This window comes from Actinomadura chibensis NBRC 106107, assembly GCF_001552135.1.
Taxonomy (GTDB): Bacteria; Actinomycetota; Actinomycetes; order Streptosporangiales; family Streptosporangiaceae; genus Spirillospora; species Spirillospora chibensis.
This window is the reverse complement of sequence record NZ_BCQP01000051.1, coordinates 1-57,671: the sequence shown is the minus strand read 5'-3', so window position 1 is coordinate 57,671 and position 57,671 is coordinate 1. Positions and strand designations below refer to the sequence as shown.

The 57,671-nt window shown below is 74.0% G+C and carries 40 protein-coding genes (1 of these 40 running past the window's edge); 27 read left to right on the top strand and 13 right to left on the bottom strand.

The window, feature by feature from the left end:
* From ACH01S_RS28545 to ACH01S_RS28520, 6 genes are all read left to right on the top strand, one after another.
* Positions 1-979 carry the 3' portion of an ABC transporter substrate-binding protein gene (locus ACH01S_RS28545; protein ID WP_169809370.1) on the top strand. It extends 2 nt beyond the left edge of the window, so 979 of the gene's 981 nt are visible here — the last part of the coding sequence; the start codon is cut by the window's left edge — 1 of its three bases falls inside, at position 1; it ends in the stop codon at positions 977-979.
* A gap of 85 nt (positions 980-1,064) precedes the next feature.
* Positions 1,065-4,799 carry a nitrate reductase subunit alpha gene (locus tag ACH01S_RS28540; RefSeq protein WP_370671587.1) on the top strand — a complete coding sequence of 1,245 codons (3,735 nt, stop codon included), beginning with the start codon at positions 1,065-1,067 and terminating at the stop codon, positions 4,797-4,799.
* Positions 4,799-6,421 (top strand): nitrate reductase subunit beta, encoded by a 1,623-nt coding sequence (gene narH / locus ACH01S_RS28535; protein WP_083981240.1) that lies wholly within the window; start codon positions 4,799-4,801, stop codon positions 6,419-6,421. Before ACH01S_RS28540 ends, narH begins: the two co-directional genes overlap by 1 nt.
* Positions 6,422-6,571: 150 nt before the next feature.
* Positions 6,572-7,087 (top strand): nitrate reductase molybdenum cofactor assembly chaperone, encoded by a 516-nt coding sequence (gene narJ / locus ACH01S_RS28530; RefSeq protein ID WP_067898236.1) that lies wholly within the window; start codon positions 6,572-6,574, stop codon positions 7,085-7,087.
* A complete protein-coding gene (gene narI, locus ACH01S_RS28525) occupies positions 7,084-7,782 on the top strand; it encodes a respiratory nitrate reductase subunit gamma (RefSeq protein ID WP_067898233.1) in 699 nt (232 codons plus the stop codon). Before narJ ends, narI begins: the two co-directional genes overlap by 4 nt.
* A gap of 7 nt (positions 7,783-7,789) precedes the next feature.
* Positions 7,790-9,040, top strand: a complete 1,251-nt coding sequence (locus ACH01S_RS28520; RefSeq protein ID WP_067898230.1) for a sensor histidine kinase — start codon at positions 7,790-7,792, stop codon at positions 9,038-9,040.
* Here the strand turns inward: ACH01S_RS28520 and ACH01S_RS28515 are convergent.
* Positions 8,964-9,680 (bottom strand): response regulator transcription factor, encoded by a 717-nt coding sequence (locus ACH01S_RS28515; protein WP_067898227.1) that lies wholly within the window; start codon positions 9,678-9,680, stop codon positions 8,964-8,966. The genes ACH01S_RS28520 and ACH01S_RS28515 overlap by 77 nt on opposite strands.
* Before the next feature lie 105 nt (positions 9,681-9,785).
* Here ACH01S_RS28515 and ACH01S_RS28510 point away from each other — a divergent pair, with 105 nt between their 5' ends.
* Both ACH01S_RS28510 and ACH01S_RS28505 read left to right on the top strand, forming a co-directional pair.
* Positions 9,786-11,339 (top strand): B12-binding domain-containing radical SAM protein, encoded by a 1,554-nt coding sequence (locus ACH01S_RS28510; protein WP_083981239.1) that lies wholly within the window; start codon positions 9,786-9,788, stop codon positions 11,337-11,339.
* Positions 11,269-13,089, top strand: coding sequence for a serine/threonine-protein kinase (locus ACH01S_RS28505; RefSeq protein WP_067898224.1), 1,821 nt, complete (start codon positions 11,269-11,271; stop codon positions 13,087-13,089). The genes ACH01S_RS28510 and ACH01S_RS28505 overlap by 71 nt, the downstream gene beginning before the upstream one ends.
* A 13-nt stretch (positions 13,090-13,102) precedes the next feature.
* Here ACH01S_RS28505 and ACH01S_RS28500 read toward each other — a convergent pair whose 3' ends face one another.
* The 3 genes from ACH01S_RS28500 to ACH01S_RS28490 form a co-directional block, all read right to left on the bottom strand.
* Positions 13,103-13,924 carry an FHA domain-containing protein gene (locus ACH01S_RS28500; protein WP_067898221.1) on the bottom strand — a complete coding sequence of 274 codons (822 nt, stop codon included), beginning with the start codon at positions 13,922-13,924 and terminating at the stop codon, positions 13,103-13,105.
* A 132-nt stretch (positions 13,925-14,056) separates the two neighbouring features.
* Entirely contained in the window at positions 14,057-15,460 is a 1,404-nt protein-coding gene (locus ACH01S_RS45500) for a serine/threonine-protein kinase (RefSeq protein WP_067898218.1), read from the bottom strand.
* Positions 15,447-17,681 carry a serine/threonine-protein kinase gene (locus ACH01S_RS28490; RefSeq protein WP_083981238.1) on the bottom strand — a complete coding sequence of 745 codons (2,235 nt, stop codon included), beginning with the start codon at positions 17,679-17,681 and terminating at the stop codon, positions 15,447-15,449. Before ACH01S_RS28490 ends, ACH01S_RS45500 begins: the two co-directional genes overlap by 14 nt.
* A 43-nt stretch (positions 17,682-17,724) precedes the next feature.
* Between ACH01S_RS28490 and ACH01S_RS28485 the strand changes: the two genes are divergently transcribed.
* From ACH01S_RS28485 to ACH01S_RS28450, 8 genes are read left to right on the top strand one after another with little or no spacing between them, the layout of a single operon-like run.
* On the top strand, positions 17,725-18,327 hold the full coding sequence (locus tag ACH01S_RS28485) for a hypothetical protein (protein WP_067898215.1): 603 nt from the start codon (positions 17,725-17,727) through the stop codon (positions 18,325-18,327).
* Entirely contained in the window at positions 18,327-19,955 is a 1,629-nt protein-coding gene (locus ACH01S_RS28480; protein ID WP_067898212.1) for an Hsp70 family protein, read from the top strand. The genes ACH01S_RS28485 and ACH01S_RS28480 overlap by 1 nt, the downstream gene beginning before the upstream one ends.
* Positions 19,956-19,964: 9 nt before the next feature.
* The gene (locus ACH01S_RS28475) at positions 19,965-20,177 is read left to right on the top strand and encodes a DUF2997 domain-containing protein (RefSeq protein ID WP_067898209.1); all 213 of its coding nucleotides are present in this window, start codon (positions 19,965-19,967) and stop codon (positions 20,175-20,177) included.
* A complete protein-coding gene (locus tag ACH01S_RS28470; protein WP_067898207.1) occupies positions 20,174-20,758 on the top strand; it encodes a 4Fe-4S single cluster domain-containing protein in 585 nt (194 codons plus the stop codon). The genes ACH01S_RS28475 and ACH01S_RS28470 overlap by 4 nt, the downstream gene beginning before the upstream one ends.
* Positions 20,755-22,680 carry a WD40 repeat domain-containing protein gene (locus ACH01S_RS28465; RefSeq protein WP_148344385.1) on the top strand — a complete coding sequence of 642 codons (1,926 nt, stop codon included), beginning with the start codon at positions 20,755-20,757 and terminating at the stop codon, positions 22,678-22,680. The genes ACH01S_RS28470 and ACH01S_RS28465 overlap by 4 nt, the downstream gene beginning before the upstream one ends.
* A complete protein-coding gene (locus tag ACH01S_RS28460) occupies positions 22,677-24,617 on the top strand; it encodes a WD40 repeat domain-containing protein (protein WP_067898201.1) in 1,941 nt (646 codons plus the stop codon). The genes ACH01S_RS28465 and ACH01S_RS28460 overlap by 4 nt, the downstream gene beginning before the upstream one ends.
* Before the next feature lie 4 nt (positions 24,618-24,621).
* Entirely contained in the window at positions 24,622-26,190 is a 1,569-nt protein-coding gene (locus ACH01S_RS28455) for a Ycf46 family AAA ATPase (RefSeq protein WP_067898198.1), read from the top strand.
* Between the two features lie 14 nt (positions 26,191-26,204).
* Positions 26,205-26,612, top strand: coding sequence for a DUF1257 domain-containing protein (locus ACH01S_RS28450; protein ID WP_067898195.1), 408 nt, complete (start codon positions 26,205-26,207; stop codon positions 26,610-26,612).
* Between the two features lie 9 nt (positions 26,613-26,621).
* Here ACH01S_RS28450 and ACH01S_RS28445 read toward each other — a convergent pair whose 3' ends face one another.
* Positions 26,622-28,268: a serine/threonine-protein kinase gene (locus tag ACH01S_RS28445; RefSeq protein WP_246236708.1), complete on the bottom strand. Its 1,647-nt coding sequence runs from the start codon at positions 28,266-28,268 to the stop codon at positions 26,622-26,624.
* Between the two features lie 74 nt (positions 28,269-28,342).
* The gene (locus ACH01S_RS28440; protein WP_067898192.1) at positions 28,343-29,182 is read right to left on the bottom strand and encodes a fumarylacetoacetate hydrolase family protein; all 840 of its coding nucleotides are present in this window, start codon (positions 29,180-29,182) and stop codon (positions 28,343-28,345) included.
* A gap of 111 nt (positions 29,183-29,293) precedes the next feature.
* Here ACH01S_RS28440 and ACH01S_RS28435 point away from each other — a divergent pair, with 111 nt between their 5' ends.
* On the top strand, positions 29,294-29,995 hold the full coding sequence (locus tag ACH01S_RS28435) for a FadR/GntR family transcriptional regulator (RefSeq protein ID WP_246236706.1): 702 nt from the start codon (positions 29,294-29,296) through the stop codon (positions 29,993-29,995).
* A gap of 10 nt (positions 29,996-30,005) precedes the next feature.
* Here ACH01S_RS28435 and ACH01S_RS28430 read toward each other — a convergent pair whose 3' ends face one another.
* On the bottom strand, positions 30,006-31,352 hold the full coding sequence (locus ACH01S_RS28430) for an NDP-hexose 2,3-dehydratase family protein (protein WP_067898186.1): 1,347 nt from the start codon (positions 31,350-31,352) through the stop codon (positions 30,006-30,008).
* Between the two features lie 192 nt (positions 31,353-31,544).
* Here ACH01S_RS28430 and ACH01S_RS28425 point away from each other — a divergent pair, with 192 nt between their 5' ends.
* The 7 genes from ACH01S_RS28425 to ccrA are packed head-to-tail and all read left to right on the top strand — an operon-like array spanning position 31,545 to position 39,461.
* On the top strand, positions 31,545-32,783 hold the full coding sequence (locus tag ACH01S_RS28425) for an aminotransferase class I/II-fold pyridoxal phosphate-dependent enzyme (protein ID WP_067898183.1): 1,239 nt from the start codon (positions 31,545-31,547) through the stop codon (positions 32,781-32,783).
* A gap of 26 nt (positions 32,784-32,809) precedes the next feature.
* Positions 32,810-33,847 (top strand): ketoacyl-ACP synthase III family protein, encoded by a 1,038-nt coding sequence (locus ACH01S_RS28420; protein WP_067898180.1) that lies wholly within the window; start codon positions 32,810-32,812, stop codon positions 33,845-33,847.
* Positions 33,847-34,992: an acyl-CoA dehydrogenase family protein gene (locus tag ACH01S_RS28415; protein WP_067898365.1), complete on the top strand. Its 1,146-nt coding sequence runs from the start codon at positions 33,847-33,849 to the stop codon at positions 34,990-34,992. The genes ACH01S_RS28420 and ACH01S_RS28415 overlap by 1 nt, the downstream gene beginning before the upstream one ends.
* Positions 34,989-36,473 carry an amino acid adenylation domain-containing protein gene (locus ACH01S_RS28410; protein WP_067898177.1) on the top strand — a complete coding sequence of 495 codons (1,485 nt, stop codon included), beginning with the start codon at positions 34,989-34,991 and terminating at the stop codon, positions 36,471-36,473. The genes ACH01S_RS28415 and ACH01S_RS28410 overlap by 4 nt, the downstream gene beginning before the upstream one ends.
* Entirely contained in the window at positions 36,463-36,750 is a 288-nt protein-coding gene (locus tag ACH01S_RS28405; RefSeq protein ID WP_067898175.1) for an acyl carrier protein, read from the top strand. Before ACH01S_RS28410 ends, ACH01S_RS28405 begins: the two co-directional genes overlap by 11 nt.
* Entirely contained in the window at positions 36,740-38,095 is a 1,356-nt protein-coding gene (locus tag ACH01S_RS28400; protein ID WP_067898172.1) for an NAD(P)/FAD-dependent oxidoreductase, read from the top strand. Before ACH01S_RS28405 ends, ACH01S_RS28400 begins: the two co-directional genes overlap by 11 nt.
* 16 nt (positions 38,096-38,111) lie before the next feature.
* Positions 38,112-39,461 (top strand): crotonyl-CoA carboxylase/reductase, encoded by a 1,350-nt coding sequence (gene ccrA, locus ACH01S_RS28395; RefSeq protein ID WP_067898170.1) that lies wholly within the window; start codon positions 38,112-38,114, stop codon positions 39,459-39,461.
* 132 nt (positions 39,462-39,593) lie between these two features.
* On the opposite strand, the gene ACH01S_RS28390 is transcribed toward ccrA, so the two are convergent.
* From ACH01S_RS28390 to ACH01S_RS28365, 6 genes are all read right to left on the bottom strand, one after another.
* The gene (locus ACH01S_RS28390) at positions 39,594-41,087 is read right to left on the bottom strand and encodes an MDR family MFS transporter (RefSeq protein ID WP_067898167.1); all 1,494 of its coding nucleotides are present in this window, start codon (positions 41,085-41,087) and stop codon (positions 39,594-39,596) included.
* 92 nt (positions 41,088-41,179) lie between these two features.
* A complete protein-coding gene (locus tag ACH01S_RS28385) occupies positions 41,180-41,785 on the bottom strand; it encodes a TetR/AcrR family transcriptional regulator (protein WP_083981236.1) in 606 nt (201 codons plus the stop codon).
* A 72-nt stretch (positions 41,786-41,857) separates the two neighbouring features.
* The gene (locus ACH01S_RS28380; protein WP_067898163.1) at positions 41,858-43,090 is read right to left on the bottom strand and encodes a nucleotide disphospho-sugar-binding domain-containing protein; all 1,233 of its coding nucleotides are present in this window, start codon (positions 43,088-43,090) and stop codon (positions 41,858-41,860) included.
* Positions 43,091-43,105: 15 nt separating this feature from the next.
* On the bottom strand, positions 43,106-44,092 hold the full coding sequence (rfbB, locus tag ACH01S_RS28375) for a dTDP-glucose 4,6-dehydratase (RefSeq protein WP_067898160.1): 987 nt from the start codon (positions 44,090-44,092) through the stop codon (positions 43,106-43,108).
* Positions 44,089-45,219, bottom strand: a complete 1,131-nt coding sequence (locus ACH01S_RS28370; RefSeq protein ID WP_067898157.1) for a glucose-1-phosphate thymidylyltransferase — start codon at positions 45,217-45,219, stop codon at positions 44,089-44,091. Before ACH01S_RS28370 ends, rfbB begins: the two co-directional genes overlap by 4 nt.
* A gap of 55 nt (positions 45,220-45,274) precedes the next feature.
* Positions 45,275-46,267: a Gfo/Idh/MocA family protein gene (locus tag ACH01S_RS28365; protein WP_067898155.1), complete on the bottom strand. Its 993-nt coding sequence runs from the start codon at positions 46,265-46,267 to the stop codon at positions 45,275-45,277.
* Positions 46,268-46,506: 239 nt separating this feature from the next.
* On the opposite strand from ACH01S_RS28365, the gene ACH01S_RS28360 reads away from it, so the two are divergent.
* From ACH01S_RS28360 to ACH01S_RS28350, 3 genes are all read left to right on the top strand, one after another.
* Positions 46,507-46,941 carry an allene oxide cyclase barrel-like domain-containing protein gene (locus ACH01S_RS28360; RefSeq protein ID WP_067898151.1) on the top strand — a complete coding sequence of 145 codons (435 nt, stop codon included), beginning with the start codon at positions 46,507-46,509 and terminating at the stop codon, positions 46,939-46,941.
* Between the two features lie 19 nt (positions 46,942-46,960).
* Positions 46,961-53,242, top strand: coding sequence for a type I polyketide synthase (locus tag ACH01S_RS28355; RefSeq protein WP_067898148.1), 6,282 nt, complete (start codon positions 46,961-46,963; stop codon positions 53,240-53,242).
* 13 nt (positions 53,243-53,255) lie between these two features.
* Positions 53,256-57,671 (top strand): type I polyketide synthase (locus ACH01S_RS28350; protein WP_157406327.1); only part of this gene is annotated, 4,416 nt, incomplete at its 3' end.

Genomic DNA, 57,671 nt, shown 5'->3' with positions numbered 1-57,671 from the left:
GAAAATCACCCGGGTCCTGACCGCCGGCCTGCTCGTCCTGGCCGCGACGGCGTGCGGCTCGTCCGCGGGCGGCGGGGACTCCGCGACGCTCCGCGTCGGCGTGATCGGCTCGGGCGTCGGCAACAAGCTCACCCGCGCCGTCGGATTCCTCGACGAGCGCGGGGAGCTGCTGCCCGAGCTGAAGGCGGCCGGGATCGGCAAGATCAAGGTCGCGACGTTCCAGAACGGCCCCGACCTGAACCAGGCGCTGGCGGGCGGGTCCCTCGACATCGGCATGTACGGGGACACCCCGGCGATCATCGGCCGGGGGCAGGGGCTGCCGACCCGGCTCGTGTCGCTGAACTCCGTCCGGCTGGACGCCGCGATCGTCGCGAAGAAGGACGGCGGGCCGACGTCCCTCAAGGACCTTGAGGGCAAGCGGATCGGCGTGCAGACCGGCTCCTACATCCACCGCTACCTGCTCGGCGCGCTCCAGCGGGCCGGGGTCAAGCCGAAGCAGATCATCCACATGTACACGCCCGCGATCATCGCGGCGCTGGAGAAGAACTCGATCGACGCGGGCGGCCTGGTGTCCGCCGACCAGGCGGCCGAGGAGAAGAAGGGCTACCGGTCGATCGACGTCGCCTCCCGCGACCACCCGGACCTGCTCGGCACGTCCGCCACGGTGGTGACGGAGAAATACCTGGCCGGGCACAAGGACATCGTGAAGGTGTGGCAGAAGGCGGAGACGAAGGCGGCCGCCGTCGCGAAGGCGAACTGGCCCGCCTACACCGCGTTCGTCGCGCGCACCGGCGGCTACGCGCCCGACATCTCCGTGAAGACGACGTTGAAGGACCAGCTCCCGGACGCGCCGTTCACTCCGGAAGGGCTGAAGCTGCTCGACGGGACGAAGGCATTCCTCGTCGAGCAGAAGCTCGTCCGCACGGACTTCACGCTCGACTCGTGGTACGCCCCGCAGGCCGGAGCACGCCAAGGTTAGCGTTGGGCAAAACCCATTGACTTGACTGGTCAAGGCGCGTGAAATTTCTTCGTGTGATCGTCGTGGCTCAGCGGAGGAGCGCGTTTTGGTCGTGCGGGGAAAGCGTGGTCGTGCCGACCGTGCGGCGGCGGAGGTCGAGGCCCGGCTGCTCGAAGCGGGACGGTTCCTGAGGAATGCGCCGACGACGAGTGATCTGCGGGCGGTGTATCGCGACGATCAGGGGGTGAATGACGCTCCGTATCGGGAGAGATGGGCGCACGACCGCGTCGTCCGCTCCACGCACGGAGTGAACTGCACCGGTTCCTGTTCCTGGAAGGTATACGTCAAGGACGGGCTGATCACCTGGGAAACCCAGCAGACGGATTATCCGAGCGTGGGGCCCGACCGCCCCGAGTACGAGCCCCGCGGGTGCCCCCGCGGGGCCTCGTTCTCCTGGTACACCTACTCGCCCACGCGGGTGCGCTACCCGCACGCGCGCGGCGTGCTGGTGGAGATGTACCGGGAGGCCAGGGCCAGGCTCGGCGACCCGGTCGCCGCCTGGGCGGAGATCACCGGCGACCCGGAGCGGCGCGTCCGGTACCAGTCGGCGCGCGGGCACGGCGGGCTCGTCCGGATCGGCTGGGACGAGGCCCTGGAGATCGCCGCCGCCGCCCATCTCCACACGATCGAGACCTATGGCCCGGACCGGGTCGCGGGATTCTCACCGATTCCGGCAATGTCCATGGCGTCGCACGCGGTGGGCGCGAGATTCATGTCGCTGATCGGCGCGCCGATGCTGTCGTTCTACGACTGGTACGCCGATCTTCCGGTCGCCTCGCCGCAGGTTTTCGGCGACCAGACCGACGTCCCGGAATCGGCCGACTGGTGGGATGCCGGATATCTGCTCCTGTGGGGCTCCAACGTCCCCGTGACGCGCACTCCGGACGCGCACTGGATGACGGAGGCCCGTTATCGCGGGCAGAAGGTCGTGGTCGTCTCCCCGGACTACTCGGACGCGACGAAGTTCGCCGATGAATGGCTCCATCCGCATCCCGGAACGGACGGCTCACTGGCGATGGCGATGGGCCACGTCATTCTCCGCGAGCATTTCGTCGACCGCTCGACCCCCTATTTCGAGGATTACGTCAAACGGTTCACCGACCTGCCCTTCCTGGTGGAACTGCGGGACGGCGGGACCGGCGGGGACGGTGGGACCGGCGGGCTCGTCCCCGGCAAGTTCGTCACGGCCGCCGACCTCGGCCTGGAGACGGCGGCGGCCCCGGACGACCGGCGCTGGCAGCCCCTCCTGATCGACGGGCGGACCGGCGAGCCCGTCGCGCCCGGCGGGACGCTCGCCGACCGCTGGGCGCCCGAGGGCGAGGGCCGCTGGAACCTCGACCTTGCCGGCGTCGAGCCCGCCCTCACGCTCCTCGGGTCGGGCGAGCACGCCGAGATCGCGATGCCCCGCTTCGACCTGCCCGAGGGCGCGGGAGCCGTCCGGCGCGGGGTGCCGGTGCGGCGCTTCGGCGACCGGACGGTCACCACCGTGTTCGACCTGATGCTCGCCCAGTACGGCGTGGCGCGGCCCGGGGTCCCCGGCGACTGGCCGGACGGCTACGACGACCCCGACTCGCCCTGCACCCCCGCCTGGCAGGAGCAGATCACCGGCGTCCCCGCCGCCCGCGCGGCGGCGATCGCCCGCGAGTTCGCCGACAACGCCGAGCGCACCCGCGGCCGGTCGATGATCGTGATGGGCGCGGGCACCAACCACTGGTACCACTCGGACACCATCTACCGGTCGTTCCTGTCCCTGCTGCTGCTCACCGGATGCCAGGGCGTCAACGGCGGCGGCTGGGCCCACTACGTGGGGCAGGAGAAGGTGCGCCCGCTGGCGGGCTGGCAGCAGTTGTCCACGGCGGCCGACTGGGTGCGGCCGTCCCGGCAGATGGCGGGCACGCCCTACTGGTACCTGCACACCGACCAGTGGCGGTACGAGAGCTACTCGGCGGACGCCCTGTCGGCGGCGACCGGCCCCGGCCTGTTCGCCGGGCGCCACCCCGCCGACCTCGTCGCCCAGTCCGCGCGGCTCGGCTGGATGCCGTCCTACCCGACGTTCGCGCGCAACCCCATCGACCTCGGCCGGACGATCCGCGAGGCCGGCAGGGACCCCTCGGAATGGGTCGCCGAGGAGGTCGAGGCCGGACGCCTCGGCTTCGCCGTCGAGGACCCGGACGCCCCGGAGAACTGGCCGCGCGTCCTCACCGTGTGGCGCGCCAACCTGATCGGCTCGTCCGCGAAGGGCAACGAGTACTTCCTCCGCCACCTGCTCGGCGCGGACGACTCGGCCACCGCGGGCGAGGCCCCGTCCGGCCGCCGCCCCCGCGACGTCGCCTGGCGGGACGAGGCCCCGCGCGGCAAGCTCGACCTGCTCCTCGCGCTGGACTTCCGGATGACCTCGACGACGCTGTTCGCCGACCTCGTCCTGCCCGCCGCGACGTGGTACGAGAAGCACGACCTGTCCAGCACGGACATGCACCCCTACGTGCACGCGTTCTCCCCCGCGATCAACCCGCCCTGGCAGGCCCGCACCGACTTCGAGATCTTCCACGGGCTGGCCCGCAGGCTCGGCGAGCTGGCGCGCGGGCGGCTGGAGGTCGTCCACGACCTGGTCGCGACGGCGCTGCAGCACGACTCGCCCGGCGAGACCGCGCAGCCCGGCGGGACCGTGCCGGACTGGCGGGACGGCCGCCCGGCCCGCCCCGGCCGCAACCTGCCGCAGGTCGCCGTGGTCGAACGCGACTACACGGCCGTCGCCGACCGGCTCGCCGCCCTCGGCCCGCTCACCCGCGACAAGGGCCTGACGACCAAGGGCGTCACGGTCGGGGCCGGGCCCGAGGACGCCTGGCTCGCCGCCCGCGCGGGCACCGTCACGCGCGGCCCGGCGGAGGGCCGCCCCCTCCTCGACACCGACGTCAAGCTGTGCGAGGCCATCCTCGCGCTGTCCGGGACGACCAACGGCCGCATCGCCGCCGAGGGGTTCGCGCGGCTCGCCGAACGCTGCGGCCCGAAGTCGGGCCTGGACGAGCTCGGCGCGTCCGTCGCCGAGCGCCGGGTCGTGTTCTCCGACACGCAGGACCGTCCCGTCCAGGTGGGGGCGAGCTTCGAGTGGTCCGGCAAGGAGGCGCCCGACCGGCGGTACTCGCCGTTCACCGTCAACACCGAGCACGCCAAGCCGTGGCACACCCTGACCGGGCGCCAGCACTTCTTCCTCGACCACGACTGGATGATCGAGTTCGGCGAGCAGCTCCCGGTCTACCGGCCGCCGCTGGACCTCGCCGCGCTCGGCGAGAGCGGCCCCGCCCGGCACGACGCGGGGGACGGACGGGAGGTCACGGTCCGCTACGTCACCCCGCACTCGAAGTGGTCGATCCATTCGGAGTACCAGGAGAACCTGCTGATGCAGACGCTCGCCAGGGGCGGGCCGGTGATCTGGATGAGCGTCCAGGACGCGGCGGCGGTCGGCGTCGCCGACAACGACTGGATCGAGGCGGTGAACGCCAACGGCGTCGTCGTCGCCCGCGCGATCGTCTCGCACCGGATGCCGCCCGGCACGGTGTTCATGTACCACGTGCAGGAGCGGCTGGTGAACGTCCCGCGGGCGCAGGCCGGCGGGCGGCGCGGCGGCGTCCACAACGCGCTGACCAAACTCCTGATCAAGCCGACACACCTCATCGGCGGCTACGCCCAGCAGTCGTTCGCGCCCAACTACCACGGCCCGACCGGCAACCAGCGGGACGCCGTCACCGTCATCCGGCGCCGCTCCCAGGAGGTCACCTACTGATGCCCCGCACGAAGCGCGCGGGCCGCGCGAAGACGCCGCCCCGCCGGGTGATGGCGCAGGTCGCCATGGTCATGAACCTGGACAAGTGCATCGGCTGCCACACCTGCTCGGTGACCTGCAAGCAGACGTGGACGAACCGGCAGGGCGTCGAGTACGCGTGGTTCAACAACGTGGAGACGCGTCCCGGCCAGGGCTACCCGCGCGGCTACGAGGACCAGGACGCCTGGCGCGGCGGCTGGGCGCTGAAGCACGGGCGGCTCGTCCCCCGCGCGGGCGGCCGGTTCGCGCGGCTCGCCCGCCTGTTCGCCAACCCCGACCTCCCCGGCCTGGACGACTACTACCAGCCCTGGACCTACGACTACGAGAACCTGACCAACGCGCCACTCGGCGACGACGTCCCGACCGCGCCCCCGCGCTCGCTGATCGACGGGCGGCCGACCGCGATCACGTGGGGGCCGAACTGGGACGACGACCTCGGCGGGGGCCCCGAGCACGCCGCCGAGGACCCCGTCCTCCGCAAGGTCAGCGACGACGTGCGGCTGGAGTACGAGAACGCGTTCATGTTCTACCTGCCGCGCATCTGCGAGCACTGCCTCAACCCGTCGTGCGTCGCGGCCTGCCCGTCCGGGGCGATGTACAAGCGGATCGAGGACGGCATCGTCCTCGTCGACCAGGACCGGTGCCGCGGCTGGCGGATGTGCGTCAGCGGCTGCCCGTACAAGAAGGTCTACTTCAACCACCAGACGGGCAAGGCCGAGAAGTGCACGCTGTGCTACCCGCGCATCGAGGCGGGCGAGCCCACGGTCTGCTCGGAGACGTGCGTCGGACGGCTCCGCTACCTCGGCGTCATCCTGTACGACCCGGACCGGGTCGGGGAGGCGGCGTCCGTGGAGGACGAGAAGGACCTCTACGCGGCGCAACTCGGCTGCTTCCTCGACCCGCACGACCCCGAGGTCGCCGCCGCCGCCGAGGCGTCCGGCGTCCCGCACGACTGGGTGAGCGCGGCGCGGCGGTCGCCCGTGCACGCGCTGATCAGCCGGTACCGCGTCGCGCTGCCGCTGCACCCGGAGTACCGGACGATGCCGATGGTCTGGTACGTCCCGCCGCTGTCCCCGATCGTGGACGCGCTCGCCGGCACCGGCAACGACGGCGAGGACGCGGGCAACCTGTTCGGCGCGATCGAGTCGCTGCGGATCCCGGTGTCCTACCTCGCCGAGCTGTTCACGGCCGGGGACCCGGACCCGGTGCTGTACTCCCTGCACCGGCTCGCGGCGATGCGCGCCCACATGCGCCGCGTCAACCTCGGCGAGGAGGAGGACCCCGACATCGCCCACGGCGTCGGCATGAGCGTGGACGACCTGCGCGACATGTACCGGCTGCTCGCCCTCGCCAAGTACGAGGAGCGGTACGTCATCCCGACCGCGTACGCGGCGAACGGCGGCCACGACCACCCCGACCCCCTCGCGCACAGCGGGTGCAGCCTGGACGGCCCCGGCGGCCCGGGCATGATGGAGCGCCGCGACGCCGCGCCCACCCGCGTCAACCTCCTGACCTGGAACGGCAACGGCCGCCCCTCCGGCCTCTTCCCAGAACGGGCGGAACCGGCGGAGGAGGAGGCGTGACCGCAGCGAAGCGAGGATCACGCCTCCTCCCCCACGGGGGTCTGGGGGTCGCCCCCCAGAAAGGAGACGACGCGTGACCGCAGCGAAGCGAGGATCACGCCTCCTCCTCCACGGGGGTCTGGGGGTCGCCCCCCAGAAAGGAGACGACGCGTGACCGAGCGGATCGTCTATCAGTCGGCCTCGTTGCTGCTCTGCTATCCGGGTGACGACTGGCCCGAGACGTTGTCGCTGGTCAGCCGGTCGATCGCGGCCGTGCGCGGCGCGGCGGCGCGGTCCCTCGCGCGGTTCTGCGAGCGCGCCGCCGGGACCGGCACCCCCCTCGACCTCGGCGCCCGCTACGTGGCGACCTTCGACCGGACCCGGCGCCGGACGCTGTACCTCACCTACTACACCGACGGCGACACCCGCACCCGCGGCGGGCGGCTCGCGTCGCTCAAGGCCTACTACCGCCGGCACGGCTGGGTCGGACCCGACCGCGAGCTGCCCGACTTCCTCCCGCTGATGCTGGAGTTCGCGGCGCGCGACCCCGAGGCGGGACGTCCGCTCCTCGCCGACCACCGCCCCGGGCTGGACATGCTCCGGCGCGGGCTGCGCGCGTACGGCAGCGACTACGAGCACGTCCTCGACGCGGTGTGCGCCGCCGTCCCGGAAGGACGACGACGGTGAAACACCTGCACATCGCGCTGTGGGGCGTGCTGCCCTACCTGTCGCTGGTCGTCTTCGTCGGCGGCAGCGTGTGGCGGTACCGCTACGACCGCTTCGGGATCACCACCCACTCCAGCCAGATCCACGAGAGCCGGATCCTGCGCGTCGCGGGTCCGCTGTTCCACCTCGGCCTGCTGATGGTCATCGCGGGGCATGTCGTCGGGCTGGTCGTCCCGGAGTCGCTGACCGAGCGGCTCCAGGTGCCCGAGTCGGTGTACCGGGCCAACGCGCTGGTCGTCGGCGGGACGGCGGGCGTCGCCGCCACCGTCGGGTTCGCCGCGCTGATCTGGCGGCGGCTGCGGACGCGGGCGGTGCGGGTGTCGTCCCAGCGCAGCGACCGCGTGCTGTACCCCGTCCTCGCGATCGTGCTCGGGGCCGGGCTCGCCGCCACCTTCGCCGGGGCGCGCAGCGGCTCCTACGACTACCGGCTCGGCGTCTCGATCTGGTTCCGCAGCCTGTTCGGCCTCGACCCGAACGTCGACGCGATGAACGGCGCACCGCTCGTCTACCAGGTGCACGCGCTCATCGGCATGGCATTGTTCGCGCTGTGGCCGTTCAGCCGGCTGGTGCACGCGTTCGCGGCGCCGCTCGGCTACGTCGTCCGTCCGTACGTGGTCTACCGGTCGCGCGCCGTCCGGACCCCATCACGGCAGTGAGGCATCGATGAGACCCCGCGACCGCTCCGTCCCGCAGCACCGCTACCTCCTCGGCTGGATCGTCGGGATCACCGCGCTCGCCGTCCTCGCGTGCGCCGTGCCGCTCGGCCTCACCGTGCGGCGCCTCTACGTGGACGAGGCCACCGCCGACCTGGACCGGCTGGTCAGCGGCCTCCAGACCGCCCCGCCCGCCGGCGGCAGGGACGGGCTGCCCGTGGTCGGGGACGCGTCCCGGATCGTCGGGCTGTACGGGCCGGGCGGGCAGCGCGTGCTCGGCGAGGGGCCGTCCAGCTCGGCGGCCGCGGCGAGCGCGGGCGACGGGCACATCCACGACGCGTTCGAGGACGGCCAGCTCACCGCCACCGCGCCGCTCGTGCACCCGCGCGGGACGATGACCGTCGTCCGCGTCGGCGTGCCCGGCACGCTGATCCGGCACCGCACCGAGCGGGCCTGGGCCGCGACGGCGCTCGCCGCGCTCGCCCTGCTCGCGCTCGCCGCCGTCGCGGCCCGCCGGATCGCCGGGCGCGCCCAGCGCCCCGTCGAGCAGCTCGCCCAGGCTTTGCGGCGGCTGGACGAGGCCGTCGCCCGGGAGCGCGCGTTCAGCACCGACGTCGCGCACCAGCTCAGGACGCCGCTGACCCGCCTGCTGCTCGGGCTCGAAGCGGGGCTGCACCGTCCGGACGACGACCCGCACACCGCGATCCGGACGGCGATCGGCCGCGGCTGGGCCCTCGTCGACACCGTCGAGGAGATGCTGCGGCTCGCGCGGGACGAGGACGACCGCGAGAACCTCGACGCCGTCCGCGTCCTGCAACGGGTCCGCGACCGGCACGAGCCCGACGCGAAGGCCATGGGACGGAGCCTCGCGCTCAACCTGCACCGGCCGCTGCCGCCGGTCGTCGCGTCGTCCGCCGCCGTCACGCAGATCCTCGACGTCCTGATCGACAACGCGCTGACCCACGGCGCCGGGACGATCACGGTCACCGCCTACCACTCCGACCCGGCGCTCGCCATCGACGTGATGGACGAGGGCCCCGGCCCGCGCCCCGGCGACGACGTGTTCGAGCGCCGCCCGATGACGGGCTCCGGCTCGGCGCACGGGCTCGGCCTGTCGATCGCCCGCTCGCTCGCCCAGGCCGAGGGCGGGCGGCTCTACCTCAGCCGGACCGACCCGGCCGTGTTCACCCTCCTGCTGCCGACCACCGCTCCGCCGCCGCCTCGGCCTCGTAGCGGTAGCCGATCCTGCGCAGCGTCGTGATCCGCCGCGGGTCGTGCCCGTACGCCGCGAGCTTGCGGCGCAGCGCGCACACGTGGACGTCGAGCGTCTTCGTCGCGCCGAGCCACTCGGTCCCCCACACCTCCCGCATCAGCTCCTCGCGCGACACCACCTGGCCCGCGCGGGACACGAGCATCTGCAGCAGGTCGAACTCGCGGGGGCGCAGGCCGACCTCGCGCCCGCCGAGCAGCACCCGCCGCGCCGCCGGGTTCACGCTGAGGCCCCCGACGCTCACCACGGCCGGGCCGAAGCGGCTCTTGCGGCGGCGCGTCAGGGCGCGCAGCCGGGCCAGCAGCTCGTCGATCCGGAACGGCTTGGTCACGTAGTCGTCGGCGCCCGCGTCCAGGGCCATGACGACGTCGAACTCCCGGGTCCGCGCGGTCACCACGAGGATCGCCAGCTCGGGACGCAGCGAGCGCAGCCGGCGGCACAGCGCGAGCCCGTCCATGTCGGGCAGCCCGAGGTCGACGAGGACGATCTGCGGCGGGTCGCTCCGCACCAGCTGGACCGCCCTGACCCCGTTGGCGGTCAGGGCCGTGGTGTATCCGTGCGCGCCCAGGACGGCGACCAAGTCCGAACCGATATCGAAATCGTCTTCGACGATCAGAAGTCCGTAGGTCACAAAGACATTCTAGAACGATTGAATTACGGACGACCGACACGGTATCCGCACACTATCCGCACAGGACGGACGCCTGCGCGGGCGCTCGGCGGCGTCCAATGGAGCATGCGCGTGAAGATGATCCTTCCGGCCCTGACCGAGGCGACCTCGCCGTTCTTCCGACCGATCAAGTATTCGCTGTTCCCGCCGCTCGGCCTCGCCACGCTCGCCGGCTACCTCGACCCGGACGACGAGGTGACGCTGACCGACGAGCACGTGCAGCGGGTCGACACCTCCGACGAGCCCGACCTCGTGGTGATCCAGGTCTACATCACCTCGGCGCGGCGCTCCTACGAGCTCGCCGACCTCTACCGCGCCCGCGGCGCCTACGTCTGCCTCGGCGGACTGCACGTCACCTCGCTCCCGAACGAGGCGTCCGCGCACGCCGACACGGTGTTCCTCGGCCCCGGCGAGGACACCTGGCCGCGGTTCCTCGCCGACTTCCGCGCCGGGAACCCGGCGCCGCGGTACGAGTCGGCGGAGCGGACGCTCGCCGCGCTGCCGCCGATCCGCCGCGACCTGATCGCCCGCGAGCGCTACCTCGTGCCGAACTCGATCGTCGTGTCGCGCGGCTGCCCGCACGTGTGCGACTTCTGCTACAAGGAGGCGTTCTTCGAGGGCGGGAAGTCGTTCTACACGCAGACCGTCGACGCCGCGCTCGCCGAGATCGACCGGCTGCCCGGACGCCACCTGTACTTCCTCGACGACCACCTGTTCGGCAACGCCAGGTTCGCGTCCGCGCTGTTCGACGGGATGCGCGGCATGGGACGGCTCTGGCAGGCCGCGGGAACGGTGCAGGCGGTGCTGCGCCCCGGCCTCCTCGAAAAGGCCGTCGAATCGGGGCTACGCAGTTTGTTCGTCGGTTTCGAGACGGTCAACGCCGCCAATCTGACGGAGCAGCGGAAATGGCAGAACATCGACCGCGACTACGACGCCGTCGTCCGCCGGCTGCACGATAACGGCGTTATGGTGAACGGCAGCTTCGTCTTCGGGATGGACGAGGACGACCCCGGCGTCTTCGACCGCACCGTCGAATGGGCGGTCGGCCGGGGAATCGAGACGGCCACCTTCCACATCCTCACGCCCTATCCCGGCACGCGGCTCTACGACCGCATGGCGAAGGCGGGCCGCCTCCTCCATTCCGACTGGTCCGGCTACGACACCCGGACGGTCGTCTTCGAGCCCGCGAAGATGACCCCTCAGCAGCTGGAGGACGGCTACCGGCGCGCCTACCGCGACTTCTACCGGTGGGGGTCGATCCTGCGCGGCGCCGCCACCAAGCCGACGCTGCGCGGAAAGGCCAGGCACGCCGCCTACGCCGGGGGCTGGAAGAAATTCGAACCCGCCTGGGACCTGGTCATCCGCGCGAAAAGGGCGGGCCGCGCGCTGCCGATCCTGGAGGCGGTCCTCGCGGGATTCGGCACGCGTCCCGCGCGACCGGCCGATTCCATTCGCGAAGAACGGTGTGTGTCCGCGCCGTCACGCAGTAGGTTGGGCCGCGCGTGGCGCTGGGCGGCGCCGGGCGGGTCGCCGGGTGAAAGGAGTCGCGGTGCGTCTGGGAGCGGAGGTCGGCGGCCGGTACCGGCTGACGAAGGGGCCCATTCGCGGGGGGACGGGTGAGGTGTGGCTCGCCGAGGACCCGGAACTCGGGCGCCGGGTCGCGCTGAAGCGGGCCAAGTTAGGGGAGAGTCCCGGCGCGTTCGACCGGCTGCGGTCGGAGGCGCGCGCGCTGGCGCGGTTCAGCCATCCGCACGTGGTCACGCTGTACGACGCCGTCCGGGTGCGGACCGGCGACGAGGACACGTCGTGGCTCGTCCTTGAGTACGTGCCCGGCGGCAGCCTGGACGCCTGGCCCCCGATGCGGCCGGCGAGCGCGGCCCGCGTCGGCGCGCAGATCGCCTCGGCGCTGTCGGCCCTGCACGCCGAGGGCATCGTGCACTGCGACGTCAAGCCGGGCAACATCGTCGTCACCGAGGACGGGACGGCCAAGCTCACCGACTTCGGCGCCGCCTACCGGTTCGGCGCCCGGGAGACGATCACGCGGAACGGGTCGGTCAGCCACACGCCCGCCTACGCCGCGCCCGAGGTCGTGCGCGGCCGTCCCGAACCGGCGTCGGACGTGTTCTCGCTCGGCGCGACCGTCCGGGCGCTGGTCGCCGGCGGGCCGCCCGGCGACCCGGCGGCGCGCGACGCCGGCCTCGGGCCGCTGGCCGGGGTGGTCGCGGCGATGCTCCGGCCCGAGCCGGGCGACCGGCCCGCCCCGGCCGAGGCGCGCCGGATGCTGGACGAGGTGGCGGGCGCGGCCGCCGAGCCCGAGCGCCCCGGCTACGCCGCCCCGACCGAGGACGAGCCGTCCACCGACCGCGGCGCCGGCCGCCCGTGGCGCCGTCCGGTGGGGTTCGCGCGGCGGCGCCCGGTGGCCGTCTCGGCGGCGGGCGCGGCCGTCGCGCTGGGGGCGGTGCTCGCGATCGTGCTCCCGTCGTCCGGCGGCACGGCCCCGGCGAAGCCGAAGCCGAGGCCGGTGTCGCTGATCGGCGACCCGCGCACCGCCGACCCGTGCGCGCTGACCGACCCGCCCGCGCTCCGCCGGTACGGGGAGACGGAGCTCGACACCGACTACGGCAACTTCGACCGGTGCGACGTCCTCGTGTCCACCGGGCGCGGCGGCGAGGTCGACGTCAAGTTCGACCTGAACACCGGCGGCGGGCCGGAGACGGCCGGACCGGCGCGCGCGATCGGGCGCGTCCGCGTCGTCGACGACCGCGCCGAGGACGACTCCTGCGGCCGGATCCTCGTCCTGCCGCCGCCGGACGCCGGCGCCACCATCCTGGTCGACGCGCACCAGACCGACGGCGGCCCCGTCCCGCTCTGCCCCATCGCCGAGACCGCCGCCGTCCGCGCCGCCGCGGCGCTGAACCGGGGGCCGCTCGCGCGGCGGTCGCCGCCGTTCCCGGCGCGGTCGCTGGCGCACCGGAACGCCTGCGCGATGATCGGGCCGGGGGCGCTCGACATCGTCCCCGGCATCAACGCGGCGGAGCCGGACGTCGGCTTCGGCGGCTGGGGCTGCGAGTGGCGGAGCACCACCCGCGACATCGACGTCCACCTGCTCTTCGACCGCGGCCAGCCGCCCACCGCCGCCGACGACGGGAACCCGACCCGGCTGCGGGGGCGGCCCGCGTTCGTCCAGCCGAAGGGCGACGGGGACGGGACGTGCGTGGTCCGCGTCGTGCACCGGAGCTACTCCGACCAGCACGGCGAGGAGGCGGTGGAGCTGCTGTACCTCGTCGCGCGGGGCGAGCCGCCGGTGAAGGAGCTGTGCGCGATGGCGACGACCCTCGCCGACGCGGCCGCCGCCCAGCTCCCCGCGTGACCCGGCCGCCCGCCTACCCGCCGATGGCCTCCAGGTGGGACGTGCGGAGCATCGTGTGGACGAGCAGCACGTTGATCAGGTTGTGGTTGAGCGCGTTGCCGATCGGCGGCGGGATCTCCTCCTCGCGGAGGCCGCCGACGTACGGGCTGAGCCGCATCCGGACGGCGGTGACGACGCGCGCGGCCCGCTTGTCGTTCCACTTCTCCCCGGGGCGGAGCCGGGCGAGCTCGTCGGCGACCTGCGCCCAGGTGAGCGGTTGCGGCCACGGCTCCTGCCGCAGGTAGCGCTGGGCGAGGCAGACCAGGACGAGCCTCTCCTGCTCGGTCAGGTACCACGGGTTGCCGCCGTGCTCCTCCTCCGGGTTGCGCTGCGGGTCGTAGGTCTCGACCTCGTGCACGTCGGCCGGGCCGGACCCCGCCGCCCCGGCGGCGATGCGCACTTCGAGCAGGTGCTCCTGCCCGGGCGCGACGATGAACAGCGGCAGGTAGGTGACCGGCAGCTCCGCCCGGTGCCCGCCGAGCACGAGCCGCGCCCCGGGGAAGCGGATCGCGAGCTTGCCCTCGTTGTACAGCACCCACCGCGAGTGCTCGCGGGTGATGACGCCGTGGCGGCGGCTGACGCGCTTGTCGTCGCCGCCGACGCAGACGTGGACGTCGGGCTCGCAGCGTCCGAACACGACGGTGAAGCGGGAGTCCGGGGACACCCGCATCCCGCCGTTCGTCCCCCGGACGAACAGCGTGCCGGGCTCGGCCGGAGGCAGGCCGGTGGCGAGGCTCCCCATGCCCTTCGGCAGGATGTCGACCTTGCCCGGCGGCTTGCGTGTCGTCGTCGGCATGCGACCCGTCCTCTCCGCGCGTCGTGCCCGCGCGTCCGCTCCGCACGCGCGTCCGCGCTCAGCGTAACCCCCGGGCGCGGGAGGGGTCCCGCCCTCGGTGTGGCAGGGGCCGGGCGGATCGGTCGCGGGGGGTCAGTAGACGCCTTCGGCGCGCATGGTCGTGCCCGCGCTGCCCTGGCCGCTTCCCATCGGCTGCCCGTCCACGACGACGGTGTGGGACGCCCCGCCGGACGGCGCGCGGTACGTCAGCTTCCACGAGATGCGCGGTGGCGTCGCCGGGATCGGGACCGACTTCTTCCACGGCAGCTTCACGTTCCTCAGCATCGTGCTCTTCCCGTCGACCATGTAGGTCAGCGTGCGGAGCGTGCCGTCGCCCTCGATGGTGAAGACGATGTCGCCGCGCGTCACCGCCGAGGACGGCGGAGGCGAGGACGCGACGGCCGCCGACGCGCTCGGCGTGGGCGAGGCCGAGGCGGCGGGCTCGGGGCCGGTGTCCCGCGTCGCGTACCAGAGGGCGGCCGGGCCCCCGGCGGTGACGACGAGCGCGGCGGCGCTCGCGACCCCGACCAGCACGCCCGCGTGCCGCCGCCGTCCGGCCCGGACCGGCGCGGGGTCCGCGGGCGGTTCGAGCGAGGGCCGCGGGGGCGGCGGGTTCTCGGCCGCCGCCCGCCGCCGGGCGATCTCGGCCGCGACGGGCGGGGGCGGCGCGGCGGGGCCGTCCCGCCGTCCGGCGAGCCGCTCGGCCAGGTCCGGCGCGGTCGGCCGCGCCGCCGGGTCGCGCGCCGTGCACGCCTCGATCAGCGCGCGCAGGTCCGGGTCGGCGATCCCGTCCAGCCTCGGCGGCTCGGACTGGACGCGCAGCAGCTTCGCCTGCCACGGGCCGTCGCCGAACGGCTCGCGCCCATTGGCGGCGAACGCCAGCGTCGAGCCGAACGAGAAGACGTCGCTCGCCGGGCCGATCGCCTCCCCCGCCGCCTGCTCCGGCGACATGAACCCGGCCGAGCCCGCGCGGGCGCCGGGCCGCGACACCGACGACGCCTCCACGGCCCGCGCGACGCCGAAGTCGATGACGCGCGGCCCGTCCGCGGTGAGCAGGACGTTGGCCGGTTTCAGGTCCCGGTGCACGACGCCCGCGCCGTGGATCGACACGAGCGCCTCCGCGACCCCGGCGGCGAGGTCCCACACCGCGTCCGCCGGGAGCGGGCCGGACGAGTGGACCGCGTCCCGCACCGACACCGACGGCAGGAACTCGGTCACGAGCCACGGGACGTCGGCATGCGGGTCGGCGTCGAGGACGGCCGCGGTGAAGCCGCCGCCGACCGTCCGGGCGACGGCGGCCTCGCGCTCGAACCGGTCCCGGAACTCGGGGTCGGCGGCGAACTCCGGGTGCACCGTCTTGATCGCGACGGCGCGGCCGGCGGCGGAGCGGCCGAGGTAGACCACGCCCATCCCGCCGGATCCGACGCGGGCGAGGACGCGGTACCGGCGCCCTCCGGTCTCGACCGAGCGCGGGTCGTCGGGCTCAAGGGGTCGCACGCGGGCCTCCGTTCGGGCGCGGCGGGACGGTCGGCGGCGCGACGGCGCGGACGCCGCCGTCGCCGGAGCCGATGAAGACCAGCCCGTCCGCGCTCGCGGGCTGGACGAAGTCGGGGTCGGGGCTCGCGTACGTCCAGGCGACGCGGCCGTCCGCCGCGCTCAGCCCGTAGAGGACGCCGTCGCCGCACATGGCGTAGAGGGCGCCGCCGGAGAGGCGGAGCGCGGTCGCCTGGCGGCGCGGGTCGTCGGTCAGCCGGGCGAGCAGGGGCCGCGACCAGAGCTGCCTGCCGGTCGCGGCGTCCAGGGCGAGCACCTCGCCGTCGCGGCCCTCGACGTAGCAGCGGCCGCCGCCCGCCTGGCTCCCCCATCCGGCGACGCCCGGCCGCCGCCAGGCGAGCGCGCCGGTGTCGGCGCGGACGGCGTGCAGCGTCCCGAACCGGTCGACGGCGAAGACGTGGCCGTCCGAGGCGACCTGGTAGTCGCCGTAGTCCATCGGGTGCCGCCACCTGGTCTCGCCGGTCCGCGCGTCGATGGCGGTCAGGGACTCGGCGACCATGGCGAGGACCAGGCCGTCCGCGCCGGAGATGCCGTAGCGGGCGGGCACCTTCGCCGTCCAGCGGCGGCGTCCCGTCCGCAGGTCCAGCGCGGTGACCTGCTCGGTGCCGAACGCGACGACCGGGTCCGTGACCGCGATCGCCTCGCCGGGACCGGACTCGGTGAAGTCGAGCGAGCGCGTCCACAGCGTCCGGCCGGTGGCGGAGCGGACCGCCGCGATCTCCCGGCCCTCGGCGAGCGCCAGGTAGGTGACGCCGCCGTACGGCGCGGCGGCGTAGCCCCCGGCGCGCGTCCAGCGGAACCGCCCGGTGCGCGGGTCCAGCGCGTGGACGATCTCGTTGCCGTCGTCCCCGTTCGCGAGGAGCACTCCCGGCGCGGCGGCGAGCTCGGGCGGGTGGCCCCGCTTGCTGACGCGGCGCGTCCAGCGCGCGGCGCCGTCGGGCGGGGGTCCCTGCGGGGCCGCGGGCGGGCGCGCGGCCGGACCGTCCCCGCCGCGCGCCCGCGGGCGGTGGCGCGTCCGGCGCCAGGCGAACGTGCCGAGGCCGCCCGCGGTGAGGACGGCCGCGCCCGCTCCGGCGAGGAGCGTCCGGCGGCCGAGGTCCGGAGGGGGCGGCGGTGGCGCGTCCGCGACGGTCGCGGGCCCGGCGGCGTCCGGCTCGGCGGTGGAGGCGAACCTGACCTCGGGGTCCTCGGTCGCCGGCTCCTCGGGCGGGAGCAGCGCCGTGCGGCGGTCGATCTCCTCGGCGACCGGCGCCGGGAGCCAGCCGGTGGCAAGCAGAGACGGCGCGTCCGCCGGCGGCGGGCCGAGCCGTTCGAGCACGTCCGCCGTGGAGGGCCGCCGCTCCGGCTCGACCGCCAGGCACGCCGCGACCAGGTCGCGCAGCCACGGCGCGGTGATCCCGGCGAGGTCCGCGCGGCCGCGCAGCGCGCGGAGGTCGCGGGCCTCGGGCGCCCCGTCGCCGAACGGCTCCCGCCCGGTCGCGGCGTAGGCGAGCGTCGCGCCGAGCGCGAAGACGTCGGCCGCCGGTCCGGCCGGGGCGCCGTCGATCTGCTCGGGCGCCATGAAGCCGGGCGTGCCGACGGGCGCGTTCACGCGGGTGATGGACGTCGCGTCCGCCGGCCGCGCGATGCCGAAGTCGATCACCCGCGGGCCGCCCGCGGTCAGCATCACGTTGCCCGGCTTCAGGTCGCGGTGCACGACGCCCGCGCGGTGGATGTCGGCGAGCGCCTCGGCCAGCCCGGCGGCCAGCGGGCGGACGGCGTCCGGCGGCAGCGGGCCGAACCGCGCCACGGCCTCGCGCAGCGACAGGCCGGGCAGGTAGGCGGTGGCGAGCCAGGGGGTGGCGGCGTCCGGGTCGGCGTCCAGGACGGGGGCGGTGAACACGCCGGTCACCCTGCGCGCGGCGGTCACCTCGCGGCGGAACCGGGCGACGAAGCGGGGCTCGTCCGCGAACCGCCGCTGGATCACCTTGACCGCGACCGCGCGGCCGCCGCCGGACCGGCCGAGGTACACGACGCCCATGCCGCCCGCGCCGAGCCGGCCGAGCAGCCGGTACGGGCCGACGCGCGCCGGGTCGGCACGGCGCAGCGGCGCCACCGCGCGCTGAAGCGGCTCCACCGCCGTCGCCTCCTCCGCCGTCCGTCCGGGGACGATGATCGGGGACACCGCACCGGGACCGGTCCCGGTGTGACGGGAGTGTAATCACGCCGTGACCGACGAACACGGCGATGACGGCATGTCCGGCGGGCGCGCGCCCCGCCTGCTCGGCCGCGCGCTCGGCCGCCTGCTCGGCCGTCTGCCGGGGCGGCGGCGGGACGCGTCCGCGGACGACGTGCTGCGGCTGCGGCGCGAGCTGCGCGGGGCCCGGCTCGACCTGGCGGAGCGGGACCGGGCGGCGGAGCGGGCGCGGGCCGAGCTGGCCCGCGCCCGCGACGCCGCCGCGCGCGGCGCCGAGCGGCGCGCGCAGGCCGACCTCGAACGGCTCGCCGCGGCGATCGGGACGCCGCTCGTGCAGTTCATGACGCAGGCCCACCTGCACCGGACCGGGGCCGCGCGGGTGGGCGTCGAGGACGTCCTCGACGTCGGGACGCGGCTCGTGCGCGGGCTCCGGGAGATCGGCGTGGACGCGGTCGGCGAGCCCGGCGCGGTCGAGCCGTTCGACCCGTCCCGGCACGACCCGCTGAGCGACGACCCGCTGAGCGACGCGGCGGGGACGGGGCGGGCGGGGCGTCCCGTCGTGGTGCGGGTCCCCGGCCTGGCCTGCCGGGGCCGGGTCGTACGGAAGGCGGGCGTCGAGGAGGAGGGCGGCTGATGGCGGGTCGGCTGGGGATCGACTTCGGGACGAGCAACACGGTCGTGGCCGCCTGGGACGAGGCGACCGGGCAGGCGACCACGCTCCACATTCCGGACTACGGACGCTACTTCGGAGGCGGCAACGGCGGCGGCGAGCCGGTCCCGGTGGTGCCGTCGGTGATCCACTACGCGGAGGGCGGGCGGCGGCTCGTCGGCGACCAGGTCCTCGCGGCGAACCTGTACGACGCGGCGGGCACCTTCCGCTGGATGAAGCGCTACATCGCGAACCGCAGCCCGGTGCGGATGGCCGCGGGCGGGCGGCGGCTGTCGCACTTCGCCGCCGGGCGGGACTACCTGGCGGCCGTGCTCGGGTCGGCGGCGCTGGAGGCGGCGGCCGCGGGCGAGGAGGTCGCGCTGACCGCGCCGGTCGAGTCGTTCGAGCACTACGAGGACTGGCTCGCCGAGGCGGCGGAGGCGGCCGGGCTGCCCCGGTTCCGGCTGCTGGACGAGCCGTCCGCGGCGGCGCTCGGGTACGGGGCGCACCTGCGTCCCGGCAATGTCTACCTGGTGTTCGACTTCGGCGGCGGCACCGTGCAGGCCGCGGTGGTCCGGGTGCAGGACGACGACGATCACACCGGGACCGGCCGCGCGTGCCGGGTGCTCGGCAAGGCGGGCGACGACATCGGCGGCGCCACCGTCGACCAGTGGATCTTCGAGGAGCTGCTGGCCCGCAACGGCCGCGACGACAGCGCGGGCGAGGTGCGCCGGGTCAGCCGCGCCCTGCTGGTGGAGTGCGAGCGGGCCAAGGAGGCGCTCTCCGACCCGGCGCGCGACCACGCCGAGGTCAGCGTCGTGAACCCGGCGACGGGGACGGTGCTCGGCATCGACCTCGTCCGGTCCGGCGGCGACGGCGGGCGGACGGTCGGCTTCGAGGAGCTGCTCGACCGGCGCGAGCTGTTCGCCCGCGTCGACCGGGTGGTGCGCCGCGCGCTGCGGGCGGCGGCCGGGCGCGGCTACGACGAGAACGACCTCGCCGCCGTGCTGATGGTCGGCGGCAGCAGCCTGATCCCGTCCGTGCGCCGCACGCTGGAGCGGATCTTCGGGCGGGACCGGGTGCTCAGCGACCGCCCGCTGGACGCCGTCGCGCGCGGCGCCGCCGCCTACGCCGCGGGCGCGGGCTTCCACGACCACGTCCAGCACGACTACGCGGTCCGGTGGTTCGACCGGGAGTCGGGGCGCTACGAGTACCGCGTGTGCGTGCGGGCGGGCACCGCGTACCCGACGGCGGAGCCGGTCGACACGATGACCGTCCGCGCCACCGGCGACGGGCAGCGCGAGCTCGGCATCGCGATCTACGAGCTGGGCGGGCGGCGCGGCGGCGGCGCGGACACCGAGCTCGTGTGCGACCCGTCCGGCGCGTGGCGGGTCCGCGCCCTGTCCCCGGACGAGGAGGACGGCCGCAACCGCTTCTGGATCAACGAGGGCAACCCGATGTTCCTGGAGGCCGACCCGCCCGCGACGGCCGGGCAGGCGCGGTTCCGCATGGAGTTCGGCGTCGACGGCAACAAGCGGCTGCTGCTGACCGCCCGCGACCTGGTCACCGGCCGGGTGACGCACCGGGACCACCCGGTCGTGAAGCTGACGTGAGGAGCGAGCATGGATCTCCACGAGGTCGAGGTGACCATAGCCCCGGACGGGACGACCCGGATCGAGGTCCGGGGCGTGACCGGGGCGGGCTGCCTCGATCTGACCGGCGGGCTGGAGGCGGCGCTCGGCGGCGAGGTGGTCGAGCGGGAGCTGACCGCCGAGGCGCGGGAGGTGCTGGAGCGGCGGGCGGACGACCGGCTCCGGCGGAGGCCCGGCGCATGACCCGGCCTCCCGGCCCGCCGCGCCCCCTGCGGGTGCACGCGTTCGAGCCGTTCAGCGAGGCGAACGGGCCGGGCGTGCGCGCGGTGGTGTGGCTGCAGGGCTGCACGCTCGCCTGCCCCGGCTGCTTCAACCCCGAGACGCACGGGCGCCTCGGCCGCGAGGTCGGCGTGGACGAGTTGTTCGCGTGCATCGCCGTCCTCGGCGGACGGATCGAGGGCGTGACGATCAGCGGCGGCGAGCCGCTCCAGCAGTTCCGCCCGCTGCTGCGGCTGCTGGCCCGGATCCGGGCGGAGACGTCGCTGTCGGTGCTGGTGCTCACCGGGTACGGGTGGGACGAGATCGTCCGGATGCCGGGCGCGGCGGCGCTGCGCGAGCGGGTGGACGTCCTGCTCGCCGGGCGGTACCGGCGGGACCGGCGGCTCGGGCGGGGGCTGCGCGGGTCGTCCAACAAGACCGTGCACCTGTTCACCGACCGGTACACCGAGGCCGACCTCGACGCCGTCCCGGACGCCGAGGTGATCATCCGCGCGGACGGCACGCTGACGGTCACCGGCATCGACCCCCCGGGCCGGGACGGATGAGCGTGCCGGGATCCGTCCGGTGGCGGCGGCGGAGACGGGCGCGGCTGCTGGCGTCCGCGCGCACACCGGACGCGGCGGCGCGGCTGGCGCGGCTCGCCGCCGACCCGGACGCGCGGGTCCGCGGGATCGCCGGGGCCGCGCTCGCGGACCCGGGCGGCCAGGCGGGCATCGACGCGGTGTGCGACGTCCTGATCGAGGACGGCGGCGAGGAGCTGACGGCGCTGGTGCTGCGGGCGGGGTACCTGCCGTCCCGTCCGGAGCGGCGCGCGCTGGTGCTGTTCCTCACCGGACGGTTCGACGAGTACGCCGAACTCGACGTCGACGGCGCGCTGCTCGCGGCGGCGCGGGCCGTCGCGGGCGAGGGCCTGCGGGCGCGGCTGGCGGCCCGCGCCCGCGAGTCCGCGCGGGTCGAGTGGACGGGCCTCGGCACGGGCCCGCGCGGGGCCGGTGCGCCGACCCGCGCGATGACCGGCGCGGAGTGGGACGCCGCGATCGGGATCCTCGTCGCGTCCGGCCGGTGGGACGACCTGTGGCGGCTGGTCACGCGGACGCCGCCGCCGTGGAGCGCCCGCATCCTGCGCGAGCTGGCCGACCGGGGCCGCCGTCCCGCCGAGGCGGCCGCGTTCGAGGAGTTCGCCGCCCTCGCGCGGTCCTGCCCCGAGGGCGTCCCGACCGGGATCGCCACCGGCGAGTCGGTGGCGCTGGACGCGTTCGACACGCCCGCCTCGGCGTACCCGGCGCTCGCCGTCACCCCGGACGGGAGCCTGCTCGCGACCGGCGGCGAGGGCCGCGGCGTGCGGCTGTGGCACCTGCCGTCCGGCGCGCCCGCCGGGACGCTCGACCATCCCGGCGCGGTCTGCGACCTCGCGGTCTTCCCGGACGGGAGCCTGCTCGCGAGCTGCGACGGCGACTCCGTGCGGCTGTGGGACCTGCCCGCGCGGCGGCCGGCGGACCCGGCGGAGCTGCGGCGCGAGAGCGGCTCGGAGGTCCTTCCGGCGTTCGGCGTCCAGCTCGCGGTGGCGCCGGACGGGCGGTTCCTCGCGACCGCGGCACGCGGCGGGCCGCTCGTCTGGCGGCGTCCGTTCGGCGCTCCCGCCCGCGAACGGCGGTGCGGCAGCACGGGGTATCCCCCCATCGCCGCCGCCGGGACCGGCGGCGGGCTCATCGCCACCCACGACGGCGGCGGCGCGGTGCGGCTGTGGAGCCCGGATTCGGAGCGCCCGGTCACGGCCCTGGAGTACCACGACGACGACGTCGTGACCATGGCGGTGTCCCCGCGCGGCGACCTGCTCGCCGCCTCCGGGTGGGACGGGACCGTCCAGGTGTGGCGGCTGCCGTCCGGGGAGCCCGCCGCGCGGCTCACCGGCCACGCGGCGGCGGTGTCGGCGCTCGCGATGTCGCCCGACGGGCGGCTGCTGGCCACCGCCGACCACGCCGGATCGGTCCGGCTGTGGCGGCTGCCGTCCGGCGCGCCCGCCGCCCGGCTCACCGGGCGCGGCCGGGCCGTCACCGCGCTGGCGGTCAGCGCGGACGGCGGGCTGCTGGCCGGCGGGGACGACCGCGGCCGGATCCGGCTCTGGCGGCTGCCGGACGGCGCGGCGGCCGGGGCGTGGGCCGCGCACCCGAAGGAGGTCGGGAAGCTGGCGTTCACGCCCGCCGGGACGCTGCTGATCAGCGCGGCCGGGGAGCGGTTCGTCCGGCTGTGGCGGCTGCGCCATCCGGCGCTGCGGGCGCCGCTCGGCACCCCGGTGGACGAGCTGGACAAGGCGGCGGCCGGGCGGCTGCCGGACCTCGTCGGCGACGACCGCGACCGGCCGTGGGCGCTGCTGGTCGCCGCGCTCGTCGAGTGGCGCCACCGGCACGACATCGAGCTGGCCGCGGCGGCGCCGGACGCGTCCGACATCGAAGTGGAGGGCGGATGACGGACGACGAGCTGGACGGCCTGGCCGCCAGGCTGGCCGGGGCCGGGCGGTGGGGGCGGCGCCGGGCGGCGCGGCGGCTGGCCGCCGACCGGTCGCCGGGGGCGGTCCGGGCGCTGGCGCTCGCGCTCGCGTCCGGGCCGGACCGGCGCACCGCCGCCGTCGCCGAGCGGGCGCTCACCGGCCTGGCCGACCGCACGTGCGTCGACGCCGTCTGCGATGTCATGATCGCCGACGGCGACGACCGGCTCGCGACGCTGGTCCGCGCGGCGGGCTACCGGCACTCGGACCCGGCGAGCCAGGCGCTGCTGCTGTTCATGACCGGCGACTACCGCGGCTACGCCGAGCTGGACTTCGACGGGTCCATGCTGGCCGCCGCCCACGCCGCCGCCGACGACGGGCTCCGCGCCCGCCTCGCCGACCGGGCCCGCGCGTCGGCGCGGGTCGAGTGGGTGGACGCGGTCGTCGAGGCGCGCGGCGCGGAGCGGCTCGCCGCCGTGTCGGCGCGGGAGTGGGAGGCGGCGGTCGAGACGCTGACCGCGAAGCGGCGGTGGCCGGGGCTGTGGCGGCTGGCGCAGGAGGCGCCCGCGCCGTGGGCGGCGTGGATGCTCCGCATCCTCGCCGAGCAGCGGTGGCGGCCCCCGGACGCGGCGGAGCGGCCCGGCTACCGCAGGCTCACCGCCCTCGCCGGGCAGTGCTTCGGGGAGCCGGAGAAGGGGTTCGCCGACGCGCCGACGGTCCTCGACGGCTACCCGGGGCGGGTCGAGCGGCTCGCCGTGACCCCGGACGGCGGGATGCTCGTCAGCGCGGGCAAGGGCGACGGCGTCCGGCTCTGGGACCTGCCGTCGGGCGACCACATCGAGGCCCTCGTCCACGGCAACTGGTTCGACCTCGCGATCCTCCCGGGCGGGACCCGGCTGGCGGCGGGCTGCATGGACCGGGTGACCGTGTGGCGGCTGCCGTCCGGCGACCCGGTCACGACGCTGCCCGTCCCGGGGCACACCGCGAAGTCCAGCACGCTGCTCGCGACTCCGGACGGCGGGCTACTGCTCGCCGCGGGCGCGTGGCTGCGGGCCTACGGCCCGGCCTGGAGCGAGCGGTGGGCCGCCCGGCGCGGGAGCGCGAACGACCACGACGCGGTCGCCCTGGTGAACGGCCGCGCCGTCAGCGCCGAATGGAGCGGCGCCATCCGCGTCTACGACCTGGACACCGGCGAGTCGGCGGTCGCCCCCCTGCACGGCCATCCCGCCCCGGTCCGCTGCGTCGCCGCCACCCCGGACGGGACGCTCCTCGCGAGCGGCGACGACAGGGGCGACATCCGGCTGTGGCGGTTGTCGGACGGCGAGCAGACCGGCACGGCGTTCGGCCATTCCGGACGCGTGACCGCCCTCGCGGTCGCACCGGACGGCGGGCTGCTCGCCAGCGCGGGCAAGGACGGGACGGTGCGCCTGTGGCGGCTGCCGGACGGCGCGGCGGCGGGCGAGCTGACCGGGCACGAGGGCCGGGTGACGCACCTCGCCGTCACCCCGGACGGCCGGATCCTCGCGAGCGGCGGCCAGGACGGGACGGTCCGGCTGTGGCGGCTGCCGGACGGCGCGCCGCTCGCCGTCCGCGCCGAGCCCGGCGCCCGCGTGACCTGCCTCGCGGTGTCGCCCGACGGCGGGCTGCTGGCGGGCGGCGACGCGCGGGGCGGGCTGCGGCTGTGGAAGCTCTGGCACCCGGACCTGGCCGACGCGTGCCGCGTCCCGGCGGCGCGGCTCGCCCCGTCCGCCGCGACGCGCCTGGTCGAGGCGTGCCGGGACCGGTCGCCGGACGAGCGCGCCTGGGCGCGGTTGGTCGCCGCGCTCGCCGAGTGGCGGCACCGCCACGACGTGGAGCTGGCCGACGAGAGCGCGGCGGCCGGGCCCGCCGACATCGAGATCGACCGTGAAAGGGGCTAGCCGGATGAACGGCGGCACGGGATTCGACGCGGAGCTCGACCTCTTCCTGCGCGCCAGGTACACGCTGGTCGTGGTCGTCACCGTGGAGGAGGAGCGGGCGCTGCGCGCCGTCGCCGACGTGTGCGCGCGCGGCGGCCGCCCGTGCCTCGCCTGGGACGTCGCGGACGGCTTCGAGGCCCTGACATCGGGCTCGTCCGGCTCGTCCAACTCGTCCGGGGCGCTTCCGGCGGCGCGGGACCCGCTCACCGTCATCGAGCAGGTGGAGAAGATGGACGGCGACGTGACGTTCGTCCTCAAGGACTTCCACGACTGCTGGACGAACACGCAGGTGAAGCGGAAGCTGCGCAGCGCGGTGCAGCGCCTCCGCTACACCCGCAAGTCGGTGATCGTGACGGCGCCGACGCGGGTCGTCCCCGAGGAGCTGAGGGACGAGGCCGTCGTCCTGGAACTGCCGCTGCCCGACGCCGGGCAGCTCGACGAGGTCCTGACCGCGCTGACGAAGACGCCCGGCGTCAAGGTCGACCTGACGCGGGCGGGGCAGGAGAAGCTCGGGCAGGCCGCGCTCGGGATGACGGCCGCGCAGGCGCGCCGCGCGTACGCCAAGGCGATCGTCCGGGACAACGCGCTGGACGACCGGCACATCGAGGCCGTCGTCCGGGAGAAGAAGGAGGTCATCCGGGCGAGCGAGGCGCTGGAGTTCCACCCCGTCCACGAGACGCCGGACGACGTGGGCGGCCTCGACGTCCTGAAGGAGTGGCTGCGGCTCCGCGAGCGCGCGTTCACGCAGGAGGCGCGCGACTACGGGCTGCCCGCGCCGAAGGGCATCGCGCTGATCGGCATCCCCGGCACCGGCAAGAGCCTGACCGCGAAGATGATCGGCGGGCTGTGGCGGCTGCCGCTGCTGCGGCTCGACGTCGGCGCCCTGTTCGGCTCGCTCGTCGGGGAGGCGGAGGAGCGGACCCGGCAGGCGCTGCGCCTCGCCGAGACGGTCGCGCCGTGCGTGGTGTGGATCGACGAGATGGAGAAGGCGCTCGCGCACGGCGGCGGCGACTCCGGCACCAGCACCCGCGTCTTCGGGACGATCCTCACCTGGATGCAGGAGAAGACCACGCCGTGCTTCGTCGTCGGCACCGCCAACGACGTCGGCAGCCTGCCGCCGGAGGTGCTGCGCAAGGGGCGGTTCGACGAGATCTTCTTCCTGGACCTGCCGACGCCCGAGGAGCGCGCCGAGATCCTGGCCGTCCACCTGCGCAAACGCAACCGGCTGCCGAGCGACTACGACGTCCCCCTGATGGCGAGGCGCGCCGAGGGCTACGTCGGCGCGGAGATCGAGCAGGCCATCGTGGACGCGATGTACGTCGGCTTCAACCAGGACCGCGAGTTCCGCACCGACGACGTCGTCGCCGCGCTCGACCGGCAGGTGCCGCTGTCGGTGTCCCAGCGGGAGACGATCGCCGCGCTGCGCGGCTGGCTCCGCGAGGGCCGCGCGCAGTCCGCGTCGTTCGCCGAGGCGGTCGAGGCGGAGCGGCGGTTCGTCGTCCCGCTGGAGCCCCTCGACCCGCTCAATCCCTGAGGAGGAAGGACGGCATGTCCCACTTCACCACGATGGCCACGCGCATCACCGACGTCGAGGCGCTGCGCGCCGCGCTCGCCGACGTCGGGTTCGGCGACGTCGAGGTCCACGACGAGCCGCGGCCGCTGTACGGCTACCGGGGCGACCGGCGCGCGGAGGCCGCGCACGTGATCGTCCGGCGGCGGCACATCGGCCGCCTGTCCAACGACATCGGCTTCCGGCGCGGCCCGGACGGGCACTTCACCGCGACGATCAGCCAGTTCGACCGGCGGAAGTACGACGAGCGATGGGTCGGGCGGGTCACCGCCAGGCACGCCTACCACGTGACGTCCCGGACGCTCGCCGACCAGGGCTTCCACCTCGCCGAGGAGGCCACGGAACGGGACGGGACCGTCCGGCTCGTCCTGCGCCGGGTGGGGTAGCCCGCCCGGTCAGGAGTTGGCGGGGACGGTGCTGATGACCTTCCCCTTCAGGTTCACGGCGAGGTAGCCGCCGCCGTAGTCGTCGGTGAGGTAGACGAGCATGGTGGGGGCGTCGCCGTTGAACGTCCAGGCGGCGCGCACGATGACGTACCGGTTGGTCGGCTTCGGCACCTTCAGCGTGCGGGCGGCGCGGTTCAGCAGGGACGGCAGCGCCTCCCAGTTGAAGGTCTTGAGGTCGACCTTGGCGTCGCCGGTCGTGATGGCGACGCTCGGACGGCTCCGCACCGCCGCGTCCGCGCCCTTCTCGTAGATGTAGTTGTCGAAGGCGGAGCGGCGCCCGGCGACGGGCGCGTCGGCGGACGCCCGGTCCGGGTAGACGGAGAACTCGGCGAACTTCGTGCTGCCCGACGCCGCCTCGAACTTCTTGATCACGTCGCGGATCGCGGCGGGCGTCAGCAGCGTCGTGACCCGCGTTCCGCCGCCGCCCCCGCTTCCCCGCGCGGTCGTCGTCGGCGTCGCCGCCGTCCGGCCGCCGGGGCCCGCCGCCGAGCCGCGGCTCGCGTCCATGATCTTCGGGACGACGACGACCAGCGTCGCGATGAGCGCCACGACGGCCGACAGCGCGATCCCGGCGGCGATCCCGACCAGCCACCGCCCCCCGTCGCGGCGCGGTCGCCGCATCCCGCCCGTGGTGGAGTACGGCAGAGCGGCGTGGGGCAGGGAGGCGTGCGGCGGCGCGGCGTTCGGGTGGGTGCCGGGGCCGGGCGGCGGCGGCGCGGGAAAGGCGGGCGGCGGCGGGAACGCCGGGCCCGGCGCGGTGGTGACGGCGTCGGCGGCCTGGGCGAGCATCTGATCGAGCTGCTGCGCCGGAGGACGCGCCGCCGGTTCCCGTACCAGCAGCGCCTGGAGAACCGGCGCGAGCCGCCCGGCGCGCTGCGGCGGCGGGATCGCCGCCGTCATGACGGCGGCGAGCGTCGCGGCGGCGGTCGGGCGGCGCAGCGGGTTGTGCCCCTCCACCGCCACGTACAGCAGCAGGCCGAGCGACCAGAGGTCGGAGGCGGGGTCGCCCTCGGTCCCGTGCAGCCGCTCGGGCGCGATGTACTCCGGCGAGCCGACGAGCCCGCCGGTCGCGGTGACGCGGGACGCCTCCTCCAGCACCGCGATGCCGAAGTCGGTGAGGACGGGCGTGCCGTCCGTCCGCATCAGGACGTTCGCGGGCTTGACGTCGCGGTGGCAGATCCCGGCCGCGTGCGCGGCCCGCAGCGCGCCGAGGATCCCGCGTCCGACGACGGCGCCCTCGCCGGGCGTGAGCGGCCCGGACGCGAGCCTGTCCTGCAGCGACGACCCCCGGACGAGCTCCATCACCAGCCACGGGTGCGGCATGTCCGGCGAGTCCACGATGTGGTGGATGGTCACCACGTTGGGGTGGTCGAGGCGGGCGAGGGCCCGCGCCTCCCGCATGACGCGCTCGCGCATCATCGCCGCGACGCCCGGGTCCTGGTGGGACGGCTCGGCGTCGGCGAGGCGCACCTCCTTCAGGGCGACCTCGCGCTCCAGCGCGAGGTCGAAGGCGCGCCACACGGTGCCCATGCCCCCGCTGCCGAGCCGTCCGCGCAGCTCGAAGCGCCCGTCGATCACCACCCGCTCTGCCGTCACGGCGCACAGCCTAGAACGAGCGGCTTCCGAATCGCCCGAAGTGTCCGGCATTCGGGCGGCCGCCCGTCCCCGGCTCAGACGAAGCGCTGGCGCAGCTCGCCGATGCCCTCGACGTGGCTGACCAGTTCGTCGCCCGGCGCGAGCCAGCGCTGCGGGGAGCGGCCGAGGCCGACCCCGGCGGGCGTCCCGGTGAACACGAGGTCGCCGGGCAGCAGCGGCAGCACCGCCGACAGCCGCTCGACCAGCAGCGGGACGGAGAAGATCAGCTCCCGGGTGCGGGCCTTCTGCACGTCCTCGCCGTTGATCGCCGAGCCGAGCGCGAGGTCGTCGGGGTCGGCGAACTCGTCCGGCGTGACGACCCACGGCCCGGTCGGCGCGAAGCCGGGGAACGACTTGCCGAGGCTGAACTGCGGCGCGGGCCCGGCGAGCTGGGACACCCGCTCGGAGATGTCCTGGCCGACGGTCAGGCCCGCGATGTGGTCCCACGCGTCCGCCGCCGGGACGTCGCGCGCCCGCCGTCCGATGACCGCGACCAGCTCGACCTCCCAGTCGGTGTTGCCGCCGGGCGGCAGGGCCACCTCGGTGACCGGGCCGGTGATGCTCGTCGCGAACTTGGTGAACACCGGGGGCAGGCCGTCCGGGACGTCGAAGCCCGACTCGGCCGCGTGGTCGCGGTAGTTGAGGCCGATCGCGAAGACCTGGCGCGGCTCGGGCACCGGGGCGCCGAGGTCCGCCTGGTCGAAGGCGGCGCCCGCCTCCCCCGAGACGGTGGCCGCCCAGGCGCGGAACGCGTCCCAGTCCTGGTAGACGGCCTGCGGATCGGGGCCGAACCGGCCGCCGCTCGCCGTCTCCACGTCCACCGCGCGCTCTTCGACGATCACGACCGAGCGACCCGCGAGGTTGCCGACGCGCACCCGTCCTCCTAATTCGTCATGATGATTAGGGCGATAATGCCCGCAGGTGAGACGGGACGTCAAGCCGGGCCCCTGCTAATGTCCATGCTGAATTAAAGGGAGGTGGACTCCGTGCCCGCTGAACCCCAGGCCCCCGCCGCCGGGCGGGCGGAGCTGGCCGCGGAGCGCGTCGCCGGCCTCGCCCGGTCCGCCGAGCCCGGGGCGCGCCTCGGCACGAAGAACGAGCTGCGCGCGCTGTGCGGGGTCTCGGTCAGCACGTTCAACGAGGCGCTGCGGCTGCTCCAGGCGCGCGGGCTCGTGTCGGTCCGGCCCGGCCCCGGCGGCGGGCTGTTCGCCGCCGAGCAGTCGCCGATGGTGCGGCTCGGCAACTCGATGCTGTCCCTGGACGCCGACAGCACGTCGGTCGCCGAGGCCATCCGCATCCGCGACGCGCTCGACCCGCTCCTCATCGAGGACGCCCTCTGGCACGCCTCCCCCGCCGACGTCGCGGACATGCGCGCGATCCTCGCCGAGATGGGCGCCGCCGCCGACGCCGCGGACGCCACCGCTTTCACCCGCGCCAACTGGCGGCTGCACGCGCGGATCGCGGCGGTCAGCCCGCACATCCTGCTCCGCTCCCTGTACGCCAACCTGCTGGACCTCATCGAGGGGCACACGCTGCGCGTCCTGCCGGACGGCGTCCGGCCGCTGCCCCCGTACCTGCACGAGCGCCACCGGCTGCACACCGATCTGGTGGAGGCCGTGGCCCGGCACGACCGTGACACGGCGATGCGCCTGATCCACGACCACAAGACGGGCGAGCCCGCCTCCTGATCCGGCCGTCCTAGCGGAGGCTGTGGACGCAGGCGAGCAGGGTGCGCGCCTCGATGTTGAGGTAGTGCTTGTGCTCGACCAGGTCCATGAGCTGCCGGACGGTCACCCAGCGGAAGTCCGGCGGCACGTCGAGCGGGAAGTCGGCGCCCACGTCGATCACCCGGTACCGCGACCGCGCGTGGTAGAAGCGCCCGCCCTCCTCGGACAGGACGGTGTCGAACCGCACCCGCGCCGGGTCCTCGGTCCGCGCCTCGGCGGCGAACGGGGCGGTGCGGCCGGGCTCGCCGTCCGCCGGCAACTGGACGGTCGGCCCGATCTCCACGAGGTCGGGCAGCCCCGCCTGCGGCCGGGCCCGCGCCAGCAGGTGCAGCACCCCGCCGATCGGGCGGGCGAGGAACGCCGACATGCCGACGCCGAGCGGTTCGAGCAGCGGCTGCGACCACGCGGTGACCTCCCGGCTCCCGGCCACGACCCGCGCGCCGATGATCCGGAAGGGGCCGCCGCCGTCCGCCGCCACCTCGTCGGGGCCGGTCGTCCAGCCGGGGACGTCCTTCAGCGGGACGGCCTCCACCCGCCAGTCGCAGGCGCTGCGCGCCTCGGTGAACCAGCTCAGCAGTTCCGCCCGGCCGGACGGCGCCGCCGCGCGGTCGTGGGAACGGCGCAGCGCGGCGGTGAATTCGTCGCGCGGAACGATCTCGGCCGCGTCACCCGGAAGGCACGAAAGGACCGTCCGGATGTCCATTCCGACGACGTTGTCCAGGGTCAGCAGTTCATTGATCTCCGCGCGCGTCATCCACCGGAAATCGGGGTGCTCGGGTATGTCCCCTGCCGCCTCGACGACGATGTTCCGGTTCCGTTTCCGCAGGAACCACGAGCCCTGTTCGGACTGCAGGACGTCGACCACGGGACGGCCCCGCCCGGCGCCTCGGAAATGCTCAAGATAACGCGTCTTCCGGCCGCCGTGGACGCGCGTGTAGTTGCTGCGGGTCGCCTGGACGGTCGGCGCGAGTTGCAGCGTGTTGATATTGCCCGGCTCCATCTTCGCCTGCACGAGATACCGCCGGACGCCACCGGACTCCCTGGTCAGGAGCCCGAGGATGCCGATCTCCGGCTGGTTCAGGATCGGCTGCGCCGCGCGGCGCCCGCCGTCGTCGTCCACCCGGACGCCCGCCACCGCGAAGAAGCGCCCGCTGTCGTGCACGAGATTCCCGGTGCCGGGGTCGAATCCCCATGCGTCCAACTCGGCGAAAGGGACGCGGGTCACCGAGCAGCGAATGGCGCGGGCCCGGTCGGCCAGCCATTCGCGGACGCCCGCGGAGCGGTTCGCATCGGTCGGCGCGGCCTGCGCTCCGGGCATGGCGGGCACTCCTTCGGTTCGGTTCCGCCAAGCCCAGCGCCGCCCGCTGAATTTCCGGCAACGCGCCGACAAAACACATGCTTTAGCGGTCGTTCAGCGCCCGCTTAGCGTCCCGTCTGAGCCTGAGTTCCGACACCGGAACCCCCATATGGCCGATGCGACACAAGGCCATCGACCTTCTGCGAGGCGAGGATGCCGACCGCCAAGAGCGACGTCAGCGAGCTGGCGATCTTCGGGGGCCCGCCGGCGTTCGACCGTCCGCTCGTCACCGGCACGCCGAGCCTGCCCGCGCGGGACGAGGCCCTCCGCCGCATCACCGCCTCGCTCGACGGGCGGCACTGGACCAACGGCGGCCCGCTGGTCGCCGAGCTGGAGCGCCGCTTCGCCGAGCTGACCGGGGTCCGGCACTGCCTCGCCGTCGCGAACGGGACGGTCGCGATCGAGGTGCTCGCCCGCGCGCTCGGCCTGTCCGGCGAGGTGATCGTCCCCTCCTTCACCTACGTCGCCACTGCGCACGCGCTGCGCTGGCACGGCATCACGCCCGTGTTCTGCGACATCGACGCCGCCACCGGCAACCTCGACCCGGCCCGCGTCCGCGCGCTGGTCTCGCCCCGGACCAGCGCGATCATGGGCGTGCACCTGTGGGGGCGGCCGTGCGACGTCCCCGCCCTGGAGGAGATCGCCGCCGAGCACGGGATCCCGCTGCTGTTCGACGCGGCGCACGCCGCGGGCTGCCGGTTCCGCGGCCGCCCGCTCGGCGCGCTCGGCCGCGCCGCCACCTTCAGCTTCCACCCGACGAAGGCCGTCAACTCCTTCGAGGGCGGCGCGATCACCACCGACGACGACGACCTCGCCGACCGGATCCGCGCCATGCGCAACTTCGGCAACGACGCCGCCGGAACGGTCCGCGGCGTCGGCACCAACGCCCGCATGAACGAGATCTGCGCCGCGATGGCGATCACCTCGCTGGCGCACCTGGACGAGGTCATGGACGCCAACCGGCGCAACCACGTCCGGTACCGGGAGGCGCTCGCCGACGTCCCGGGCCTCACCGTCCGCGTGCCGGGGCCGGGCGAGCTGAACAACCTCCAGTACGCGGTCATCGAGCTGGACGAGGGCGGCACGGACGCCGGGACCGGCGGCGGCCCGTCCCGCGACGACCTGCTCGCCGCGCTGCGGGCGGAGAACGTCCTCGCCAAGACCTACTTCCACCCCGGATGCCACCGGCTGGCCCCCTACCGGGACCGGCCGGCGCGGCACGCGCCGGCGCCGCTGCCCCGCACCGAGTCACTCGGCGACCGCGTCCTCGTGATGCCGACGGGCACCGCCGTCCGGCCGGACGAGGTGAGCCGCGTCTGCGACGTGCTCCGGCTCGCCGTCCGCGCGGGCCGCCGGCTGACCGCCGCCCACGCCGGCCCCGCAGACCGCTGATCAGCAGCCCAACCGAGGAGGCTTCCGTGCCAGCAGAGGACATCTTCATCTCGGGGGTCGGGGTGTACGAGCCGCCGACCGTCTCCATCGCGGACGCGGTGGCCGAGGGGAGCTACCCGGCCGAGCAGGCCGAGAGCGCCGGGCTGCTCGGGGTGCACGTCGCGGGCGACACCCCGGCCCCGGAGATGGCGCTGCACGCCGCCCGGGAGGCGCTGACCCGCGCCGGGCAGCCCGCCGCCGAGCTGGACGTCCAGCTCTACGCCGACTCCTGGCACCAGGGCCCGGACGGCTGGCTGCCGCAGTCCTACCTCCAGCACCACCTCGGCGGCGACTGCCTGTCGGTGGAGGTGCGCTCGGGCTGCAACGGGATGTTCACGGCGCTGGAGCTCGCGATCGGCTACCTGCGCGGCGACGGCGAGCGCCGCAGCGCGCTGGTCGTCACCGCCGACAACTTCGGCACCCCGCTGATGGACCGCTGGAACTCGGGCGTCGGATACATCCCGGCGGACGGCTCCAGCGCGCTGGTCCTGACCAAGCGCCCGTCGTTCGCGCAGGTCCTCGCGGCCCGCACGGTGACGGTCGCCGCCGCCGAGCAGGTCCACCGGGGCGACGAGCCGCTGTTCCCGCCGAGCGCGACCGTAGGCAGGTCCGTGGACTTCAACGGCCGCCTGCTGTCGTTCCGGGAGACGCTCAGGGGCAACCCCGACGGCGCCGCCCCGCTGTTCGAGGTGCAGAAGCAGACCGTGGAGATCGTGCACCGCTGCCTCTCCGACGCGGGCATCGAGCCGGGCGACCTCGCCCGCGTCGCGTTCAACAACTTCTCCAAGGAGATGGTCGAGCAGCGGATCATGGCCCCGCTCGGGCTGCCGCTGTCGAAGTCGACCTGGGAGTTCGGACGCGGCATCGGGCACGGCACCTGCGACCAGATCATGTCGTTCAACCACCTCCTCGCCGCGGGCGAGCTGGGCCCGGGCGACCACCTGCTGATGATGGGCGTCGCGCCCGGCATCACCCTCTCGGCGGCCGTCGTGAAGGTCGTCGACACGCCCCCGTGGGCGGCCTGATGGACTTCGGCCTCAGCGCGGACCAGCGGCGGCTCTACGACGGGACGCTCGCCGACGTGACCCGGCACCTGCCGGGGACCCGCCGCCGGGAGTCGTCCGCCGACCACTTCGCCCCGGACGAGTGGGCCGCCGCCGGACGCCTCGGCCTCACCGGCCTGTGCCTGCCCGCCGAGCACGGCGGCCGGGGGCTCGGCGCCCTCGACACGGCGCTCGCCCTGGAGGCGTTCGGCCGCGGCTGCGCCGACACCGGTCTCGTGTTCGCGGTCGCCGCACACCTGCTGGCCTGCGCGGTGCCCGTCCGCGACTTCGCGCGGGACCCGGTCCGGGACGGCCTGCTCGACGGCCTCGCGCGCGGCGACCTCATCGCCGCGAACGCGATGACCGAGGAGGGCGCGGGCTCCGACGTCGGGCGCCTCGCGACGACGGCGGAGCGCGACGGCGACGACTACGTCCTGCACGGCGTGAAGTCGTTCGCCAGCAACGCCCCCGCCGCCGACGTGTTCGTCACCTACGCCGTCACCGACCCGTCCGCCGGGTTCCTCGGGATCAGCGCGTTCGCCGTCCCGCGCGAGCTGTCCGGCGTCGTGGTGGGGCCCCCGCTGCGGAAGATGGGCCTGCACGGCTGCCCGGCCGGACGGGTCGAGTTCGTCCGCTGCCGGGTGCCCGAGCGGTACCGGCTCGGCGAGGAGGGCGACGGCAGCGCGATCTTCCAGCACTCGATGGGCTGGGAGCGGGCGTGCCTGTTCGCCGCCTACGTCGGGCTGATGGACCGGCAGCTCCGCGACTGCGTCCGGCACGCGCGGGAGCGGCGCCAGTTCGGCCACGGCATCGGCGAGTTCCAGGCCGTCTCGCACCGGCTCGCCACCATGACGCAGCGGCTTGAGGGCTGCCGCCTGCTGCTCTACCGCGCGTGCTGGCTCCTCGACCAGGGCCAGGACGCCACCACGGCGGCGGCCGTCGCGAAGGTGTCGGTGTCGGAGGCGTCCGTCGCCAACAGCCTCGACGCCGTCCAGATCTTCGGCGGCTCCGGCTATCTCAGCCCCGCCGGGATCGAGCAGCAGCTCCGCGACTCGGTGCCGAGCACCATCTTCTCCGGTACGTCGGAGATCCAGCGGGAGATCATCGCGAAGGGGGCCGGGCTGTGAACCTGCACCGGCGGCTGATCGACTCGGCGGCCCGGCGCCCGGACGCGCCCGCCGTCGTCGACGAGGCCGGCACGCGCACCTACCGGGAGCTGGACGACCTCGCGGGCGCCATCGCCCGGCGGCTCGCCGCGCTCGGCGTCCGGCGCGGCGACCGGGTGGTGCTGTGGGCGGACAAGTCCGCCGCCGTCGTCGCCGCGATGCAGGGCGTCCTGCGGCTCGGCGCGGCCTACGTCCCGGTGGACGGCGCGTCGCCCGCCGGGCGCGTCGCCGCCCTCGCCCGCGACTGCGGCGCGCGGGCCGTCTGCGTCGGCGACGGCCGCCTCGGCGCGCTCCGCGCCGAACTCGGCGCGGACGCCGAATACCTCGACCTCGACCTCCCGCTCACCGCCGACGGCCCGTCGCCCGACGAGCCGTGCGACCCCGGCGACCTGGCGTTCATCCTCTACACCTCCGGCTCCACCGGGACGCCGAAGGGCGTGTGCATCAGCCACCGCGCCGCCCTCGCCTTCGTCGACTGGGCGGTCGGGCTGCTGGACGCCACGGCCGCCGACCGGTTCGCCAACCACGCCCCGTTCACCTTCGACCTGTCGGTGCTCGACCTGTACGCGCCGCTCACCGTCGGCGCGTCGGTGCACCTGATCCCGTCCGCGCTCGGGTACGCGCCGGGGCAGCTCGTCGACCTGCTGTACGAGCGGGAGATCACCGTCTGGTACTCCGTCCCGTCCGTGCTGATCCTGATGATGCGCGACGGCGGGCTGCTGGAGCGGCCGCCCTCGGCCGCGCTGCGGGCGGTCCTGTTCGCGGGCGAGCCGTTCCCGATCAACTACGTCCGGCGGCTCGCCGACTGGACGACCGCGCCCCTGTTCAACCTGTACGGCCCCACCGAGACCAACGTCTGCACCTTCCACCGCGTCGAGCCCGCCGACCTGGACCGCGACCGGCCCGTCCCGATCGGCCGCCCGAGCTGCGGCGACGACGTGTGGGCGGTCCGCCAGGACGGCGCCCCCGCCGCCGAGGGCGAGGAGGGCGAGCTGATGGTCGACGGCCCCACGGTCATGCTCGGCTACTGGGGCGGCGAACCGCAGCGGGGGCCGTACGCGACGGGCGACGTCGTCCGCGTCCTGCCCGGCGGCGCGTTCGACTACGTCGGCCGCCGCGACCACATGGTCAAGGTCCGCGGGCACCGCATCGAGCTCGGCGAGGTCGAGGCCGCCCTCGCCGCCCACCCCGACGTCGACCAGGTCTCGGTCGTCGTCGCCGGCACGGCCGTGAACGCGCGGCTCGTCGCCTTCATCGTCCCCCGGCCGGGGCGGGCGCCCGGCGTCCTCGACCTGAAGGAGCACAGCTCTCGGCGACTGCCCCGCTACATGATCGCCGACCGGTTCCATCTCGTGCCCGAACTCCCGCGCACGCGCAACGGCAAGGTCGACCGGACCCTGCTCGTCGAAAGGCACGTCGAAAGGACAGTCAGTGTCACATGATCAATTGTCCGAGCACCTGATCTCCTTCATCAGGGACAGGTTCCTCGCCGGCGACCCGCGCGGCGAGCTCACCGAGACGTCCCCGCTGCTGGAGTGGGGCGTGCTCGACTCGCTGAACACGGCGGTGCTGCTCACCCACATCCGGGACGACCTCGGCATCGCCATCCCCCCGGCGAAGGTCAGCGCCCGGTTCTTCAAGGACGTGCGCAGCATCGCCGAGATGATCGACGACCTCCCCCAGACGGCCAAGGCGGACGGAGCCCACCATGGAGCCTGACTTCGACGTCGCGATCATCGGCGGCGGCCCGGCGGGCTCGACCGCCGCCTCCTACCTCGCGGGCGCCGGCCTCTCGGTCGTCGTGTTCGAGGGCGAGATCTTCCCGCGCGAGCACGTCGGCGAGTCGCTGATCCCCGCGACGACGCCCGTGTTCAACGAGATCGGCGTGATGGAGAAGATCGAGGAGGCGAAGTTCCCGAAGAAGTACGGCGCGGCCTGGACGACGGCCGAGTCCCGCTACACCGAGCGGACGAACTTCACCAAGAACCTCGAGCACATCCAGTCGGCGGAGGTCCTGCGCTCGGCGGAGATCCTCTTCAGCGAGCGCGACCAGCCGGGCGTCGACCGCGACTACACCTTCCACGTCGACCGCGGACGCTTCGACGCCATCCTGCTGAAGCACTCGCAGAGCCGCGGCGCGCGGGTGTTCAACGGCGTCCGCGTCCTGAAGGTCGACTTCTCCGACCCGGAGATCGTCACCCTCACCACGCGGATCGGCCCGCGCGAGACGACGTTCACCTCCCGCATGGTCGTGGACGCGTCCGGGCGGCAGACCCTGCTCGGCCGCCAGCTGAAGGTCAAGGTCCCCGACCCGGTGTTCGACCAGTACGCCGTGCACGCCTGGTTCGAGGGGCTGGACCGCAACGCGCTGTCGTCGGACCCGTCCGAGGCCGACTTCATCTTCATCCACTACCTGCCCATCAACGACAGCTGGGTCTGGCAGATCCCCATCACCGACACGATCACCAGCGTGGGGGTCGTGACGCAGAAGAAGCGGTTCCGCGAGTCCGGCGTCGACCGCGACACGTTCTTCTGGGACTACATCCAGAGCCGTCCGGAGCTGCACAAGGAGCTCCAGAAGTGCGAGCAGGTGCGGCCGCTCAAGACCGAGGGCGACTACAGCTACTCCATGAAGGAGATCTGCGGCGACCGGTTCGTCCTCATCGGGGACGCGGCGAGGTTCGTCGACCCGATCTTCTCCAGCGGGGTGAGCGTCGCGGTCAACAGCGCGCGGATCGCGTCCTACGACATCATCGAGGCCCACAAGGCGGGCGACTTCGGCAAGGAGCGCTTCGCGACCTATGAGCGGCGGCTCCGCCGGGCCGTCCGCAACTGGTACGAGTTCATCACGATCTACTACCGGCTGAACGTGCTGTTCACGGCCTTCGTCAAGGACCCCGAGTACCGCATCGACGTGCTGAAGATGCTGCAGGGCGACGTCTACGACGAGGAGGAGCCGAAGGCCCTCGCCGCCATGCGCGAGGTGGTGGAGGTCGTGGAGAACGACCCCGAGCACCTGTGGCACCCCTACCTGGGTTCGCTGCGCATCAACACCGTCATCTGACCGGGAGGTCCCCCTCATGGCAGTCCGGCAGTTCCTGGACGCGATCCTCGCCGGCGAGACGTCGCCGCGCGCCTTCGAGGCGCTGCCGCTGCCCGGCTCGTACCGGGCGGCGACGGTGCACCGGGACGACACGGAGATGTTCGCCGGCCAGGCGACCGCGGACAAGGACCCCCGCGCGTCGCTGCGGCTGGAGGAGGTGCCGCTGCCGCCGGTCGGCCCGGGCGAGGCGCTCGTCGCGGTCATGGCGAGCGCGATCAACTACAACACCGTGTGGACGGCGCTGTTCGAGCCGCTCCCCACGTTCACGTTCCTGGAGCGCTACGCCAAGCGCTCCCCGCTCAGCTCGCACCACGACCGGCCGTACCACCAGGTCGGCTCGGACCTGTCCGGCGTGGTGCTGCGGACCGGCCCCGGGGTGCAGAACTGGCGCCCCGGGGACCGGGTGGTGGCGCACTGCCTGTCCGTGGAGATGCAGAGCCCGGACGGGCACGACGACACCATGCTGGACCCGGAGCAGCGGATCTGGGGGTTCGAGACGAACTACGGCGGCCTCGCCGAGATCGCGCTCGTCAAGGCCAACCAGCTCATGCCGAAGCCGGGCCACCTCACCTGGGAGGAGGCGGCCTGCTCGGGCCTCGTGAACTCGACGGCCTACCGGCAGCTCGTGTCCCGCAACGGCGCGCGCCTGAAGCAGGGCGACAACGTGCTGGTGTGGGGCGCGACGGGCGGGCTCGGCTCGTACGCCGTGCAGCTCGCGCTCGCGGGCGGCGCGACGCCGATCTGCGTCGTGTCGTCGGCGGAGAAGGCGGAGCTGTGCCGGGCGATGGGCGCCGAGCTGGTCATCGACCGGGCCGCCGAGGACTACCGGTTCTGGCGGCCGGACGGGACGTCCGACCCGCGCGAGTGGAAGCGGTTCGGCGCCCGGATCCGCGACCTGACGGGCGGCGAGGACCCGGACATCGTGCTGGAGCATCCGGGCCGGGACACCTTCGCCGCCTCGGTGTTCGTGACCCGCCGCGGCGGCACGGTCGTCACCTGCGCGTCGACCACGGGGTTCCGGCACGAGTTCGACAACCGGTACCTGTGGATGAACGTCAAGCGGATCATCGGCTCGCACTTCGCGAACTACCGGGAGGCGTGGGAGGCCAACCGGCTGGTCGCGAAGGGCAAGATCCATCCCACGCTGTCGGTGACGCTGCCGCTGGACGCGGTGGGCGAGGCGACCCACCGCGTCCACCGGAACCTGCACCAGGGCAAGATCGGCGTCCTCTGCATGGCGCCGGAGGAGGGGCTCGGCGTCACCGACGCCGAGCTGCGCGAACGGCACCTCCCGGGCATCACGCGGTTCCGCGCGCCCGCCGAGTGACACCTCGGTCCAAGGCGTATCCCCGCACCCCGCAGGAGAAGGTCTCCCCCAGCCGCCAGGGGGAGACCTTCTTCTTCTGCGTCTTGCTTTTCCGGCTTGCTTTCTCCGGCTTGCTCAGCCCGGGCCGCCTCCTCAGGAGGTGGCGGGGCGCTTCTCCTGCTGGGCGGCGGACGGGGCCGTCCGCGACGGCGGCTTGCCGGGCAGCAGCAGGGCGGGGATGACCGCGGCCAGCGCGAACGCCAGCACCCACCAGAACGTGACGCCGAACGAGTCGGCCATGCCCTGCGGCGTGATCCGGCCGTGCCCGGCCTCGGCGTGCGTGGTGAGCCTGCTCTGCAGGACGATCAGCACCACGGCCGCGCCGAACGAGCCGCCGAGCTGCATCAGGATCCGGCTCGCGGTGGTGGCCCGGGGGATCATCTCGCGCGGCAGGCCGCGCACGGTGATCGCCATGGACGGGACGGTCACCGCGCCGAGCCCCGCCCCGCCGACCACCAGCATGATGCTGATCAGCCACAGGCTCGTGTGCGGCCCGAGGTTCGTGTAGACGTAGGTGGACACGGCGGTCAGCAGCAGCCCGAACAGCGTGATCGGACGCGGCGCGATCTTGTCGGTGAGCTTGCCCGCGAAGTGCAGCGCGAGCCCCATCCCGATGCCCTGCGGGACGAGCAGCAGCCCGGCCTCAAGCGCGCTGTACCCGCGGAGCTGCTGGTAGTAGAGGGGCAGCAGCGCGACGGCGCCGAACAGGGCCGTGGTCCCGACGAACAGGACGGCGGTGCCCGCGGTGAACGTCCGGACCGCCTTGAACAGCCGCAGGTCGATGATCGGCTCGGTCTTCGTGCGCAGCACGTGGAACGCGAACACGAGCAGGAGCACGACGCCGATGGCGAGCGGGGTGTAGGCGTGCCAGTCGGCGAAGCTGACGTAGCGCCCGGCGGCGGTGAAGCCGTAGACGATCACGGCGCAGGCGGGCGACAGCAGCGCCACCCCGAGGACGTCGAGCCGCCGGGTGTCGGGCCGCCGCTCGGCCGGGATCGAGCGGGTCGAGAGCGCGATCGCGAGCAGGCAGATCGGCACGTTCACGAAGAAGATCCAGCGCCAGTTCAGGTCGCTGACCAGCACCCCGCCGAGCACCGGCCCGAGGATCGGGGCGAGCACCGCGGGGATGCCGACGGCGGCCATCGCGCGGCCGAGCCGCCGCGGCCCGGCGGCCTGCGCGAGGACGGCCGTGCCGAGCGGCAGCAGCAGCCCGCCGCCGAGCCCCTGCACGATGCGGAACGCGATCAGGCTGTGCGCCGACCAGGCCACTCCGCACAGCACCGAGCCGAGCAGGAACAGCGCGAGGCACGTGATCCACACCGAGCGGGCGCCGAAGCGGTCCATCGCCCAGCCGGTCAGCGGGATGACCGTGGCCATCGCGAGCAGGTAGCCGCTGCCGACCCACTGGACGGTCAGCAGCGAGACGTCGAACTCCTTGAGCAGCGTGTTGTACGCGACGTTGGTCATGGTCGCGTCGAGCTGGACCATGAGGGCGCCCAGGGTGATCACCACCATGAGCTTGACGAGGGCGGGCGGGAGCCGGGTGTCGTCCGCCCGCGCCGTCGGCGTCTCTGCTTCTGCCTTCATCGGTTCTCCAGGTGAGGGTGCAGTACATATTTACTGCGGACCTGAAGGCGGAGCGCCGGCGCTCCCCGCGCGGGGCGCCGGCGCCCCGCCGCTCAGTCCGCCCGCGGGGTGGCCATGCCGTTCATGAGCTGATCCAGGACGAGGTCGCGCCGGGTGGCGTCGTCGTCCAGCTCCGGACCCCCCGCGCGGAGGATCTGCGCTCCGCGCGGGGCCATGACCGCCATGCCGAACATCGCCGCCATGGCCGTCCCGTGTGCGAGCTCGAAGGGGCGCGCCTTGCTGAAGACGCCCGTCTTCTGCCCGCGGGCGTAGATCTCGGAGAGCGCGCTCGGCAGCATGTCGGCCGTCGGCAGCGGCAGCGTCCGCCAGCCGTTCAGCGCCTCGTGCAGCCAGAGCCCGACGAGCCGGGGACGGCCCATGATGATGTCGGCGAACCCCGAGAGCGCGAAGCGCATGCCCTCGTAGGGCTCCATCGTCACGGCCTTCTCCAGCACGGGCGCCCACGCCGCGCGCAGTTCGGCGAAGCGGTCCTCCAGCGCGGCGGCGTACAGCTTCTCCTTGCTGCCGAAGTGGTGGTAGATCATGCGTTCGTTGACGCCCGCACGCGCGACGATGTCCTGGATGCGGGCCCCCCGGAGGCCGTGCTTGGCGAACTCCGCGGTGGCCGCGTCCAACAGTGCCGCTCTGCTCGTGCTCATGAAGTAAATGTTTACAGAACACCGGCCGTTCTCGCAACCGGACCGGCCCGGGACCCCGGGGGCGGGGCCCGGTCAGGCCGCCCCGGCCCGGCCGTCCCGGCCGGCGCGCTCGGCGAGCGCGGCGGCGACGGCGGCCGGTGTCGGCTGCGCCGCGATCTCCGCGCGGAGCCGGTCCGCGGCGGCGCGCAGCGCGGCGGCGTCCTCGTGCAGCAGGCCCGCGATCGCCGTCTTCAGCGGGCCGTCGGCGGCCTCGCCGACCGACACCGCGGCGCCCGCGCCGGTCGCGGTCAGCAGCCGGGCGTTGAACTGCTGGTCGCCGGAGTTCGTCACGATCAGCTGCGGCACCCCGAGCGCGGCGGCGGTCAGCAGCGTACCGCCGCCGCCCTGGTGGATGATCGCGTCGCAGGACGGCAGCAGCAGGTGCAGCGGGACCTCCTCGGCGATGAGCGTGCCGGGCGGCGGGTCGCCGAGCAGCTCGCGGTCGGACGCCTTGATCGCGAGGACGATCTCCATGTCGAAGTCCGCGAGCGCCTTGAGGATCCACGGGACGAGGAACCCCTCCCGCCCGCCGACCGCGCTGGACGTCATCCCCCACGTCACGCAGACGCGGCGGCGCCCGGACCCGGCGGCCCAGTCCGGCTCGACGCCCGGCCCGTTGTAGGGGACGTAGCGCATCGGCAGCACTCCCGCCCCGGTGCGGGCCTGGAGGCTGGGCGGGCACGGGTCGACGGTGTGGACGGCGTAGTCGGCGGCGGGCTCGACGCCGTGCCGCTCGTACAGCCGCAGCAGCGCGCTCGGCCAGTGGTCCACGGCGATGCCGAGGCCGGGGAAGCCCATGGCGCCGATGACGTCCGGCCCCCACAGGTGCCGGACGAACGGCGCGTCCACCGCCGCCGCGGCGAGCGGACCGGCGAGCGCGAGCGGGTCGGCCACCACCAGCTCGGGCCGCCACCGGCGCGCGTAGCCGACGAGGCCGTCGGCGACGCTCTCGGCGGCGGCGACCTGCGGGGCGAACATCCGCTCCTTCACCGCGCGGCGCTCGGCGGGCGACAGGTTCGCCACCATGTCCGGCGTCAGCGGCTTGCCGCTCGCCTTGCGGGCGCGGCGGCGGGCGGCGATCGCGCCCGCGAAGTCGTAGTCGTCGGCGACGACGGCGGCGGTCAGCCCGGACCGCCTGATCGTGTCCACGATCGCGGGCTGCACCGCGAACCGCACCTCGTGGCCCGCCGCGCGGCAGGCCCAGGCCAGCGGGACCATCGACAGGTAGTGCGTGGACACCGGCATAGGTACGAAAAGGATCCGCATCACAACTCCCCCATCTCAACCGGCGGACAGCCGGGCCTTGTGGCGCAGCGGCTCCCACCACGCCCGGTTCTCGCGGTACCAGTCGGCGACCTCGGCGATCCCGGCGGCGAACGGCGTCGCCGGGACGAAGCCGAGCTGCGTGCGGAGCTTGGTGTCGTCCAGCGCGTACCGCTCGTCGTGGCCCTTGCGGTCGGGGACGTGCCGGACGCGGTCCCATCCGGCGCCGCACGCGTCCAGCAGCAGCCCGGTCAGCTCCCGGTTGCTCAGCGCGGTGTCCCCGCCGATGTTGTAGACCTCCCCGGCGCGCCCCTCGGTGAGGACGAGGTGCAGCGCGCGGCAGTGGTCGTCGACGTGCAGCCATTCGCGGACGTGGTGCCCGTCGCCGTACAGCGGGACGTCCTTCCCGTCGATCAGGTTGGTGATGAAGAGGGGGATGACCTTCTCGGTGAACTGGTACGGCCCGTAGTTGTTGGAGCAGCGGGTGATCGTGACCTTCAGCTTGTGGCTCTGCCAGTAGGCGCGGGCGATCAGGTCGCCGCCCGCCTTGGACGCCGCGTACGGCGAGTTCGGGGCGAGCGGCGACTCCTCGGTCCAGGCGCCCTCGCCGATCGACCCGTAGACCTCGTCGGTCGAGACGATCACGACCCGGTCGACGCCGGTGTGGCGGCAGGCTTCGAGGAGGGTCTGCACGCCGAGGACGTTCGTCCGGACGAAGGCGTCCCCGCTGAGCAGCGACCGGTCGACGTGGGTCTCGGCGGCGAAGTGCAGGACGGCCTCGTGCCCGGGCAGCAGCGACGCCAGCAGCGCGGCGTCGCAGACGTCGCCCTGGACGAAGTCGAGCCGCGGGTGCGACATCGGCAGGTTGGCCGGGTTCCCGGAGTAGGTCAGCTTGTCGAGGACGGTGATCCGCGCGTCCTCCAGCCCCCGGTAGCGCCCTTCGAGCGCGCAGCGGACGTAGTGGGAGCCGATGAACCCCGCTCCCCCGGTGACGAGCAGCCTCACGCGTCCCCACCTTCACCTTTCTGGGGGCCGCCCCCCGGCCCCTCGGTCCGTCCCGCGACCTCGATCCGGCCATCGTCGCCCACCACCAGGCGGTGGGCGGCCGGTCCGCCGTCCGGCGCGCCGGGCGGCGGGCCGACCAGCGCGTTCCGGCCGATGACCGAACCGGCGATCGGGCCGACGCCGGTGACGTGCGCGCCGTCCAGCAGCATCGAGTGCCGGACGTCGGCGTCCTCCAGCAGGCAGCCCGCGCCGAGCGAGGTGCCGGGGCCGATCCGGCTGCCGCGCACGACGCAGCCGGGGCCGAGCAGCGCCGGGCCGGTGATCACGGACCGCTCGATCAGGGCGTCCTCGGCGACGACGACGGGGCCGGTGATGACGGTCCCGGCGGTGACGGCGCCGCGGACCTCGGGGCGGAGGCGCTCCAGCAGCGTCCGGTTGCAGTCGAGCAGCCCGTCGACGGTGCCGGTGTCGTGCCAGGGACCGGCGAGCAGGCGGGCCTGCACGTCCCGGCCCTGCGACACGAGCCACTGGACGGCGTCGGTGATCTCCAACTCGCCTCGCGCGCTCGGTTTGATCGCGCGGACGGCCTCGTGGATCTGCGCGCTGAAGAAATAGACGCCGGTGACGGCGAGGTCGCTGCGCGGGCGGTCCGGTTTCTCCTCTACGCCGAGGACGCGCCCGGTGTCGTCGACCTCGGCTATCCCGCATTCGGTGGGCTCGGCGGCCTTGGCGACGACGAGCTGCGCCGCGGGCCGCCGCTCCTGGAACTCAAGGAGCGGTTCGCCGATGCCGTCGGCGAACACGTTGTCGGCGAGGTACATCACGAAGTCGTCGTCGGCGAGGAAGTCGCGGGCGATGAGGACGCAGTGCGCGAGCCCGAGCGGCTCGTCCTGCGGCAGGTAGGTGACGCTCATGCCGAACCGGGAGCCGTCGCCGACGGCGGCGCGGACGGCCTCGCCCGGGGCGCTGACGATGATGCCGGTCTCGGTGACGCCCGCGGCGCGGAGCGCGTCCAGCACATGGAAGAGCACGGGCGCGTTGGCCACCGGGACGAGCTGTTTCGGAATGGTGTGGCTGAACGGCCGCAGCCGGGTGCCGTGACCGCCGGCCAAAACCAGGGCCTTCATAATCGACCTTTCCTGTACCGGTCAATTCCGTGGAATGCCGGTTGATCGCTGCCGGTCAAATGGTGGGGCCGGCCGGACCGCGTCGCGCCCGGCTCCGGATGTCGTCGACCAGCGCCGCGTGCCGCAGCAGCCGGTCGGCGTACGGGTCGAAGACCGCGCCGTCCCGCACCGCCCGCGCGAACGCGCGGACGAGCTGGGCGAACTGGTCGTCGGGCGGAAGGGTGATCTCCTCGGCGTGGTCCTGGCGGACCACCCGCAGGGTCGGGTTCAGGGTGGGCGGCGGGGTGAAGGCCCGCTCCAGGACGATCCGTCCCTCGCTGCCCCAGATCTCGTACATGGACCGGTAGGACGACCGGAACCCGAACGAGAGGTGCGCGGGCACGCCGCCGGGGGTGTGCAGCAGCGCCGCGCCCTCCAGGTCGACGCCCAGGTCGTGGTCGACGCGCAGGACGGACCCGGCGACCGACAGCTCCTCACCGAGGAACATCAGCGCCGCCTGCACCGGGTACACGCCGACGTCGAGCAGCGCTCCACCGCCGAGTTCCGCCTGGTAGCGGACGTCGGACGGGTCGAGCGGCGGGATCCCGAAGGCGCTGGCGAACGACCGCACCTCGCCGATCCGCCCGCTCTCGACGAGCCGCCGGACGGCGGTGTGCTGGGAGTGGTGGCGGAACATGAAGTCGTCCATCAGCCACAGCCCGGCCCGCTTCGCCTCGGCGACCAGTTCGGCGGCCTCGTCCAGCGTGGCGGTGAGCGGCTTCTCGACGAGGACGTGCTTGCCCGCCTCCAGCGCCCGCAGCGCCCACCGGTGGTGCAGGCCGGTCGGGACGGCGACGTACACGGCGTCCACGTCGGGACGGTCCAGGAGGTTCGCGTAACCGGTGACGGGGGCGCCGCCGAAGCGTCCGGCGAACTCGGCGGCCTTCGCGGCGTCCCGGCTCGCCAGCGCGGTGATCGCGACGTCCTCGACCCGCGCCATGGCGGGCAGCACCTTGCGTCCCGCGATGGCGGCGCAGCCGAGCACGCCGATGCGCAGCGCGTCGCTCAACGAGGCCCCGCCTTTCTGGGGGGCGTCCCCCAGACCCCCGAAGGGGAGCTTCCTGATCCTCGCTTCGCTGCGGTCACGCCGCCTCCCTTACCTCCGAGGAAGGCAAGCGAACTAGGGCCCGCTGAAGCCGCGACAATGCGCCGCCAATTTGCACCGCGCCTAGCCCCGGGTTAGGGCGGCTTAAGCGGCCGCTTTGACGATGAAGCGTCAGGCAGCGCCACCAATCAGGCGGGAGTCCCATGAACACCGCGACAGCCATCACCCTTGAGGACATCAAGGAGATCTGCCACACCACCATCGTTTTCGGTGGCAAACCGGAAAGCGGAGAGGGCGCGCAATTCGGCGTCAACCTCGGGTCCAGCGTCGAGTTCGAGGACGAGCTGTACGACGCCGACGGCACGCAGATCGGCACCGCGACCGGCACCTCGGTGATCTTCGCCCGGCCGGACGGCACCATCATGCAGATCGTCAGCGCCCGCGACGACTACGCGGACGGCAGCGTCACCTGGTCGGGCACGTACACGATGTTCCCGGTGACCGAGCCGAAGTCGGTGCCCGCGCACGGGATCAGCGGCCGCTACCACGGCCTCGCCGGCACCCGCACCTTCCAGCTCCTCGACCGGCCGGACCCCGAGACGTCGCTCATCAAGTCCAGCCTCGTCCTGAACGGCTGACCAGGGGGGCACCCAGCAGATGACTGTGGAGGATCGGCTTCGCGACTACCTCCGGAGGGTGACCGCCGAGCTGCAGCAGACGCGGGAGCGGCTGGCCGCGGCGGACGCGGGCGCGCACGAGCCCATCGCGATCGTCGGCACGGCCTGCCGCTTCCCCGGCGGCGTGGAAGGCCCGGCGGACCTGTGGCGGCTGGTGGAGTCCGGGACGGACGCGGTCACCGAGTTCCCGTCCGGGCGGGGCTGGGACGTCGGCGCGCTGTACGACCCGGACCCGGACCGGCCGGGGAAGAGCTACACGCGCGAGGGCGGCTTCCTGCACGACGCCGGCCTGTTCGACCCGGTCTTCTTCGGCATCAGCCCGCGCGAGGCGCTGGCCGTCGACCCGCAGCAGCGGCTCCTGCTGGAGACCACCTGGGAGGCCTTCGAGCGGGCGGGCCTGCGGCCGGGCGCCCTGCGCGGCAGCCGGACCGGCGTCTTCACCGGGATCATGTACGGCGACTACGCGGCGCGGCTGCTCGGGAACGTCCCGTACGAGCTGGAGGGCTACCTCAACGCGGGCAGCTCCTACAGCCTCGCGTCGGGCCGGCTCGCCTACACGTTCGGGCTGGAGGGCCCGGCGGTCAGCGTCGACACGGCGTGCTCGTCGTCGCTGGTCACGATGCACCTGGCGGCGCAGGCGCTGCGCAGCGGCGAGTGCGACCTGGCGCTCGCGGGCGGCGCGACGGTGATGGCGACGCCGATGCTGTTCGTGGAGTTCAGCAGGCAGCGCGGGATGGCGCCCGACGGGCGCTGCAAGTCGTTCGCCGCCGCGGCGGACGGCGCCGGATGGGCCGAGGGCGTCGGGATGCTCCTGCTCGAACGCCTGTCGGACGCGCGGGCGAACGGCCATCCGGTGGTGGCCGTGATCCGCGGGTCGGCCGTCAACCAGGACGGCGCGAGCAGCCGCCTCACGGCGCCGAACGGGCCTGCGCAGCAGCGCCTCATCCGGGCCGCACTCGCCAACGCCCGGCTCCGGTCGGACGAGGTCGACGCGGTCGAGGCGCACGGCACCGGCACGACGCTCGGCGACCCGATCGAAGCGCAGGCACTGCTGGCGACCTATGGGCAGGAACGGCCCGCCGACAGGCCGTTGTGGCTCGGGTCGATCAAGTCGAACATCGGGCACGCCCAAGCGGCGGCGGGCGTCGCCGGGGTCATCAAGATGGTCGAGGCGATGCGGCACGGCGTGCTGCCGAAGACGCTCCATGTCGACGCTCCCTCGCCGCATGTCGACTGGGACTCCGGGGCGGTCAGCCTGCTGACGGAGGCGACCCCCTGGCCGGAGCGGGACGGTCCGCGCCGGGCGGCCGTGTCGTCGTTCGGCATCAGCGGGACGAACGCCCACGTCATCCTCGAAGAAGGGGCGGCCGTTCCCGCCGAGGTGGAGCCGCCTGAACGCCCGCTGCCGATCGTGCTGTCGGCCAAGACCGAATCCGCTCTGCTCTCGCAGGCCGAGCGGCTGCGGGAATTCGTTGCAGGGAATCCCGAGACCGGGATGGCCGACATCGCCCATACGCTGGCGAACGGGCGCACTCATTTCCAGTATCGCGGCGGTGTCGTCGCGCGGACCGCCGACGAGCTCGTCGAGCGGTTGCGGGACGTGCGGCCGGTCGATGAGAAGCGGGGGAAGGTCGCCTTCCTCTATTCCGGGCAGGGCTCGCAGCAGGCCGGGATGGGACGGGAGCTGTACGAGGCGTTCCCGGTGTTCGCCGAGGCGCTGGACGCGGCGTGCGCGCACCTGGACCCGCAGCTCAAGGACGTCATGTTCGCCGACGACCCCGAGCGGCTGAACCAGACCCTTTACACGCAGCCCGCCTTGTTCGCCTACCAGGTCGCCCTTCACGCGCTCCTGGCGGACTGGGGCGTCACGCCGGACTTCCTGCTCGGGCATTCGCTCGGGGAACTGACGGCCGCTCACACGTCCGGGACGCTGTCGCTCTCGGACGCCGCCGCGCTGGTCACCGCCCGGGCCCGCGCGATGCACGAGACTCCGGTGGGCGCGATGGCCGCCATCGGCGCGGCGCCCGACGAGATCGCCGGGACACTTCCCGAGGGCGTGAGCGTCGCGGCCGTCAACACCGCGACCAGTTGCGTGATCTCCGGGCCCGCGGAGGCGGTGCGCGAGATCGCGGGGCGGTGGAAGGAGCGGGGACGGCGGACGCGGATCCTCACGACGAATCGCGCGTTCCATTCGCCGCTGATGGAGCGGGCCGTCGAGCCGTTGACGGCCGCGGCCCGCGGTCTCGCGCACGGCGACGCGTCCGTTCCCGTCATCTCCAACCTCACCGGGGAACCGGCCGACCACCGGCCGGGGTACTGGGCGGAGCACCTGCTCGGGACGGTGAACTACCACCGGGCCGTTCGATACCTGGATGAGCAGGGCGTCACGACGTACATCGAGATCGGGCCGGACGCGACGCTCACCGCGCTGACCGCCGACACCAGCTCGGCGGCGACCATCGCCCTGCAGAATCCGAAGCGGCCGCAGGCGTCGGAACTTCTCTCGGGTGTCGTGAACATCCACAGCAGCGGTGCGGCCGTGGATTGGGCGAAGGTCCTTCCAGAAGGACATCACGCCGAACTGCCCACGTACGCGTTCGAACGGCGCCGCTTTTGGCTCGACGCGCGTCCCGCGACGGCAGGGGGCTCGGGGCATCCGTTCCTCGGCGAGGTCATCTCGCTGGAGGACGAGGGCTATCTGCTGACCGGCCGGGTCTCGCTGGAAACGCATCCGTGGCTCGCCGACCACGCCGTTCAGGGGACCGTTCTCTTTCCCGGCACGGCGTTCCTGGAATTGGCATCGCACGCGGCTCGCGAGATCGGGTGCGACACGGTCGAGGAACTCACGCTGGACGCTCCGCTCGTGCTCCCGGAGGGCGGGAGCGTGCGGCTCCAGGTCCGGGTCGGCCCGGCGGACGGTGACGGGCGGCGGGACGTGAGCGTCCGCGCCGAGTCCGAGTCGGTCTGGACGCGGCACGCCACCGGCATCCTCGCGGTGCGCGCGGATCCCGCTGCGCCTGCTTCTGACCTGGCCGTCTGGCCGCCGTCCGGGGCCGAGGCGATCGGGCTCGACGGGCTCGCCGACCGGCTCGCGGACGCGGGCCTCGGCTACGGCCCCGCCTTCCAAGGGCTGCGGCGCGCCTGGCGGCACGGCGACGACCTGCTGGCCGAGGTCGCGCTGCCCGAGGAGATCACCGACGCGGCGGCGTTCGCGCTGCACCCGGCGCTGCTCGACGCGGCGCTGCACCCGACCATGGCTGTCGAGGACTCCGGCGCGGCGCGGCTGCCCTTCTCCTGGACCGGTGTGACCGTCCACAAGCCGGGGGCGTCGCGGACACGGGTGCGGTTGTCGCCGTCCGGTTCCGGCTCGTGGTCGTTGACCGTGGCGGACGGGGACGGCGCGCCGGTGGCGTCGGTGGAGGCGCTGGCCACCCGTCCGGCGTCGTTCCCCGGCCATCGGGACTCGCTGTTCCAACTCGACTGGGTACCCGTTGACGACGATGCGTCCGAGGAGCCGTTCACCGTTCTCAGCGGACCGGACGAGCTCGCCGAATTGAGCGGCGGTCCGGTTCCGAGCGTCGTGCTGTGGCATTGCGAAGGGTCGGGCGGATCGGAGTTCATGGACGGCGTCCACGGCGGCGTCAGCGAAGCGCTCCGATTGGTGCAGGAATGGCTTTCCGTTGAGGCGCTGAGTTCTTCTCTGCTGGTCGTCGCCACTCACGGGGCGGTTTCCGTAGGGGACGGCGAGCCCGTCCGGGACCTTTCCCGCGCCGCCGTCTGGGGCCTGCTGGCCGCCGCGCAGACCGAGAACCCCGGGCGCATCGCGCTGATCGACCTCGATGACCGGAGCGGCTCCGCCGACGCGCTTCCCGGCGCGGTGGCGAAGGCGCTGGCCGGGGAACCGCGGCTCGCCGTCCGGGACGGCGAGGTCGTCGCGCCGCGCGTCGTGCGAGCCGGTTCCGATGGGGCGCTGACCCCGCCGGACGGCGTGCCGAACTGGCGGCTTTCCGTGTCCGCGCCGGGCACGCTGGAGAACCTGGAACTGGTGGAGAACCCGGAGGCGGTCGCTCCGCTCGGACCCGGCCAGATCCGCGTGGAACTGCGCGCCGCCGGGGTCAATTTCCGCGACGTGCTGATGACGCTCGGAATGTATCCGGGCGACGCCGTCCTGGGCGGCGAGGGCGCGGGGATCGTCACCGAGGTCGGGGCCGACGTCACGGGCCTGTCGGTCGGTGACCGGGTCATGGCGCTGTTCACCGGAATGCTCGGGCCGGTCGCGGTGACCGATCACCGATTGGCGGTCCGCGTCCCGGACGGTTGGTCGTTCGCGCAGGCCGCGACCACGCCCGTGGTGTTCCTGACCGCCTATTACGGCTTGCGTGATCTGGCCGGGATCAGTTCTGGGCAGCGCGTGCTCATCCACGCGGCGGCGGGCGGGGTCGGCATGGCCGCCACCCAGCTCGCGCGCCACTGGGGCGCCGAGGTCTACGGCACCGCCAGCCCCGGCAAATGGGCGACTCTCGAAAACCGGGGGCTCGCCGCCGACCACATCGCCAATTCCCGGACGCTCGACTTCCGGGACGCGTTCCCGGGCGGTCTCGACATCGTCCTGAACTCGCTCGCCGGGGACTTCGTCGACGCCTCCCTCGACCTTCTCAAGCCCGGCGGCCACTTCCTCGAAATGGGGAAGACCGATCTGCGGGATTCCGTCGGCGGCGGCGTCCGGTACCTGCCCTTCGACCTCAGCGAGGCCGACCCGGACCGCGTCCGGGAAATGCTCGGCACGCTCGTCGAGCTCTTCGAGGCGGGTGCGCTCACCCCGCTGCCCGTCACGGCGTTCGACGTGCGGCAGGCGCCGCGGGCGTTCCGCCTGCTGAGCCAGGGCCGGACGATCGGGAAGGTCGCCCTGACGCTGCCGCCCGCCCTGGACCCCGAGGGCACGGTCCTGATCACCGGTGGGACGGGGGCGCTCGGCACGCTGGTGGCGCGGCATCTCGTCCGCGAGCACGGCGTCCGCCGCCTGGTGCTCGCCAGCCGCCGGGGCCCGGCCGCCGACACGGCCGCCGACACCGCCGCCGAGCTGCGGGGACTCGGCGCCGACGTCACCATCGCGGCCTGCGACGTCGCGGACCGCGACGCCCTCGCCCGGCTGCTCAAGGACGTCCCGGCGGAGCATCCGCTGACGGCGGTGATCCACGCCGCCGGGGTCCTGGACGACGGGACGTTCGACGCGCTCACGCCCGAACGCGTCGGTGAGGTGCTGCGCGCGAAGGCCGACGCGGCGTGGAACCTGCACGAGCTGACCGCCGGGGCCGACCTGTCGGCGTTCGTCCTGTTCTCGTCGGTCGCCGGGGTCCTGGGCTCCGCCGGGCAGGCCGGTTACGCGGCCGCGAACGCCTTCCTGGACGCGCTGGCCCGGCACCGCCGGGCCGAGGGGCTGCCCGCCACGTCCCTCGCCTGGGGCCTGTGGGACAACGGCTCCGGAATGGCCGGGGACCTGGACGGCGCCGATCTCGCGCGAATGCGGCGCACCGGAATACGCGCGCTCTCCCCCGAGGAAGGGCTCGCCTTGTTCGACGCCCGCGACGCGGGCCCGGCGGTCCTCATTCCCGCCCGTCTCGACACGGCGGCATTGCGGGCGCAGGCCGAATCCGGCGTGCTGCCCGCCATTCTCGGACGGCTCGTCCAGCGCGGCGCGCGGCGGGCGGCGGCGCCGTCCGGCGAGACCGGCGAGACCGGCGAGACGTGGCGGCGGCGGCTCGCGGAACTGGCGGAGGACGATCGCCGCGAGGCGCTGGTGGACCTCGTGCGCACCGAGTCCGTCGCGGTGCTCGGGCACGACTCGCCGTCCGTGCTGAAGAGCGACCAGGCGTTCAAGGAGGCCGGGTTCGACTCCCTCACCGGCGTCGAGCTGCGGAACCGGCTGAGCACGCGCACCGGGCTGCGGCTGCCGTCCACGCTGGTCTTCGACCATCCGACGCCCGCCGCGCTCGCCGACCACCTGCTGGCGCTCTTCGTCCCCGGCGACGCGGCGGCGGGCCCGCCCGCGCTCGCCGAGCTGGGACGGCTGGAGTCGGCGGTGCTCGCCGCCGCGGCGGATCCGGGGACGCGCGCGGACGTGACCGAGTCCCTGACCGCGCTGCTGCAGAAAGTGCGCGAGATCGGCGACGCGGCGGACGACGCCGACTCCGCGGACATCGCGGCGCGGCTCGACGCGGCGACCGACGAGGACCTCTTCGATTTCATTGAGAACGAACTCTAGGGCTGGCGGGACAATGAGCAACGAGGACACCCTGCGCGGCTATCTCAAGCGCGTCACCGCCGATCTGCACGACGCGCGCCGGCGCCTCCGCGACATCGAGTCGAAGAACCACGAGCCCATCGCCATCGTCGCGATGGGATGCCGTTTCCCGGGGAACGTCAGGTCGCCCGGGGAACTGTGGGATCTCGTGGCGCGCGGCGACGAGGCCATTTCCGGGTTCCCGGAGGCGCGGGGCTGGAACGCCGACGACCTCTACGACCCGGACCCGGACGTGCCGGGAAAGACGTACTGCGTCCGCGGCGGTTTCGTGGCGGACGCCGAGAAGTTCGACGCCGAGTTCTTCGGGATCAGCCCGCGCGAGGCGCTGGCGATGGACCCGCAGCAGCGCCTTCTCCTGGAGTCGTCATGGGAGGCCCTTGAGCGCGCCGCGATCGACCCGGCCACGTTGCGCGGCAGCCGGACGGGCGTCTTCACCGGAGTCGCGACGGCGGAATACGCGACGATGCGGTACGGCGGCCCGCCCGAGTCCGAGGGCTACCTGCTGACCGGAATTCTCGCCAGCGTCGCGTCCGGGCGCCTCGCCTATTCGCTCGGCTTGGAGGGCCCGGCGGTCAGCATCGACACGGCGTGCTCGTCGTCGCTCGTCGCCCTCCATCTGGCCGTCCAGTCACTGCGGAACGGCGAATGCGACCTGGCGCTCGCGTGCGGCGCGACGGTCATGACGTCGCCCGGCGTCTTCGTGGAGTTCAGCCGCCAGCGGGGCCTGTCGCCGGACGGGCGCTGCAAGGCGTTCTCCGCCGCCGCCGACGGGACGGGCTGGGCCGAGGGCGCCGGTGTCCTGGTGGTCGAACGGCTGTCGGACGCCCAGGCGAACGGCCACCCGATCGTGGCGGTCGTGCGGGGTTCGGCGGTCAACCAGGACGGCGCGAGCAATGGCCTGACGGCGCCTAACGGGCCGTCGCAGCAGCGGGTGATCCGGGCCGCGCTCGCCAATTCCGGACTGAAGCCGGAGGACGTCGACGCCGTCGAGGCCCACGGCACCGGAACCACGCTCGGCGACCCGATCGAAGCGCAGGCATTGCTCGCCACTTACGGGCAGGAACGGCCTTCCGACCGGCCGCTGCGGCTCGGCTCGATCAAGTCGAACATCGGCCACACCCAGGCCGCCGCGGGCGTCGCCGGAATCATCAAAATGGTCGAGGCGATGCGCCACGGCGTCCTACCGAAAACGCTGCACGTGGACGAGCCTTCACCGCACGTCGACTGGGAATCCGGCGCCGTCAGCCTCCTCACCGAGCAGATCGACTGGCCGGAGATCGACCGTCCCCGGCGCTCGGCGGTCTCGTCGTTCGGGATCAGCGGGACGAACGCGCACGTCATCCTCGAACAGGCGCCGGAGGCTGACGTCCCCGAGCCGGTGCGGCCGGAGCACCCGCTGCCGGTTCTCCTGTCGGCCAAGACCGAAACCGCCTTGCGGGAGCAGGCGGCGCGGCTGCGCGAATTCGTCACTTCCGAGCCCTCGGCCGAACTCACCGACATCGCCCACACGCTGGCGACCGGACGCGCCCACTTCGAGCACCGCGCGGCCATCGTCGCCGCCGACCTCGCCGAACTGCGGCACGCCCTTGAGGGGGAGGTCGTCGGCGAATCCGTCCGGCACTCGGGCAAGGTCGCGTTCCTTTACTCGGGCCAGGGTTCGCAGCACGCGGGAATGGGCCGGGAACTGTATGAGACGTTCCCCGTCTTCGCCGAGGCCCTGGACGCCGTCTGCGAACACCTCGATCCGCGACTCAAGCAGATCATGTTCGCCGACGACCCCGAGGAACTGAACCAGACCCTTTACACCCAGCCCGCCCTGTTCGCCTACCAAACAGCACTCCACGCCCTCCTCACAGACTGGGGAATCACCCCCCACTTCCTGGTCGGGCATTCGCTGGGCGAGATCACCGCCGCCCACACCTCCGGGACGCTCTCCCTCGCGGACGCGTCCGCGCTGGTCACAGCACGCGCCCGCGCCATGCACGACACCCCCGCCGGGGCCATGGCCGCCATCAACGCCTCCCCCGACGAAATCACCCTCACCGACGGCGTCAGCATCGCGGCCGTCAACACGGCGCACAGCACGGTCATCTCCGGCCCGCGCGACGCCGTAGAGGAAATCGCCCAGCACTGGAAGGACCAAGGACGGCGCACCCGCCTGCTCACCACCAACCGCGCCTTCCACTCCTCCCTCATGGACCAAGCCGTCGAGCCACTGACCGAAGCGGCCCGCGCCATCACCCACAACCCGGCGTCCATTCCGGTGATCTCCAATCTCACCGGACAACCCGCCGAACACACCCCCGAATACTGGGCCGAACACCTCCTCGGCACGGTCGACTTCCACAAGGCCGTCCAATACCTGGATGAGCAGGGCGTCACCACCTACATCGAAATAGGACCCGACACCACGCTCACCGCCCTCACGGCGGACACCACCACCGCGACGACCATTCCGCTCCAGAACCCGAAGCAGCCGCAGACCTCGACGCTGCTCGGCAACATCACCCAGGTCCACAACACCGGAGTCCCGGTCGACTGGACGAAGATCATCCCGGCCGGACGCCACACCGACCTCCCCACCTACCCGTTCGAGGAGAAGCCCTACTGGATCGACGCGCCCGCGACAAGTGCCGATCTGCGCACCGCCGGGCTGACGTCCACCGGGCACCCGCTCCTCAGCGCGGTCGTGGAACTCCCCGACGACCAGGGGCACGTCTTCACCGGGACGCTCTCCCTCAAATCGCAGCCGTGGCTCGCCGACCACATCGTCTACGACACGGCCGTCCTGCCCGGGACGGCCTATGTCGAGTTCGCCCTTCACGCCGCGAACTACATCGGCTACGACACGGTCGAGGAACTGACCCACCACGCCGCGCTGGGCGTCCAGGACGGCGAGGTCTTCCAGATCCGGCTGGCGATCGGCCCGGAGGACGGGAACGGCGGGCGTTCGTTCACCGTCCATTCCCGTCCGGAGGACGCGGCGCGCGACACCGAATGGACGCGGCACGCCACCGGCCTGATCACCTCCACGTCCCCCGAGCCCGTGGCGCTGACCGCGTGGCCGCCCGCGAGCGCCGAGCCGCTCGACCCCGACGAGATCTACCGCTTCCTCGGCAATCTCGGATTCGACTACGGCCCGATGTTCCTCGGAGTGCGCGCCGCCTGGCAGCGCGACCAGACCTTCTACGCGGAAGTGGCGCTCCCCGACGACGCGCGGGCCGGGGCCTTCGGCATCCACCCGGCCCTACTGGACTGCGCGCTGCACACCTTCGTCGTCCAGGGCGCGGACCGGTTGAGCGTGCCCTTCTCGTGGAGCGGCGTGTCGCTGCACGCGCCGGGCGCCGACCGCCTCCGGGTGCGGATCGACGTGCGGGCGTCCGATTCGGTGCGGCTCGTGCTGGCGGACGGCTCCGGCGCCCCGGTCGCGACGATCGGCGGCCTCGCCGTCCGGCCCATGCCCGCCGACCGGATCGGCTCCGGCGGCGGCGACACCGTCTACCAGGTCGACTGGACGCCGATCGAGAGCGGCGCCGAAACGGAATGGGCGCTCCTCGGCGAGCCGTTCCCCTCGCTGGCCGCCGCGGGCGTTCCCGCCTTCGCCGACCTCGCCGTGCTGACCGAGGCCCTCGACAACGGCGAGCGGCCTCCGTCGACCATTCTGGTTTGCCACGGCACCGGCGACGGCAACGGGACGGGCTCCGCGGAGCAGGCCCGTTCCGCCACCCGGCGGCTCCTCGGCCTCGTCCGGGAATGGCTCGCCGACGAGCGGCTCGCGGACGTCCGGCTCGCGGTCGCCACGCGCGGCGCGGTGGCCGTCCGCCCGGGCGACCCCGTCACCAGCCTGGCCGCCGCGCCCGCCTGGGGCCTGATGCGCGCGGCGCAGTCGGAGCACCCCGGACGTTTCACGCTCATCGACCTCGACGCCGAGGAGGCGAGCGCGGCCGCCCTCCCGGCGGCGCTCGGCGTCGGCGACGAATCGCAACTCGTCCTGCGCGACGGAACCCCGCACGCCTTCCGCCTCCCGCGAGCCGACGTCGCCGCCGCGCCGTCCGCGAGCCCGTTCGGCCCGGACGGCACCGTCCTGATCACGGGCGGCACCGGCAGCCTCGGCCGCCTCATCGCGCGGCACCTGGTGGACGAGCACGGCGTCCGCCGCCTGCTCGTCATCAGCCGCCAGGGCCCGGACGCCGCGAACGCCGCCGAACTCCACGAACTGCAGGCCGAGGTCACGGTCGCCGCGTGCGACGCCGCCGACCGGGAGGCCCTCGCCGACCTCCTCGCGCGGCACCCGGTGACGGCGGTCGTCCACGCCGCCGGTGTCCTGGACGACGCGACCATCGCGAACCTCGAACCGGAGCGGCTCGACGCCGTCCTGCGCCCGAAGGTC

What these genes read in the sequence shown, in the direction of transcription:
- ACH01S_RS28385 (WP_083981236.1), bottom strand. Translation starts at nt 41,785, where the DNA reads ATGAGCACGAGCAGAGCGGCACTGTTGGACGCGGCCACCGCGGAGTTC.
- ACH01S_RS28465 (WP_148344385.1), top strand. Translation starts at nt 20,755, where the DNA reads ATGAGCGTGCCGGGATCCGTCCGGTGGCGGCGGCGGAGACGGGCGCGG.
- ACH01S_RS28475 (WP_067898209.1), top strand. Translation starts at nt 19,965, where the DNA reads ATGGATCTCCACGAGGTCGAGGTGACCATAGCCCCGGACGGGACGACC.
- ACH01S_RS28400 (WP_067898172.1), top strand. Translation starts at nt 36,740, where the DNA reads ATGGAGCCTGACTTCGACGTCGCGATCATCGGCGGCGGCCCGGCGGGC.
- ACH01S_RS28425 (WP_067898183.1), top strand. Translation starts at nt 31,545, where the DNA reads ATGCCGACCGCCAAGAGCGACGTCAGCGAGCTGGCGATCTTCGGGGGC.
- ACH01S_RS28415 (WP_067898365.1), top strand. Translation starts at nt 33,847, where the DNA reads ATGGACTTCGGCCTCAGCGCGGACCAGCGGCGGCTCTACGACGGGACG.
- ACH01S_RS28520 (WP_067898230.1), top strand. Translation starts at nt 7,790, where the DNA reads ATGAGACCCCGCGACCGCTCCGTCCCGCAGCACCGCTACCTCCTCGGC.
- ACH01S_RS28460 (WP_067898201.1), top strand. Translation starts at nt 22,677, where the DNA reads ATGACGGACGACGAGCTGGACGGCCTGGCCGCCAGGCTGGCCGGGGCC.
- ACH01S_RS28360 (WP_067898151.1), top strand. Translation starts at nt 46,507, where the DNA reads ATGAACACCGCGACAGCCATCACCCTTGAGGACATCAAGGAGATCTGC.
- ACH01S_RS28430 (WP_067898186.1), bottom strand. Translation starts at nt 31,352, where the DNA reads ATGCCCGGAGCGCAGGCCGCGCCGACCGATGCGAACCGCTCCGCGGGC.
- ACH01S_RS28355 (WP_067898148.1), top strand. Translation starts at nt 46,961, where the DNA reads ATGACTGTGGAGGATCGGCTTCGCGACTACCTCCGGAGGGTGACCGCC.
- ACH01S_RS28480 (WP_067898212.1), top strand. Translation starts at nt 18,327, where the DNA reads ATGGCGGGTCGGCTGGGGATCGACTTCGGGACGAGCAACACGGTCGTG.
- ACH01S_RS28510 (WP_083981239.1), top strand. Translation starts at nt 9,786, where the DNA reads ATGCGCGTGAAGATGATCCTTCCGGCCCTGACCGAGGCGACCTCGCCG.
- narH (WP_083981240.1), top strand. Translation starts at nt 4,799, where the DNA reads ATGCCCCGCACGAAGCGCGCGGGCCGCGCGAAGACGCCGCCCCGCCGG.
- ACH01S_RS28470 (WP_067898207.1), top strand. Translation starts at nt 20,174, where the DNA reads ATGACCCGGCCTCCCGGCCCGCCGCGCCCCCTGCGGGTGCACGCGTTC.
- ACH01S_RS28370 (WP_067898157.1), bottom strand. Translation starts at nt 45,219, where the DNA reads ATGAAGGCCCTGGTTTTGGCCGGCGGTCACGGCACCCGGCTGCGGCCG.
- ccrA (WP_067898170.1), top strand. Translation starts at nt 38,112, where the DNA reads ATGGCAGTCCGGCAGTTCCTGGACGCGATCCTCGCCGGCGAGACGTCG.
- ACH01S_RS28380 (WP_067898163.1), bottom strand. Translation starts at nt 43,090, where the DNA reads ATGCGGATCCTTTTCGTACCTATGCCGGTGTCCACGCACTACCTGTCG.
- ACH01S_RS28390 (WP_067898167.1), bottom strand. Translation starts at nt 41,087, where the DNA reads ATGAAGGCAGAAGCAGAGACGCCGACGGCGCGGGCGGACGACACCCGG.
- ACH01S_RS28455 (WP_067898198.1), top strand. Translation starts at nt 24,622, where the DNA reads ATGAACGGCGGCACGGGATTCGACGCGGAGCTCGACCTCTTCCTGCGC.
- ACH01S_RS28500 (WP_067898221.1), bottom strand. Translation starts at nt 13,924, where the DNA reads ATGCCGACGACGACACGCAAGCCGCCGGGCAAGGTCGACATCCTGCCG.
- ACH01S_RS28450 (WP_067898195.1), top strand. Translation starts at nt 26,205, where the DNA reads ATGTCCCACTTCACCACGATGGCCACGCGCATCACCGACGTCGAGGCG.